The 55021-nt window shown below is 68.4% G+C and carries 55 protein-coding genes and 1 tRNA gene (2 of these 56 running past the window's edge); 18 read left to right on the plus strand and 38 right to left on the minus strand.

Annotated elements, in window-relative coordinates:
• The 3 genes from BLQ77_RS19030 to BLQ77_RS19040 form a co-directional block, all read right to left on the minus strand.
• A protein-coding gene (locus tag BLQ77_RS19030; protein WP_089962076.1) for an MFS transporter crosses the window boundary here: on the minus strand, positions 1 to 214 show its 5' portion. Its footprint begins 1103 nt before the window's first position; only the first 214 of its 1317 coding nucleotides appear in the window; the start codon lies at positions 212 to 214; the stop codon falls past the left edge of the window.
• Between the two features lie 16 nt (positions 215 to 230).
• Positions 231 to 488: a metal-sensing transcriptional repressor gene (locus BLQ77_RS19035; RefSeq protein WP_008884270.1), complete on the minus strand. Its 258-nt coding sequence runs from the start codon at positions 486 to 488 to the stop codon at positions 231 to 233.
• 114 nt (positions 489 to 602) lie between these two features.
• The gene (locus BLQ77_RS19040) at positions 603 to 2111 is read right to left on the minus strand and encodes a DUF2125 domain-containing protein (protein ID WP_008885794.1); all 1509 of its coding nucleotides are present in this window, start codon (positions 2109 to 2111) and stop codon (positions 603 to 605) included.
• Between the two features lie 129 nt (positions 2112 to 2240).
• Here BLQ77_RS19040 and BLQ77_RS19045 point away from each other — a divergent pair, with 129 nt between their 5' ends.
• From BLQ77_RS19045 to BLQ77_RS19055, 3 genes are read left to right on the plus strand one after another with little or no spacing between them, the layout of a single operon-like run.
• Positions 2241 to 2990, plus strand: coding sequence for an SDR family oxidoreductase (locus BLQ77_RS19045; protein WP_040383799.1), 750 nt, complete (start codon positions 2241 to 2243; stop codon positions 2988 to 2990).
• On the plus strand, positions 2987 to 3595 hold the full coding sequence (locus BLQ77_RS19050) for an enoyl-CoA hydratase/isomerase family protein (protein WP_089962078.1): 609 nt from the start codon (positions 2987 to 2989) through the stop codon (positions 3593 to 3595). The genes BLQ77_RS19045 and BLQ77_RS19050 overlap by 4 nt, the downstream gene beginning before the upstream one ends.
• Before the next feature lie 10 nt (positions 3596 to 3605).
• A complete protein-coding gene (locus tag BLQ77_RS19055) occupies positions 3606 to 4274 on the plus strand; it encodes an SOS response-associated peptidase (protein ID WP_089962080.1) in 669 nt (222 codons plus the stop codon).
• 14 nt (positions 4275 to 4288) lie between these two features.
• On the opposite strand, the gene BLQ77_RS19060 is transcribed toward BLQ77_RS19055, so the two are convergent.
• Both BLQ77_RS19060 and BLQ77_RS19065 read right to left on the minus strand, forming a co-directional pair.
• Positions 4289 to 4681, minus strand: coding sequence for a cupredoxin domain-containing protein (locus BLQ77_RS19060; RefSeq protein WP_089962082.1), 393 nt, complete (start codon positions 4679 to 4681; stop codon positions 4289 to 4291).
• Between the two features lie 111 nt (positions 4682 to 4792).
• Entirely contained in the window at positions 4793 to 5869 is a 1077-nt protein-coding gene (locus BLQ77_RS19065; RefSeq protein WP_089962084.1) for a methylglyoxal synthase, read from the minus strand.
• Between the two features lie 212 nt (positions 5870 to 6081).
• Between BLQ77_RS19065 and ggt the strand changes: the two genes are divergently transcribed.
• Positions 6082 to 7875 carry a gamma-glutamyltransferase gene (gene ggt / locus BLQ77_RS19070; RefSeq protein WP_207545859.1) on the plus strand — a complete coding sequence of 598 codons (1794 nt, stop codon included), beginning with the start codon at positions 6082 to 6084 and terminating at the stop codon, positions 7873 to 7875.
• A 3-nt stretch (positions 7876 to 7878) separates the two neighbouring features.
• Here the strand turns inward: ggt and BLQ77_RS19075 are convergent, their stop codons facing one another.
• A complete protein-coding gene (locus tag BLQ77_RS19075; protein ID WP_089962087.1) occupies positions 7879 to 8361 on the minus strand; it encodes a flavodoxin family protein in 483 nt (160 codons plus the stop codon).
• 92 nt (positions 8362 to 8453) lie between these two features.
• Here BLQ77_RS19075 and BLQ77_RS19080 point away from each other — a divergent pair.
• Positions 8454 to 8527: transfer RNA gene (locus BLQ77_RS19080), tRNA-Gly, on the plus strand.
• 135 nt (positions 8528 to 8662) lie between these two features.
• A complete protein-coding gene (locus BLQ77_RS19085; RefSeq protein ID WP_089962089.1) occupies positions 8663 to 10462 on the plus strand; it encodes an ABC transporter transmembrane domain-containing protein in 1800 nt (599 codons plus the stop codon).
• Positions 10463 to 10532: 70 nt separating this feature from the next.
• Here BLQ77_RS19085 and hemE read toward each other — a convergent pair whose 3' ends face one another.
• Positions 10533 to 11576 carry a uroporphyrinogen decarboxylase gene (gene hemE / locus BLQ77_RS19090; protein ID WP_089962091.1) on the minus strand — a complete coding sequence of 348 codons (1044 nt, stop codon included), beginning with the start codon at positions 11574 to 11576 and terminating at the stop codon, positions 10533 to 10535.
• Between the two features lie 91 nt (positions 11577 to 11667).
• Here hemE and hemC point away from each other — a divergent pair, with 91 nt between their 5' ends.
• Positions 11668 to 12627 (plus strand): hydroxymethylbilane synthase, encoded by a 960-nt coding sequence (hemC, locus tag BLQ77_RS19095; protein WP_089962093.1) that lies wholly within the window; start codon positions 11668 to 11670, stop codon positions 12625 to 12627.
• A gap of 168 nt (positions 12628 to 12795) precedes the next feature.
• Here hemC and BLQ77_RS19100 read toward each other — a convergent pair whose 3' ends face one another.
• The 3 genes from BLQ77_RS19100 to BLQ77_RS19110 all read right to left on the minus strand — a co-directional run bounded on the left by BLQ77_RS19100 (position 12796) and on the right by BLQ77_RS19110 (position 16533).
• Positions 12796 to 14220 (minus strand): UdgX family uracil-DNA binding protein, encoded by a 1425-nt coding sequence (locus BLQ77_RS19100; protein WP_089962096.1) that lies wholly within the window; start codon positions 14218 to 14220, stop codon positions 12796 to 12798.
• Complete coding sequence (locus BLQ77_RS19105; protein ID WP_089962098.1) at positions 14220 to 15455, minus strand: putative DNA modification/repair radical SAM protein; 1236 nt, start codon at positions 15453 to 15455, stop codon at positions 14220 to 14222. The genes BLQ77_RS19100 and BLQ77_RS19105 overlap by 1 nt, the downstream gene beginning before the upstream one ends.
• A gap of 91 nt (positions 15456 to 15546) precedes the next feature.
• Positions 15547 to 16533: a quinone oxidoreductase family protein gene (locus BLQ77_RS19110; RefSeq protein ID WP_008885581.1), complete on the minus strand. Its 987-nt coding sequence runs from the start codon at positions 16531 to 16533 to the stop codon at positions 15547 to 15549.
• A gap of 245 nt (positions 16534 to 16778) precedes the next feature.
• Between BLQ77_RS19110 and BLQ77_RS19115 the strand changes: the two genes are divergently transcribed.
• On the plus strand, positions 16779 to 17633 hold the full coding sequence (locus BLQ77_RS19115; protein WP_089962101.1) for a DUF2189 domain-containing protein: 855 nt from the start codon (positions 16779 to 16781) through the stop codon (positions 17631 to 17633).
• A gap of 127 nt (positions 17634 to 17760) precedes the next feature.
• Here the strand turns inward: BLQ77_RS19115 and BLQ77_RS19120 are convergent, their stop codons facing one another.
• Entirely contained in the window at positions 17761 to 18744 is a 984-nt protein-coding gene (locus BLQ77_RS19120; RefSeq protein WP_089962105.1) for an NAD(P)H-quinone oxidoreductase, read from the minus strand.
• Between the two features lie 9 nt (positions 18745 to 18753).
• Positions 18754 to 19440 carry a COQ9 family protein gene (locus BLQ77_RS19125; protein WP_008885370.1) on the minus strand — a complete coding sequence of 229 codons (687 nt, stop codon included), beginning with the start codon at positions 19438 to 19440 and terminating at the stop codon, positions 18754 to 18756.
• A 115-nt stretch (positions 19441 to 19555) separates the two neighbouring features.
• Between BLQ77_RS19125 and rpsU the strand changes: the two genes are divergently transcribed.
• On the plus strand, positions 19556 to 19762 hold the full coding sequence (gene rpsU, locus BLQ77_RS19130) for a 30S ribosomal protein S21 (protein WP_008885097.1): 207 nt from the start codon (positions 19556 to 19558) through the stop codon (positions 19760 to 19762).
• A gap of 211 nt (positions 19763 to 19973) precedes the next feature.
• On the plus strand, positions 19974 to 21302 hold the full coding sequence (locus tag BLQ77_RS19135; protein WP_089962109.1) for an alpha/beta hydrolase: 1329 nt from the start codon (positions 19974 to 19976) through the stop codon (positions 21300 to 21302).
• Positions 21303 to 21463: 161 nt separating this feature from the next.
• Here the strand turns inward: BLQ77_RS19135 and BLQ77_RS19140 are convergent, their stop codons facing one another.
• The gene (locus BLQ77_RS19140; protein ID WP_089962113.1) at positions 21464 to 22960 is read right to left on the minus strand and encodes a D-alanyl-D-alanine carboxypeptidase family protein; all 1497 of its coding nucleotides are present in this window, start codon (positions 22958 to 22960) and stop codon (positions 21464 to 21466) included.
• A gap of 284 nt (positions 22961 to 23244) precedes the next feature.
• Complete coding sequence (locus BLQ77_RS19145) at positions 23245 to 23943, minus strand: HAD family hydrolase (RefSeq protein ID WP_089962117.1); 699 nt, start codon at positions 23941 to 23943, stop codon at positions 23245 to 23247.
• A gap of 96 nt (positions 23944 to 24039) precedes the next feature.
• Here BLQ77_RS19145 and clpS point away from each other — a divergent pair, with 96 nt between their 5' ends.
• Genes clpS through hemF form a run of 4 tightly spaced genes read left to right on the plus strand, consistent with a single transcriptional unit; the run spans position 24040 to position 27196 of the window.
• On the plus strand, positions 24040 to 24402 hold the full coding sequence (clpS, locus tag BLQ77_RS19150; protein ID WP_008884698.1) for an ATP-dependent Clp protease adapter ClpS: 363 nt from the start codon (positions 24040 to 24042) through the stop codon (positions 24400 to 24402).
• Positions 24403 to 24426: 24 nt separating this feature from the next.
• Positions 24427 to 25404, plus strand: a complete 978-nt coding sequence (locus BLQ77_RS19155) for a class I SAM-dependent methyltransferase (protein WP_089962120.1) — start codon at positions 24427 to 24429, stop codon at positions 25402 to 25404.
• Between the two features lie 46 nt (positions 25405 to 25450).
• Positions 25451 to 26251 (plus strand): SDR family NAD(P)-dependent oxidoreductase, encoded by an 801-nt coding sequence (locus BLQ77_RS19160; protein WP_008884102.1) that lies wholly within the window; start codon positions 25451 to 25453, stop codon positions 26249 to 26251.
• A 48-nt stretch (positions 26252 to 26299) separates the two neighbouring features.
• Positions 26300 to 27196, plus strand: a complete 897-nt coding sequence (gene hemF / locus BLQ77_RS19165; RefSeq protein ID WP_089962122.1) for an oxygen-dependent coproporphyrinogen oxidase — start codon at positions 26300 to 26302, stop codon at positions 27194 to 27196.
• A gap of 65 nt (positions 27197 to 27261) precedes the next feature.
• On the opposite strand, the gene BLQ77_RS19170 is transcribed toward hemF, so the two are convergent.
• The gene (locus BLQ77_RS19170; RefSeq protein ID WP_165617157.1) at positions 27262 to 27876 is read right to left on the minus strand and encodes a LuxR C-terminal-related transcriptional regulator; all 615 of its coding nucleotides are present in this window, start codon (positions 27874 to 27876) and stop codon (positions 27262 to 27264) included.
• 302 nt (positions 27877 to 28178) lie between these two features.
• Here BLQ77_RS19170 and BLQ77_RS19175 point away from each other — a divergent pair, with 302 nt between their 5' ends.
• Both BLQ77_RS19175 and BLQ77_RS19180 read left to right on the plus strand, forming a co-directional pair.
• Positions 28179 to 28682 (plus strand): putative pterin-binding protein, encoded by a 504-nt coding sequence (locus BLQ77_RS19175; RefSeq protein WP_089962128.1) that lies wholly within the window; start codon positions 28179 to 28181, stop codon positions 28680 to 28682.
• A gap of 3 nt (positions 28683 to 28685) precedes the next feature.
• Positions 28686 to 31262 (plus strand): hybrid sensor histidine kinase/response regulator, encoded by a 2577-nt coding sequence (locus tag BLQ77_RS19180; RefSeq protein WP_089962131.1) that lies wholly within the window; start codon positions 28686 to 28688, stop codon positions 31260 to 31262.
• Between the two features lie 404 nt (positions 31263 to 31666).
• On the opposite strand, the gene BLQ77_RS19185 is transcribed toward BLQ77_RS19180, so the two are convergent.
• Positions 31667 to 33778, minus strand: a complete 2112-nt coding sequence (locus BLQ77_RS19185; protein ID WP_089962136.1) for a methyl-accepting chemotaxis protein — start codon at positions 33776 to 33778, stop codon at positions 31667 to 31669.
• Between the two features lie 186 nt (positions 33779 to 33964).
• Here BLQ77_RS19185 and ade point away from each other — a divergent pair, with 186 nt between their 5' ends.
• Positions 33965 to 35662 carry an adenine deaminase gene (gene ade, locus BLQ77_RS19190; protein ID WP_089962139.1) on the plus strand — a complete coding sequence of 566 codons (1698 nt, stop codon included), beginning with the start codon at positions 33965 to 33967 and terminating at the stop codon, positions 35660 to 35662.
• On the opposite strand, the gene BLQ77_RS19195 is transcribed toward ade, so the two are convergent.
• From BLQ77_RS19195 to BLQ77_RS19205, 3 genes are read right to left on the minus strand one after another with little or no spacing between them, the layout of a single operon-like run.
• Complete coding sequence (locus BLQ77_RS19195) at positions 35649 to 36179, minus strand: cupin domain-containing protein (protein WP_089962142.1); 531 nt, start codon at positions 36177 to 36179, stop codon at positions 35649 to 35651. The two genes, ade and BLQ77_RS19195, sit on opposite strands and share 14 nt — an antisense overlap.
• Positions 36180 to 36196: 17 nt before the next feature.
• Positions 36197 to 36607, minus strand: a complete 411-nt coding sequence (locus tag BLQ77_RS19200; protein ID WP_242661780.1) for a hypothetical protein — start codon at positions 36605 to 36607, stop codon at positions 36197 to 36199.
• Between the two features lie 39 nt (positions 36608 to 36646).
• Positions 36647 to 37822, minus strand: coding sequence for a lytic murein transglycosylase (locus tag BLQ77_RS19205; protein WP_089962146.1), 1176 nt, complete (start codon positions 37820 to 37822; stop codon positions 36647 to 36649).
• 184 nt (positions 37823 to 38006) lie between these two features.
• On the opposite strand from BLQ77_RS19205, the gene BLQ77_RS19210 reads away from it, so the two are divergent.
• On the plus strand, positions 38007 to 38375 hold the full coding sequence (locus BLQ77_RS19210) for a response regulator transcription factor (RefSeq protein WP_008884459.1): 369 nt from the start codon (positions 38007 to 38009) through the stop codon (positions 38373 to 38375).
• An 8-nt stretch (positions 38376 to 38383) separates the two neighbouring features.
• On the opposite strand, the gene BLQ77_RS19215 is transcribed toward BLQ77_RS19210, so the two are convergent.
• The 19 genes from BLQ77_RS19215 to BLQ77_RS19295 all read right to left on the minus strand — a co-directional run.
• On the minus strand, positions 38384 to 39370 hold the full coding sequence (locus BLQ77_RS19215; RefSeq protein WP_089962147.1) for a glutathione S-transferase family protein: 987 nt from the start codon (positions 39368 to 39370) through the stop codon (positions 38384 to 38386).
• A gap of 131 nt (positions 39371 to 39501) precedes the next feature.
• Entirely contained in the window at positions 39502 to 39738 is a 237-nt protein-coding gene (locus BLQ77_RS19220) for a GlsB/YeaQ/YmgE family stress response membrane protein (protein ID WP_008883843.1), read from the minus strand.
• Between the two features lie 47 nt (positions 39739 to 39785).
• Complete coding sequence (gene fmt, locus BLQ77_RS19225; RefSeq protein ID WP_089962150.1) at positions 39786 to 40712, minus strand: methionyl-tRNA formyltransferase; 927 nt, start codon at positions 40710 to 40712, stop codon at positions 39786 to 39788.
• Positions 40713 to 40770: 58 nt separating this feature from the next.
• Positions 40771 to 41736 carry an ABC transporter permease gene (locus BLQ77_RS19230; RefSeq protein ID WP_008886037.1) on the minus strand — a complete coding sequence of 322 codons (966 nt, stop codon included), beginning with the start codon at positions 41734 to 41736 and terminating at the stop codon, positions 40771 to 40773.
• Positions 41736 to 42830 (minus strand): ABC transporter permease, encoded by a 1095-nt coding sequence (locus BLQ77_RS19235; protein ID WP_008883805.1) that lies wholly within the window; start codon positions 42828 to 42830, stop codon positions 41736 to 41738. The genes BLQ77_RS19230 and BLQ77_RS19235 overlap by 1 nt, the downstream gene beginning before the upstream one ends.
• Before the next feature lie 110 nt (positions 42831 to 42940).
• Positions 42941 to 44548, minus strand: a complete 1608-nt coding sequence (locus tag BLQ77_RS19240) for an ABC transporter ATP-binding protein (RefSeq protein WP_089962152.1) — start codon at positions 44546 to 44548, stop codon at positions 42941 to 42943.
• Positions 44549 to 44651: 103 nt separating this feature from the next.
• A complete protein-coding gene (locus BLQ77_RS19245) occupies positions 44652 to 45656 on the minus strand; it encodes a BMP family lipoprotein (protein ID WP_008886313.1) in 1005 nt (334 codons plus the stop codon).
• A gap of 152 nt (positions 45657 to 45808) precedes the next feature.
• The gene (locus BLQ77_RS19250) at positions 45809 to 46222 is read right to left on the minus strand and encodes a GNAT family N-acetyltransferase (protein ID WP_089962155.1); all 414 of its coding nucleotides are present in this window, start codon (positions 46220 to 46222) and stop codon (positions 45809 to 45811) included.
• Positions 46219 to 46842, minus strand: coding sequence for a tRNA (adenosine(37)-N6)-threonylcarbamoyltransferase complex dimerization subunit type 1 TsaB (gene tsaB, locus BLQ77_RS19255; protein WP_089962157.1), 624 nt, complete (start codon positions 46840 to 46842; stop codon positions 46219 to 46221). The genes BLQ77_RS19250 and tsaB overlap by 4 nt, the downstream gene beginning before the upstream one ends.
• Positions 46843 to 46905: 63 nt before the next feature.
• Entirely contained in the window at positions 46906 to 47463 is a 558-nt protein-coding gene (locus BLQ77_RS19260; protein ID WP_089962314.1) for a NifU family protein, read from the minus strand.
• 112 nt (positions 47464 to 47575) lie between these two features.
• On the minus strand, positions 47576 to 48031 hold the full coding sequence (locus BLQ77_RS19265) for a universal stress protein (protein WP_008884915.1): 456 nt from the start codon (positions 48029 to 48031) through the stop codon (positions 47576 to 47578).
• Positions 48032 to 48133: 102 nt separating this feature from the next.
• Positions 48134 to 48997: a branched-chain amino acid aminotransferase gene (locus tag BLQ77_RS19270; RefSeq protein ID WP_008884222.1), complete on the minus strand. Its 864-nt coding sequence runs from the start codon at positions 48995 to 48997 to the stop codon at positions 48134 to 48136.
• Between the two features lie 298 nt (positions 48998 to 49295).
• Entirely contained in the window at positions 49296 to 51173 is a 1878-nt protein-coding gene (uvrC, locus tag BLQ77_RS19275) for an excinuclease ABC subunit UvrC (protein ID WP_089962160.1), read from the minus strand.
• Positions 51174 to 51195: 22 nt separating this feature from the next.
• Positions 51196 to 51408: a hypothetical protein gene (locus tag BLQ77_RS28470; RefSeq protein WP_008884982.1), complete on the minus strand. Its 213-nt coding sequence runs from the start codon at positions 51406 to 51408 to the stop codon at positions 51196 to 51198.
• A 77-nt stretch (positions 51409 to 51485) separates the two neighbouring features.
• Positions 51486 to 52277 carry an SDR family oxidoreductase gene (locus BLQ77_RS19280; RefSeq protein ID WP_089962162.1) on the minus strand — a complete coding sequence of 264 codons (792 nt, stop codon included), beginning with the start codon at positions 52275 to 52277 and terminating at the stop codon, positions 51486 to 51488.
• Between the two features lie 13 nt (positions 52278 to 52290).
• Entirely contained in the window at positions 52291 to 53247 is a 957-nt protein-coding gene (locus BLQ77_RS19285; RefSeq protein ID WP_089962316.1) for a calcium/sodium antiporter, read from the minus strand.
• Between the two features lie 8 nt (positions 53248 to 53255).
• Positions 53256 to 53417 carry a hypothetical protein gene (locus BLQ77_RS28860; protein ID WP_008886239.1) on the minus strand — a complete coding sequence of 54 codons (162 nt, stop codon included), beginning with the start codon at positions 53415 to 53417 and terminating at the stop codon, positions 53256 to 53258.
• 1 nt (position 53418) lies between these two features.
• Positions 53419 to 54216: a S49 family peptidase gene (locus BLQ77_RS19290; RefSeq protein ID WP_040383796.1), complete on the minus strand. Its 798-nt coding sequence runs from the start codon at positions 54214 to 54216 to the stop codon at positions 53419 to 53421.
• Between the two features lie 299 nt (positions 54217 to 54515).
• On the minus strand, positions 54516 to 55021 hold the 3' portion of the coding sequence (locus tag BLQ77_RS19295) for a primosomal protein N' (RefSeq protein ID WP_089962164.1). 1684 nt of this gene lie beyond the right edge of the window; only the last 506 of its 2190 coding nucleotides appear in the window; the start codon falls outside the window, past its right edge; its stop codon occupies positions 54516 to 54518.

Consider the following 55021-nt stretch of genomic DNA (forward strand, 5'->3'; position numbering starts at 1 on the left):
CCCGGTCGGCGAAGGCCCCGGCCACCGGTGCGATGCCCACGTAGGCCACCATCTTTATGGCGAAGACCGTGCCCAGAACCATCGCGGCGCCGTCGCCCGCGAGGTCGTAGGCCAGCAGCCCCAGCGCCACGGTGGCAAGCCCGGTGCCGAGCAGCGCCACCACCTGCGCCAGAAAGAGGTGACGGTAGGTGCGGTCTGCAAGGATGTCGAACATGGGGCCTCGGAAAAGGTCAGAGATAGCGCGATATCGCCTTCAGCTCCGCCCGGTCGTGGTCCGTCTCGGCGTCGAGGCAATGGTCCATGTGATCGTGGATCAGGGCCTGCTTGGCGTTGCGGATCGCGCTTTCCACGGCCTGCAGCTGCTGCGCCACCTCGAGACAGGGGCGCCCCTCCTCGATCATGGCGGAAACCGAGCGCAGGTGCCCCTCGGCCCGCTTCAGGCGCGAGACGATCCTGGGGTGGCTGGCGTGGCGGTGCGGATGGGTCATGGCTTCTAGATTATCCTCCCCCGGGGGATACGGCAAGGGCAGTGAAAAGCCTTCCGCCGGACCATGGGGCCCGGCGGAAGCGTTTGATCGAATGGCAGGCGACCGGGCGGCGCGCTAGCGGATGCGCTGCCCGTTGGCCAGCACCTGGCCCTTGTCGTTGACCTCGAGCGTCGAGGTCAGCGAGTCGGGCTCGTCGCCCGGCACCGCGAACATGCCCAGCATCATGCGCGCGCCCATGGCCTCGCGCTCCTCGATGGCGCCCAGCTCGATGAGCCGGTCCATCAGCGCGTTGGCACCGGTCAGCGACAGGTCGAGCTGGCCCTCGGGCCGCGGCACGCCGTCGAAGGTCGTCTTGTCGCTGTTGTCGAAGGTGAACGCCCCCTCCCCCGTCAGCCTTGCGCCAACGGCCTCGACCGTCAGGTTGCGCAGGGTAAGCGCGTTCAGCTCGGCGGGCTCCTTGCCCAGCATCTCGAACCCGGCCATCGCCTCGGGGTTGGTGAAATCGACCAGCGGCGTGACCTTGGCGGTGAGATCGAGCATCACAGTCGCGGGATCGCGCGGCATCACGCCCTTGGGGTCGAAGATGCTCCAGACCCCGTCCGACAGAGTCAGCCCGCCAAGGGTCACGCCCAGCGCGGCGTCCTCCGGCGTCTCCGAGACGGCGGTCGGCATGGCAAGGTTGAAGCGCATTTCGTCCATCGAAGCGCTGACCGGGAACGGCAGGTCGCCGCTGGTCATTGCCCAATTCACCCCGTCGGCCGCCACGTCATAGGCGAGGTCGTCGCCCGAGAGCTTCACGGCAATGCGCCCCCCCTCGCTCGAGGTCTCGCCAGTGGCGGTCTTGCCGTCCTCGGAGAACGAGAAGCGCGACGAGCCGGCGCCGAACTCGCTGGTGCTCGACAGCCGCAGGGCGGCGTCGCCGGTGGCGGGGGCATCGGGTACATTGGCCTCGGTGGCGCTGTGCAGCCCGGTGAGCGTGCCGCTCAGGGTGCCGGCCGAACGGCTTTCGGGGTCGTCGAACATCAGGTCGTAGGTCAGGTCGCCCAGCGACACCGTCTGGGTGATGTCCCGGCCACCGTCGCGGTGCACGACGCGGGCGTCGCCGTCGACCGGCCCGGTGCTGGCGTCGAACCGCGCGCCCTCGGGCGGGATCGTCTCGCCATCGACGATGAGCCGCACCAGCTCGATTCCCAGCGAAGTCGCGGCGAAATCATAGGTCAGGTCGCCCGGGTCGCCCGAGACCGTCAGCGCAAAGTCCCGCGCGTGGTAGTCGAGCGCCATGTCGATGCTCTCCTCGTCCTTGGGATCCACCTTCACCATGATCGGCATGGTTTCGGGCAGGCGCACCGAGACGCTGCCGTCGCCGGTCGGCGCAAGGATCATCTCGCCGATCTCGAACACGCCCGAGCCGTTGTCCTCGGGCATCGGCATGGCGATCGAGAGCGGCGTCACCACCAGCCGGTCGCCATCCGTCGTCTCGCGCGCGGTGACCTCGTAGCCGAAGCTCTCGAGGTAGCCCTGCAGCTCGTCCCAGACCTGCTGCGGCGTCACGTCCGCAAGGGCGGGCGTGCCCGCGACAAGGGCCGTGACCGCCGCCGCGACGGTGAGTCTCGAAACGCACATGATGAATCCTCTCTCAGGGCAAAAGGCACTTTGCTGAAACTTCGGATCCCTGTCCCGCAGGGTCAAGAGGCTGGACCGGGGGTATTCCAGCCTTTACCAAGGTTGTGAATCGAGAAAACGAGGCATCTCATGGATCTGACAGGGAAAACCGTGATGATCACCGGAGCGAGCCGGGGCATCGGTGCCGCCGCCGCCCGGGTCTTCGCAGAGGCCGGTGCAAAAGTCGCGCTGGTGGCCCGCAGCGGCGACGCCATCGCCGAGCTCGCAGGCGAGATCGGCCCCGCGGCCGTTGCCATCCCCTGCGAAATCTCGCGCTACTGGGAGGTCGAGCAGGCGGTGCAGAACTGCCTCAAGGCCTTCGGCTCGCTCGACATCCTGGTGAACAACGCCGGGGTGATCGAGCCCATCGCGCCGCTGGCCGCGGCCGATCCGGCCGAGTGGGGCGCGGTGATCGACATCAACACCAAGGGCGTCTACCACGGCATGCGCGCGGCGCTGCCGGTGATGCTGGAGGCGGGTGGCGGCAGCATCCTGACCATCGGTTCGGGTGCGGCGCATGATGCGCTCGAGGGCTGGTCGGCCTACTGCACCTCAAAGGCGGGCGCGCTGATGCTGACCCGCTCCGCCGACACGGAATACCGCGACAAGGGGATACGGGCGATCTCGCTGTCGCCGGGCACCGTCGCCACGCAGATGCAGAAGACCATCAAGGCCAGCGGCGTGAACCCGGTGAGCGAGCTCGAGTGGACCGACCACATCCCGCCGGAATGGGTGGCGAAGGCCCTGCTCTGGATGTGCAGCGCCGAGGCCGACGTGCATCTCGGTGGCGAGATCAGGCTTCGCGACGAGGCGATCCGCCGCCAGGTCGGAGTGATATGATCTCGCTCGAGAAGGACGGCGGCTACTGGCTCGCCGTCATCGACCGGCCCGACAAGGCGAACTCGCTGACGCCCGAAATGCTCGAGCGGCTCTGCGAGATCGCCGAGGCCGCCCGTGACGCGCAGGTGCTGGTGTTGACCGGCGTCGGCAAGGTGTTCTCGGCCGGGGCGGATCTGGACGCCGCCCGGGCCGGGCTTGCCACCTCGCCGCTGTGGGAGCGCCTCTCGGGCGCCATCGCGCAACTGCCGGGGCTGACGGTCTGCGCGCTCAACGGCACCATTGCCGGCGGCGCCATGGGCATGGCGCTGGCCTGCGACCTGCGGGTCGCGGTGCCCGGTGCCAAGCTCTTCTATCCGGTGATGAAGCTGGGCTTCCTGCCACAGCCCTCGGACCCGGTGCGGCTGGCGGCGCTGGTCGGACCGGCGCGCGCCAAGATGATCCTGATGGCGGGCCAGAAGATCCCCGTGGAAGAGGCGCAGACCTGGGGCCTGATCGACCGCATCGTCGAGCCCGACGCTCTGGTGACCGAGGTACGCGCGCTGGCCGCCGACACCCTCGCGGCGGATCCGGCGCATGCCCGCGCCATCAAGGCGATGATCCGCTAGGGGCCGGGGCATGTGCGGACGTTACGCCATAACGCTCGCCAAGGAGGCCATGGCCCAGCTCTTCGAGGCGGTGCCCGCCAACGACCTGCCCGACATCCCCAACTTCAACGTCTGCCCCACCGTGCAGGTGCACACCGTGCGCAGTGCCGAGGGGGTCCGGAGCCTCGCGCCGATGCGCTGGGGCTTCCTGCCGCACTGGTACAAGACACCCACCGACGGCCCGCTGCTGATCAACGCCCGTGCCGAGACCATCGCCGAGAAGCCCGCCTTCCGCGCCGCCTGCCGCGAGCGCCGCTGCCTGATCCCCGCCAGCGGCTTCTACGAATGGACCAAGGACGAGGACGGCAAGCGCCTGCCCTGGTACATCCACCCGGCCGATGCCGACACGCTGGTCTTCGCCGGGATCTGGCAGGACTGGGAACGGGACGGCGAGCAGTTTCGCACCTGCGCCATCGTCACCACAGGGGCCGAGGGCGAGATGAAGACAATCCACCACCGCATGCCGGTGATCCTCGCGCCGCAGGACTGGCCGCTCTGGCTTGGCGAAAGCGGCCACGGCGCGGCGACGCTGATGCGTGCCGCGCCCGAAGGCTCGCTGCGCTTTCACCGCGTCGATCCGGCGGTCAACTCCAACCGCGCCAGCGGGCCGGAGCTGATCGAGCCGATCGACCCGACCTGACGGCGCGGGCCGGCTCAGTTCTCGTGGTTGCGCTCGAGGTTCCGCTCAAGATCCAGCGGCGGCTCGACGGTGTAGTCCACCACCCCCGCCACGGTGCTGCCCTCGGTCAGCAGGTCGCCGTAGCTCTGCTGCATCCCCGCCACCACGTCGATGATCGACTGCTCGCCCGGCTGCAGGAGCCCGGTGCTCCAGCTGTCGTCAGTCGCCACGGCGGACATCGCAAGGTCGGAGTTGTTCACGAAGCGGATGGTGTCCCCCACGGTCGGGTAGACGTAGTCGGGGAAGTAGCCGATGCCCATCATCAGAACGTAGTGTTCTTCGGCATGGACCGCCGCAGAGAGAAGCGCCACCGACAGCGGGATGGAAAGGGTCAGGGCAAGGGCCCGGCAACCTGTCTTGCGCAGCATGGTTCGCTCCTTCGAAAGGCACAACACGGCCCCCACCGCTTTGCCGGTGGCAAGGATTAAGAGACGATTAGGGCGAGAGTTTGACCGCTTCCCGCAAGCACCGCGGCGGGGTCAGAGGCTGTCAGACCCCAACAGCGCGGTGGCGATCATGTCCGCCGCCGACGGGCCCAGCGCCAGCGGCGTGTCGTGCAGCACCGAAAGCCGGGTCAGCGCCTGCAGGTCAGCCTCGCCGCCATGCGGGACCGTCGGGTCGGCGAAGAAGATCACCGCGTCGAGCTCGCCCGTCGCGATCAGCGCGCCGAGCTGCTGGTCGCCCCCGCGCGAGCCGCGCTGCAGGCGGTGCACGCTGAGCTGAGGCGCGGCCTCCGAGATCACGTGGCCGGTGCCCCCGGTGCAGATCAGCCGGTGCCCCTCGAGTGCGGCGGCGTGGCGCGTGACCCAGGCCCGCAGATGCGCCTTGCGGGTGTCGTGGGCGGCCAGCGCGATGCGCCGTGGCGCGGTCGAACGTGCACGCGCCCGTGCTGTCAGGCCGAGGATGGCGCGGACCTGCGCGGCGAAACCGGGCCCCTCGGCGGGAAAGGCCCCGGCGAGCGCCGCGGTGCCCACGGTGAAGCCCCCTGCCCCGGCCTCGGCAGCGGCGTTGATGCGGGCCTCGCCGTCGATGCTGCCCGCCATGATCACCGGTTTGCCGACGGCGCTGCACACCGCGCGCATCAGCGCCGGCACGTCACCCGCGAATCGATAGGCCAGCAGGTCGAGCCCGTGCACATGTTCCAGATCCGCGAGCTTTCGGGCCGAGTCGACGATGGCCTCGGCCGGCCCCTCGAGCACGCTCGGGTGGCCCGAGATCCGGCCCGCGAAGGGATAGTAGCGCAGCGGGTGGCTCCGGGTGACCTGGGTCACCGCCTGCGGTCGGGTGCCGCCCAGCAGGCAGTCGACATCGAGGTCCACCGCGGCGCGGGCCGAGGCGAGCTCGCTCTCCTCGTCGAGGCTCACCACCTCGAGATAGGTCCGCCCGCCCGAGCTGCGAATCGCATCGGCAAGCCCCTTCAGCTCGGAGAACGGCAGGCCCACGTCCTTGAACCCGATGTGCCGGACCCCGCCCTCGAGCGCCTCGTCGATTCGGGCACGGGCGTCGGGGATGGTGCGGTCGTTCTCGGTGAGCATGAGGATGAAGTCGAAAGCCATGGGATCCTTCCTGTGCTTCGCGGGGCCTCTGCTCTGCCGGGCTTCTGCCGTGCCGGGGCCGTGCTGCAACCCTAGCGCCATTGCCGGTGCGGTCAAAGGTGCTCACGCCCCCCGGGCGGGGTTCTGCGGGTTTTCGCGGCGCGAGTGCATGGGGGCTGCACGACCGGCCATCGCTTGCTAGGCTGGCAGGCAAAGCGAACAGGGAGATCGCCATGAACAGACTGCTTCTTTCCCTTGGCCTTGCGATGCTTGCCGCCGCGCCGGCGCTGGCGCAGGACGCCGCGGACAGCGTCGCCCCCGAGGCCGCCACCGAAGATGCCGAGGCCTTTGCCTCGATCTCCGAGCCCGCGCGCAAGGCGCTGGAGGCCCGGCAGTCGGGCGTGCCCACGGAGGCGCAGGACTGGATGGTCGCCGCGGCGAATCCGCTGGCGGTCGAGGCCGGCGCACGGGTGCTGCGCGAGGGCGGCACCGCGGCGGATGCCATGGTCGCCGTGCAGGCGGTGCTGGGGCTGGTCGAGCCGCAATCCTCGGGCCTCGGCGGCGGTGCCTTCCTTGTCTGGTACGACGCCGAAAGCGGCGAGATCACCACGCTCGACGGGCGCGAGACGGCGCCGCTCGACGCCAACCCGCGGCTGTTTCAGGACGAGGCGGGCGAGCCGCTCAAATTCTTCGACGCGGTGGTGGGCGGGCTCTCCGTCGGCACCCCCGGCACGCCGCGCCTGATGGAGGCCGCCCACGAGCGCTGGGGCAGCGCCGACTGGTCCGGGCTCTTCGACGAGGCCATCGCGCTGGCCGAGGACGGCTTCACCGTCTCGCCGCGGCTGGCCGGGCTGGTCGCCGAAGAGGGCGAGCGGCTGCAGACCTTCCCCGCGACCGCCGCCTATTTCTTCCCCGACGGCGCCGCCATCGAGGCGGGCAGCCGCCTGACCAACCCCGACTACGCCGCGACCCTGCGGAGCATCGCCAGCGAAGGCGCAGATGCCTTCTATACCGGCGAGATCGCCCTGGACATCGTCGCCGCCGTCCAGGGCGCCGAGGGCAACCCCGGCAAGCTCTCGACGCTCGACCTGATGCGCTACCGGGTGGTCGAGCGCCCGGCGGTCTGCGCGGCGTTCCGCGCCCACGAGGTCTGCGGCATGGGCCCGCCCTCGTCGGGAGCGCTGACCGTGGGGCAGATCCTCGGGATGCTCGACAGCTACGACCTCGCGGCGCTTGGCCCGGAGAGCCCCGAGGCATGGCGGCTGATCGGCGACGCCTCGCGCCTCGCCTTCGCCGACCGTGACCGCTACATGGCCGACAGCGACTTCGTACCGATGCCGGTGAAGGGCCTCGTGGCGCCCGACTACCTCGCCTCGAGGGCCGAGCTTCTGGCCGGCGACGACGCCCTGCCCGAGGTCGCCGCGGGCAACCCGGCATGGGACCACGCCATGCTGCTGGCCGATGACGAGAGCATCGAGCTGCCCTCGACCTCGCACATCTCCATCGTCGACGCGCAGGGCAACGCGCTGTCGATGACCACCACCATCGAGAACGGCTTCGGCTCGCGGGTCATGGCGCGGGGCTTCCTGCTCAACAACGAGCTCACCGATTTCTCCTTCCGCAGCCAAAGCGACGGCGTGCCCATCGCCAACCGCGTCGAGCCCGGCAAGCGTCCGCGCTCGTCGATGTCCCCCACCATCGTGACCCGGGACGGCGCCCCGGTGCTGGTGATCGGCAGCCCCGGCGGCAGCCGCATCATCGGCTACGTGGCGCAGGCCATCGTCGCGCATATCGACTGGGGCATGGACGTTCAGCAGGCGGTGGCGATGCCGCATTTCGTCAACCGCTTCGGCACCTACGACCTCGAGGAAGGCACCCCTGCCGCCGATCTCGAGACGCCGCTCACCGAGCTCGGCTACGAGGTAAGCGTGCGCGAGCTGAACTCGGGGCTGCACGCCATCGCCGTGGGCGACGGGCTGAAGGGCGGTGCCGATCCGCGCCGCGAGGGCATCGCACTCGGCGAGTGAGGCTCAGAACACCCCGAGGCTGAGCCCCGCCGCCATCGCCGCGCCCAGCTCGCGGCAGCGGTCGAGCTCGGTCTCGGGGATCGTCTTCTGCGCCAGGATCGCCTCGGGCGTCTGGGCGTGGGTGCAGACGATAAGCGGCGGCTGCACCTCGCGCAGGCGCCAGCCGGTGGCGATGCGGGCGGTCTGGCGGGCCGCACCCTCGCCATCCGAGCCGGCGCAGATCATCTGCGCATAGGGCCGCCCCTCGATCCGGCCCAGTACCGGGTAATAGCAGCGGTCGAAGAATTCCTTCATCAATCCTGACAGCGCCGCGAGGTTCTCGGGCGCGCAGAAGAGGTAGCCGTCGGCCCGCAGCAGATCCTCGGGTCCCGCGTCGGCGGCGGTCTTCAGCACCGTCGGCGCCTCGGCGCGCGCCGCCTCCGCCGCAGCCCCGGCCATGGCGCGGCTGCCGCCGGTGCGCGAGTGATAGACGATCAGCAATTCCATCCGCCAAGCCTAGCCGCGGCGGCCCCGACGGCAAGTCCCGCATCGCCGGTCTTGACGCCCCAGACCCCATGAAATATGCAAGCCGTCAATGCGCGGGCGTTGTGTAATGGTAAGACCTCAGCCTTCCAAGCTGATGATACGGGTTCGATTCCCGTCGCCCGCTCCAGATCCTTCCCCATGAGCCCCCGACACGCACGCTGCTCCCGCGCCGTGCCCGGACCATCGTCGCCCTTGCGGCATGCTGCGCCTTGATTCCTGCGCGAACCGTGGCAAAAGACCTTCGCGCAGGACAGGAGACGGCATGGCACACGGAAACCCCGCATCGGCAATCGCGGAAGAGCGCGGCAAGTCCCGCAGGCTTGGCTCGCTCCGGGCACTGCTGCCCTTCATGCTGCCCTACAAGGGGCTGATGTTCGCCGCCACGCTGGCGCTGATCGCCACCGCGACGGTGTCGCTGACCCTGCCCATGGCGGTGCGCCGGGTGGTCGACAACTTCAACGCCGAGGACGGCGCGCTGCTCGACTACTACTTCACCGCGGCGCTCGGCATTGCGGCGCTGCTGGCGATCGGCACCGCCGCCCGCTATGCGCTGGTCACCCGGCTGGGCGAACGCGTGGTGGCCGACATCCGCAAGGCGGTTTTCGACCGGGTCATCGGCCTTTCGCCGGTGTTCTACGAGAAGATCATGACCGGCGAGGTACTGAGCCGGATCACCACCGACACCACGCTGATCCAGTCGGTCATCGGCTCCTCGGTCTCCATCGCGCTGCGCAACGTGCTGATGATGGCGGGCGGGCTGGTGCTGATGCTGCTGACCTCGGCCAAGCTTACCGGGCTGGTGCTGCTGCTGGTGCCCGTGGTGATCGTGCCGATCCTCACGCTGGGCCGCCGCCTGCGCAAGCTCAGCCGCGAGAACCAGGACTGGATCGCGGTCTCCTCGGGCAACGCCGCCGAGGCGCTGGCCGCGGTGCAGACCGTTCAGGCCTTCACCCACGAGACGATCTCGCGCGGGACCTTCGGCGAGGTCACCGAAAAGAGCTTCGACGCGGCGCGGCGCCGGATCTGGGTCCGGGCGCTGATGACCGCCATCGTCATCTTCCTCGTCTTCACCGGCATCGTCGGCGTGCTCTGGATGGGCGCCTGGGACGTGCGCGCGGGCGACATGAGCGCCGGTGCGCTGGTGCAGTTCGTGATCTACTCGGTCATGGTCGCGGGCGCCGTCGCGGCGCTGTCCGAGATCTTCGGCGAGCTGCAGCGCGCCGCCGGCGCCACCGAGCGGCTGGTCGAACTGCTCGAGACAGAGGACGCGGTGCAGGACCCCGCCGCCCCGCAGCGCCTGCCCGCCCCGGTGCGCGGCGAGATCGGCTTCGAGCACGTGCAGTTCTCGTACCCGTCGCGGCCCGGCGTCTCGGCGCTGGCGGATCTCGACATCACCATCCGTCCCGGCGAGACCGTGGCGCTGGTTGGCCCCTCGGGCGCCGGCAAGACCACCATTGTGCAGCTGATCCAGCGCTTCTACGACCCCGATGCGGGCCGGGTGACGCTCGATGGCGTGGCGCTGGATGCGCTCGCCCGCGACGACTTCCGTCAGCACATCGCGCTGGTGCCGCAGGATCCGGTGATCTTCGCCGCCTCCGCACGCGACAACATCCGCTTCGGCCGCCCCGACGCCACCGACGCCGAGATCGAGGAGGCCGCGAAGGCCGCCGCCGCGGACGGCTTCATCTCGGCCCTGCCCGAAGGCTACGACACCTATCTGGGCGAGCGCGGCGTGATGCTCTCGGGCGGCCAGAAGCAGCGCATCGCCATCGCCCGCGCAATCCTGCGCGACGCGCCGGTGCTGCTGCTTGACGAGGCGACCTCGGCGCTCGACGCCGAGAGCGAACGCGCGGTGCAGGCGGCGGTGGACCGGCTCGCCGAGGGCCGCACCACGATCATCGTGGCGCACCGGCTGGCGACGGTGAAGAAGGCCGACCGCATCGTGGTCATGGATCAGGGGCGCATCGTGGCACAGGGCTCGCATGACGCGCTGGTGGCCGAGGGCGGGCTCTACGCCCGGCTCGCGCGGCTGCAGTTCACCGACGGCATCGCGGCGGAGTAACCCGCCCCCTCAAACGCAAAAGCGCCGCCCCAACCGGGCGGCGCTTTCGTTTTCGGCGGTATCGAGGCCCTCAGGCGTCCTGCGTCGCACCTTCGCGCACGGTGTCGATCATCAGCTGCACGTTCTCGGGGTCCGCGTCCGGCGTGATGCCATGGCCGAGGTTGAAGATGTGCGGCCCCTTCGAGAAGGCCCTCACCACGCGCCGCGTCTCGGCCACGAGCGCGTCGCCCCCGGTCACCATGTGCGACGAGGCGAGGTTGCCCTGCACGCAGCCCGAGACCTGCACGTGTTCGGCCGCCCACTCGGGCGTCACGCTGTCATCGACCGCCACGCAATCGGCGCCGGTGGCCTCGTGGAACCCGACATAGCCCTCGCCCGCCTGCCGCGGGAAGACGATGACGGGAAGGCCCGGATGCCGCGCCTTGAGCTCCCATGTGATGATCCGCGCGGGCTCGAGCGCGTAGCGTTGGAAATCCTCGCCGTCGAGCGACCCGGCCCAGCTGTCGAAGAGCTTGACCACCTCGGCCCCGGCCTCGACCTGCGCCGAGAGGTAGTCGATCGTCGACTCGGTCAGCCGCTCGATGATCTTCTCGAAGAGCGCCCGGTTCTCGGCCTTGAGCGCATGCGCCGGCCCCTGGTCCGGGGTGCCGCGCCCGGCAATCATGTAGGTCGCCACGGTCCAGGGCGCCCCGGCGAAGCCGATCAGCGTGGTCTCGGAAGGCAGCTCGCGGCGCAGGATCTTCACCGTCTCGTAGATCGGGTTCAGCGTGTCGTGGATCATCTCGCCGCGGCCAAGCTTGTCGAAACCGGCCTCGGTGGTGATCGTCGACAGCCGCGGCCCCTCTCCGGTGACGAACCACAGGTCCGCGCCCAGCGCCTGCGGCAGCAGCAGGATGTCGGCGAACAGGATCGCCGCGTCGAAGCCGTAGCGGCGGATCGGCTGCAGGGTGACCTCGGCTGCCAGTTCGGGGTTGTAGCACAGCGACAGGAAGTCGCCTGCCTGCGCCCGGGTGGCCTTGTATTCCGGCAGGTAGCGCCCGGCCTGCCGCATCATCCAGATCGGCGGTGTGGGCAGCGTTTCCCCGGCCAGTGCCCGAAGGATGGTCTTTGTCATATCGCGGCCTCCCAAGTTCGGTGTCGCAGGCGGCAATATGTCAATTCACGCCCCATTGCCACACGCAATCCCGCGACATAAAGCTCTGGCCATGACACGCGCGCTTCCTTCCCCCGACCAGCCGCTCCGGATCGGCACCCGCGGCTCGCCGCTGGCGCTGGCCCAGGCCCACGAGACCCGCGACCGCCTCTGCGACACCTTCGCGCTGTCGCCAGAGGCCTTCGAGATCGTCGTCATCCGGACCACCGGCGACGACCGCTCGATGATCGCCGCCGACCGTCCGCTGAAGGAGATCGGCAACAAGGGGCTCTTCACCAAGGAGATCGAAGAGCAGCTTATGGCGGGCGGCATCGACATCGCGGTGCACTCGATGAAGGACATGCCGACGCTGCAGCCCGAGGGGCTGATGCTCGACTGCTACCTGCCGCGCGAGGACGTGCGCGACGCCTTCATCTCGCCCGGCCACGGCGGCCTTGCCGACCTGCCCGCGGGCACCGTGGTCGGCACCTCGTCGCTGCGCCGCCGGGCGCAGTTGCTGAACCGGCGCCCGGACCTCAGGGTGGTGGAGTTCCGCGGCAACCTGCAGACCCGGCTGAAGAAGCTCGAGGACGGTGTGGCCGCGGCGACCTTCCTGGCGATGGCAGGCCTGAACCGGATGGGCATGACCGACGTACCGATGACCGCCATGTCGCCGAACGAGATGCTGCCCGCGGTGGCGCAGGGCGCCATCGGCATCGAGCGCCGCAGCGACGACAGCCGCGCCGCCGAGATGCTGGCCGCGATCCACGACCACGACACCGCGCTCCGTCTTGGCGCCGAACGCGCCTTCCTCGCCGAACTCGACGGTTCCTGCGAGACACCGATCGCCGGGCTCGCTGAACTCGACGGCACCGCGCTACGCCTGCGCGGCGAGCTGCTCGCGCCGGACGGCAGCGCCTCGCACGCGGGCGAGATCGCCGGCCCCGCCGACAACGGCCCCGAGCTCGGGCGCCTGCTCGCGCAGCAGCTTCTGGCAAGGGCCGGCGCAGACTTCTTCGCCTGGCGCGGCTGACGACTCACGCCCTGCCCCCGGCGCCGTTCCGGCGGCACCGGACGGCCTGCCTCCGGCGGGAGTTTATCCGGCAAGATGAAAGACGGGGTCCCGCGAAATGCCCCATCTTCATCTTGCAAGGTAAACTCCGGGGGTGAGGCGCGGCACGCGCCGAGGGGGCAGAGCCCCCTATTTCCCCAGAATCTCGGCCGCACGACGCAGGTCGGCCTCGAAGGCCGCTTCCGCGGCCGCGCGCTCGATCGCGGGCAGCCGCAGCAGGTAGGACGGGTGCACGGTGACCAGCACAGGCGTGCCCTCCGCCGTCTGCTCGACGCCGCCGCGCCGGGTCAGCAGGCCGCGGCGGTCGCCGGTCAGGCTGTCCAGAGCGGTGGCCCCCATGGCGAGGATCAGCCGCGGCTTCACCTGCGCGCGCTCCAGGTCCAGCCACCAGCGGCAATGCTGGATTTCTCCCTGTGTCGGCGACTGGTGAATGCGGCGCTTGCCGCGGGCGGCGAACTTGAAGTGCTTCACCGCGTTGGTGACGTAGGCGCGCGCCCGGTCGAGCCCGGCCCGCGCCGCGACCTCATCGAAGAGCTGGCCCGCCGGGCCCACGAAGGGCCGGCCCTCGAGATCCTCGAGATCGCCCGGCTGCTCGCCCACGATCATCAGCGGCGCATTCAGAGGCCCCTCCCCCGGCACCGGCTGGGTGGCGTTTTCCCAGAGCGGGCAGCGGCGGCAAGCGGCGAGCCCCGCGGCGAGATCGTCGCCCGGCTCGGGCACCCGGGCGGCGCGCAGCCGTTCGCCGATGCGCTCGGCGCGCAGGGGCGCCACCATGGGCGCGGCGGCGGCCATCTCGCGGGCCCGTGCCTGAGCCGAGGCGACCATCTCGGGGATGAGCGCGGTCTCGGGCATGTTGCGCCAGTATTTCTTCGGCATCTCCGCCTGCATCGCCTTCAGCTTCACCCGCGCGGGATTGAAGATGTTGCGAAAATAGGTGCGCCAGAGATCCTCGGCCGCGTCCTCGGGCAGGTCGGGTCGCGCCGCCGCGGCGCCGAAGCGCAGCGTGCCCGCCTCGAAATGCGCCGAGAGGTCGGGGGTGAGGATCGACCAGTCCATGTCGCCGAAGCGCCGCACGAAGAAGGGCGCGGTCAGCTCGAGGATGTGGTGCGACGGCTCGAACCACGCGGCGAAGCGCCGGCGCCCGGCCTCCGCATCGCCCAGCTCGCGGAAGCGCACGAAGGCGGTCATCTTGTGGCGGTCGCGGCGCACCTCCTTGGCCATGCGCTCCAGCCGGTCGACCAGCGGGTCGGCGCGATCCTCGAGCAAGCGCCGGTCGCGGCCCAGCGCCCAGAGCAGCGCGTAGAGCCGTGCGAAGCGCTCGGGGTCGGCGTGGCAGACCGCCAGCCGGGCGAGATCCACGAAACCGCGGGGCACCGTCACCGCGCCGCCTCCGGGCGTGGGCGCCGCCGCGGGGGCGCCCGCGAAGAGGTCGGCCTCGCCCGCCCCGCGCTGCCAGAGCACCTCTTCGGGTGGTACACCCTCGGCCAGCAGCGCCCGCGCCTCGTCGCGCCAGCCCTCGAAGGTGCCGATCTCGGGAAGCACCACGCAGCGCATCAGATCAGCTGCAGCTGCTCGGGCGGCGGCGCGAAGCGGGCGCGCAGGTCTGCGGCGTCGCCCAGCGCCCGCGGGCGCCAGTCGAGCAGGGTGATGAAGGTCTTGGCCTGCTTGAGGTTCGCCCCCATCCGCCGCAGGTCCTCGTAGCGCAGGGTGCGGTGACCCCGCGTGGCGAGGATCCGGCCCACGGTCTTGGTCCCCAGGCCCGGAACCCGCAAGAGCGTCTCGCGCTCGGCGCGGTTCACGTCAACCGGGAACAGGTGCCGGTTGGCCAGCGCCCAGGCGAGCTTCGGGTCAACCTCAAGATCCAGCAGCCCGCCGGCAGTGGAGGCGGCGATCTCCTCGACCCCGAAACCGTAGAAGCGCAGCAGCCAGTCCGCCTGATAGAGCCTGTGCTCGCGCATCAGCGGCGGCTTGATCAGCGGCAGCGCGGCAGAGCTGTCGGGGATCGGCGAGAAGGCCGAATAATAGACCCGCTTCAGCCGATAGCTCGAATAGAGTCGGGTCGAGGTCCGCAGGATCGTCGCGTCATCGGCACCGTCGGCCCCGACGATCATCTGCGTCGACTGGCCCGCGGGGGCAAAGCGCGCCGGCCGCTTGCCGGTGAAGCTGCGCTCCTTCCGGGCCTCGCGCTTCAGGCGGACGTCGGCCATGGCGCGGCGGATCTGGTCCGGGCTCTTCTCGGGGGCATAGGATTGCACGGCGCGGTCGGTGGGCAGCTCGACGTTTACCGAGAGGCGGTCGGCGTAAAGCCCCGCCTGCTCGATCAGCTCGGGCGTGGCGTCGGGGATGGTCTTGAGGTGGATGTAGCCGCGGAAGCGGTGCTCGGTCCGCAGCATCCGGGCGATGCGGACCATGTCGCCCATGGTCTCGTCCGGCGAGCGGATGATCCCCGAGGACAGGAACAGCCCCTCGATGTAGTTGCGCCGGTAGAACTCCAGCGTCAGCGTCACGACTTCCTCCGGCGAGAACCGCGCCCGCTCGACGTTCGAGCTCACCCGGTTCACGCAATAGGCGCAGTCGTAGATGCAGAAGTTGGTCATCAGGATCTTGAGCAGGCTGATGCAGCGCCCATCCGGCGCGTAGGCGTGGCAGATGCCCGAGCCGGTGGTCGAGCCGAGCCCTTTGCCATCGCGCGAGTCGCGCCGCTGCCCCCCGCTCGAGGCGCAGGAGGCGTCGTATTTTGCCGCGTCCGAGAGGATCGCAAGTTTCTGATCGAGAGTGAGTCTTGCCATGTGTTCATGATATGTTCACATGGCTCGCCGGATCAACGGCAGAGCTGCGGCGGGGCGATCACCTTTGCATCATCGCCCCGCCGCGCCGCGCTCAGCCGAGCGTCAGGATGGTCTGGCCGGTGGTGCGCCGCGCCTCGAGCGTGCGGTGCGCCTCGGCGACGTCCTCGAGCGGAAAGCGCTGGTCGATGCGGATCTTCACGTCGCCCGCGACCACCTTGCCGAACAGCATCCCGGCCATCTCCTGGCAGGCGGAATGGTCGGCGATATGGGTGAAAAGCGTCGGCCGCGTCAGCTTGAGCGAGCCCTTCTGGCCGAGGATCCCGAGGTTGAAGTTGTCGACCGGCCCCGAGGCATTGCCGAACGAGATCATCATGCCGAGCGGCTTCAGGCTGTCGAGCGAGCCCATGAAGGTGTCCTTGCCCACCGAGTCCATCACCACGTCGACGCCCTTGCCGTCGGTCAGCTCACGCACCTTCGCGGCCCAGTCCTCGGTCGCGTAGTTGATGCAGGCGTCGGCGCCGTGCTCGAGCGCCAGCGCGCATTTCGCGTCGGAGCCGGCGGTGCCGATCAGCCGGATGCCCTCTGACTTGGCCCATTGGCAGGCGATCAGCCCGACGCCCCCGGCGGCAGCGTGGAACAGCACCGTGTCCCCTGCCTTGAGCGGCGTGGTGCGGTGGAAGAGGTACTGCACCGTGAGCCCCTTGAGCATCATCGCGGCGCCTTCCTCGAAGGAAATCGCGTCAGGCAGCTTGCAGACCTGCGCGGCGGGCATCACCCGCGCCTCGCAATAGGCGCCCGGAGGCGCCGAGGAATAGGCCGCACGGTCGCCGGGCGCGAGGTGGACGACGCCCTCGCCCACCGCCTCGATGGTGCCCGCGGCCTCCATGCCGAGCGCGTGCGGCAGCGTCATCGGGTAGAGCCCCGAGCGCTGGTAGCAGTCGATGAAGTTCAGCCCGCAGGCAGCGTGGCGGATGCGGACCTCGCCCGGCCCCGGTTCGCCGACCTCGCGCTCGACCAGCTTGAGGGTCTCGGGCCCGCCGTGTTCCTCGATGATCACCGTCTTCGCCATGTCGCTCATGCTGCGCTCCTCTCCTGTTCGTAAGATGCGGTTTCGGGGCGAACCCTGCGCTGTCACCCCCGCCGGCACAAGGGCCAAGGTTGCGCGGCCGGGACCGGACCGAAACATACAACGGGACGTGAATGCGTTTTCGAAAGATCCGTGCTAGACTGCGCTAATGCGGCGCCGGTCGGTCTGGCCATCGGCGCATTGGGCCGGACCCGACTTGGCGCGTCACGCCACGCCACGCCAAAGGGAGGAGACCCATGGCCCAGACCATCGGAAATCCGCTGTCTTGGACAGCGCAGCAACTGGGCGGGGCGGGCAGCCACCTCGCCGCCGCCTCGCGCGAGATCGGCAGTCACGACCTCACGCCCCCCCGGGTCCGCTACATGGACATGTCCGACATCGGCGACTCCCTGCGCGCCGGCTGGGCGGATTTCCAGGCCTGCCGCACCGACGTCATGGCCATCGTGCTGGTCTACCCGGTGATGGGGCTTCTGCTCATGGGGCTGGGCCTGCAACTGTCTCTGGTGCCCCTGCTCTTCCCGCTGATCTCGGGCTTCGCGATCCTCGGCCCCGTCGCCGCGGTCGGGCTCTACGAGATGAGCCGGCAGCGAGAGATGGGCGAGGCGCCCCGCTGGGGGCAGGCCTTCGCGGTGATGCGCTCGCCCGGATTCGGGGCGGTGCTGGTCATGGGGCTTTATCTCGCGGCCCTGTTCATGGCCTGGATGCTGGTCGCGGCCGGGATCCACGCCCTGACCATGGGCGCCGACACGACCACGGGCCTCATGGCCTTCCTGTCGCAGGTGTTCGGCACGCCGGGCGGCTGGACGATGATCGTGCTGGGCTGCGGCGTGGGCTTCCTGTTCGCGCTGGGGGCGCTGGCCACTTCGGTCGTGTCCTTCCCGCTGGTGCTCGACCGCCATGTCGGCGCACCGGTGGCGGTGGCGACCTCGATTCAGGTGCTGAAGAAGAACCCGGTCGTGACGCTGGCATGGGGGGCCACGGTGGCCGCGCTGCTGGTGCTGGCGGCGATCCCGCTGATGCTGGGCTTCATCGTAGTGCTGCCGGTGCTTGGCCACGCGACGTGGCACTTCTACCGCCGCGCGGTCTACTGACGGCCTGCAGAGGCTTTACGAGGGCGGCTGTAGCCGCCCCCGACGCCTCGGGCGAGGTTTTCCGGCCCACGTCTTCCGGCCCAAGTCTTCAGACCCAAGCCTCAGATCAGGGTCTCAGACCACCGCCTCAGGCGACCTTGAGGACGATCTTGCCGATGTGGCCCGAGCGCTCCATGTGGGCATGCGCCTTCGAGGCCTCGTCGAGCGCGTAGACCGAATCCATCACCGGCGCGACGCGTCCGGACTCGAGCAGCGGCCAGACCGTCTTGCGCAGGGCCTCGGCGATGCGCGCCTTGGCCAGGTCGCTCTGCGGCCGCAGGGTCGAGCCGGTGATGGTCAGGCGCCGCGTCATCACCTGCGCGAAGTTCAGCTCGACCTTGGGCCCCTGCAGGAAGGCGATCTGCACCAGCCGGCCCTCGTCCGCCAGCGCCTTGACGTTGCGCGGCAGGTAGTCTCCGCCCACCATGTCGAGGATCAGGTTCGCCCCGCCCTCTTCCCGCAAGACCGAGACGAAATCCTCGTCGCGGTAGTTGATCGCCCGCTCGGCGCCGAGCGCGAGGCAGGCATTACACTTCTCGGGCGAGCCCGCCGCGGCGAAGACCCGGGCGCCGAAGGCCGAGGCAAGCTGGATCGCCGTCGTGCCGATGCCGGACGAGCCGCCGTGCACGAGGAATCGCTCGCCCGCCTGCAGGCCCCCGCGCTCGAAGACGTTGGTCCAGACGGTATAGAAGGTCTCGGGCAGGCAGGCCGCCTCGCGCAGGTCCATGCCGGCGGGCACCGGCAGGCAATGGGCGGCGGGCGTCGCCACGTATTCCGCGTAGCCGCCGCCGGGCAGCAACGCGCAGACCGCGTCGCCGACGGCGGGCCAGCGCACGCCGGGTCCCACGGCCACGACCTCGCCCGAGGCTTCGAGCCCCGGCAGGTCGCTCGCGCCCTTGGGCGGCGCATAGCTTCCGGCCCGCTGCAGCGCGTCGGGGCGGTTCACCCCCGCCCAGGCCACGCGGATCACCACTTCGCCGTGCCTCGCCACCGGCACGGGCCGGGTCGTCGCGCGCAGCATTTCGGGGCCGCCGGGTTCGGAAATCTCGACGGCGCGCATGGTGTCAGTCATGGGGTGTCCTTATCTGGGAGCGGTCCAGCCGCCCGGCAAATCGCTCTCGCGCGCGGATCGTGGCGCGCGAATATTGCTTAACACCCGCTCCGGCCCGGCGAAAACCCGTTTCAGCAGGGGATTCTCGCGCACCTTCGCCTTGGTCTTCTCGATCCGCATCACGTCCTCGATGCGGCGGTCGAGGAAGTCCCACGTCGCCTGATGGTCGATCGAATCGTCGCCGAGCCAGAACAGCACGGTCGAGGAATAGACGCCGCTCAGGGTGGCGCGCTTGGTGTACCAGTTGAAGTCGCGCGCGGTGTCGCCGAGCGCGCCCCAGATGCGGTCCGCGGTGCCCCAGATCAGCTTGGCACCGTCGGGCGCATAGAGCGGCAGGGCAAAGAGCGTGGTGCCGCGGCGCACCGCCTCGCGGTCGTCCACGACCTCGATCCGGGTGCGGATGGCGCGCGCGACCTTGTCGCGGTAGCGCAGTCCTTCGTCGTCCGCCTGCGCCAGCCTCGCGGCCATCGCGTCGTCTCCGCGCCGGTGGAAAGCGATCGCCATATCGACGGCTCCGCGGGGGAAGAGCCCGCGCGCCACGACCGGATCGACGCCGGCGTCGGTCACTGCGGCCCTGAAGGTCGTCTCCGACCAGCCGTCGAAGGCGACATGGTTCAACGCCGCATCCAGCAGGCGGGTGGCTGTATCATCTGTCATGTGGCCTCTCCTTCGACTCTATAACTAGAAGCCTAGACAATTTCGCCAAGCCTTGCTATGAGGCGGCTTCCTGCAATTCCTTGCAACTCAAACTTAGAAAGGTGGTGAAAACCACATGCAGGTTAGTGTTCGCGACAACAACGTCGATCAGGCGCTCCGCGCTCTGAAGAAGAAGCTGCAGCGTGAAGGCGTGTTCCGTGAAATGAAGCTTCGGCAACATTTCGAGAAGCCGTCCGAAAAGAAAGCGCGCGAAAAGGCAGAGGCAGTTCGCCGTGCCCGCAAGCTGGCGCGCAAGAAGGCCCAGCGCGAAGGTCTCCTCTGAGATCAGCGCAAAGGTCAGGCAGCTGACCTTCCGACACGATGAGAAGACGACCCCCGGGGCCTGGCCTTTCGGGGGTTTGTCATTTTGTGAACCCGGGCATATAGCGCTTCGGGAACTTCCCCTCTAGGTTGCACATTGTTAAAGGTAGGCTCCGCGCGTCTGGCGGGCCGGCCACCGCAATGCGGCAAGACATCCTCCGAATGGGGTTCCCGTGACCGAGAGCGATTTCATCTGGATCCTGATCCTCGTGCTGACGGCTGCAGCACTGACGCTGTACCTGCGCTCGGGTCACCGCACGCCGGCGCGGCGTGGCGGCGACGGGCGCACCCACGAGGCGCCCGAGGATGCCCGGCCGAGCGGCCCGCCCGAGGTCTGGGTCGCGGATCTGCAGAGCAGCCTGCCGCCGATGCCGCGGATCACCTCCCGGCGCGGCTCCCGGGCTGCCGAGGCCGAGCTCGACGGGGATGACGAGGGTGACGCCCCCGCCCCCGCCAAGGACGTTCGCACGACCCGCTACTGGGTGCAGCGGGTGTTCTTCGGCACCGACCGTGCCGTCGAGGCCATGGACGAGCACGGTGCCGACTTCGGCAACCGTCGCGCCGGGCGCCTGACACTGGGCCACACCGACATCACCATCCCGCGCGAGGCCCACCGCGAGGGCCGCATCGAGCGCCCCACGGAGTACGGCTTCTTCAGCGTCACGCTGCGCCGCAAGGCCTGCGACCCCGAGCACCATTTCACCGTGCTCAAGACCGAGATCCTGTCCGAACCCGCTTTCATGGCCATGGCCTCGCACGTGGCCGAGGGAGCCGAGCGCTTCGCCCACACCGCCTTCGTCTTCATTCACGGCTTCAACACCACCTTCGCCGACGCCACCTTCCGCGCCGCGCAGCTGGCCCATGACCTCGGTTTCGACGGGCCCGCCTTTGCCTACAGCTGGCCCTCGGACGGCGAGACCCAGGACTACGCCTCCGATCTCGAGAGCGCCCGCAATGCCGGCGGCTTCATGGACCGCTTCCTCGAGCTGGTGTTCGAGACCCCGGGCGTCGAGAAGGTGCACGTCATCGCGCATTCCATGGGGAACGCGGCGCTCGAGGCGCTGCTGACCCGCGCGGGCACCCGGCTCGGGCAGCGCGGGCAGGCCATCGGGCAGCTCGTGCTTGCAGCACCCGACCTCGACGCGGGCAGCTTCGAGACCATGGCCGGCCATTTCACCGCCGCCGCCAAGGGGATCACTCTCTACGCCTGCGCCTCGGACCGGGCGCTGCTGGCCTCGCAGCAGGGGCGCGACACCTACCGGAGGCTCGGCGACGTCGGCCCCGACGGGCCGGTGGTGGTGCAGGGCATCGACTCGATCGACGTGACGCCGGTGGGCTCGGACCTGTTCTCGCTGAACCGCAACGCCTATGCGCAGGACCGCGGGCTGCTCGACGATCTGGGCGCGCTGTTCTCGACCGGCCAGCGCCCGCCCGGCCGCCGCCTCAGCAAGCTGACCGAGGTCGCGGGGCCGCGCGGCATCTACTGGCGGATGGCGCGCTGAGCCCCTCCCTTCCGGGCCCCGGCCAAAATTCGGCACAAGGCTGAATCCCGGCGAGCAAATCCCTGCGAACAAGAAAAGGCCCCCGGTCCGAAGGCCGGGGGCAGCAGTTCTGTCTTCGTAGTCTCGTGCGGCGCGTTCGCCGTCACGTCGTGGGTATCGGATCAGCTCGGGCCGATCATGAAACAGGTGACCTGTCGGGCCTGAAGGCGGCGGCAGGCAAGGTCTGCGGTCTCGCGCGAGAGGCCCATGAAGTTGGCGTCGAAGCCGCTGGAACGGTTGACCACTTTGCGCAGCGAGCCGTCCAGCGTGGCGGTCTCCATCAGCGCGGTCTTAAGCAGCACCTTCTCGGCGGCGTAGCGGCTCGGGTAGCGGCCGACGTTGATGCCCCAGTGACGCCCGCCCGAGGTCGAGACGCGGGTCACGACTTCCTGCTCCTCAACCGGAGCGACGGCGGCAACGGTCTCGACGGTGGCCGCGACGGCGGCACCCGGCGCCGCTGCGGGCGTGGAGGCGGCGAAGGCCACGATGCCCTGCGGGCGCCGCACTGGCTTGATCGAGGAATCCGGTGCGACCTGAGAGGCATCCGCCAGCGTCACGGGCGCGGCGGCGACCGGCGAGGCGGCCTGCTGCTCGGCGGTCTGCACCGCGGCCAGCACAGTCTCGATGTCCCCCTCGACGCTTGCCACCAGCGGCGCGACATCGCTGCCGCTCGGACCGGTGGGGCCGGGCCGGGCCTGCGGACGCAGGCTGCGGTTCACGGCTGCGGCGACGACGCGAATCGTCTTGCCACGGGCGCCGTCCGGGCTCGGGTCGGCGGTCTGCGCGACGATGACCTCGCCCAGCCCGCGGTTACCGAGGTAGGGCGGCAGGCCCGGCTTGCGCAGCGCCACCCGCGTCTTGGCGCGCTTGAACCCGAGGTCCATGAGCTGCGCCACCTTGGCGTTGCGCGCCGCGGTGGAGGCGCCCCCGAAGACGGTGGTGATCACGCGTTCCTGCCCGCGCTCGGCGGAGGCCACAAGGTTGAAGCCCGCGGCCCGGGTGTAGCCGGTCTTGATGCCGTCGGCACCCTTGTAGGAGCCGAGGAAGCGGCGGTTGGTGTTGGCCACCTCGCGCACGCCGGCGCTCGTCGAGATCCGCGAGAACAGGTTGTAGTACTGCGGGTAGTCGTAGACCATGTGGCGCCCGAGGATGCTCATGTCACGCGCGGTGGACATGTGCCCCGACTCGGTCAGGCCGTTGGCGTTCTTGAAGGTCGAGCGGGTCATCCCGAGCGCCTTCGCCGTGCGGTTCATCCGCCGCGCAAAGGCCGCTTCCGAGCCCGCGATGGCCTCGCCGATGGCGGTCGCCGCGTCGTTCGCCGACTTCACCGCCGCCGCCCGCACGAGGTAGCGCAGCTTGATCTTCTGACCTTCGCGCAGCCCCAGCTTGGAGGGCGGCTCGGAGGCCGCGTTGCGCGACACGGTCACCACGGAGTCCATGGTGATTTCGCCATGCTCCACCGCCTCGAAAGCGATGTAGAGCGTCATCATCTTGGTGAGCGATGCGGGGTGAAGCGGAGTATCCGCATTCTCCGAATGGAGCACCTCGCCAGACCTGGCATCCATCACCATCGCCGCAAAGGGCGCGGCCATGGCACTTAGCGGCATTGCCGCAAGCATCACGATTGCCAGAATAAATTGCAGGCCTGCTCGGCCCGGCCACTGCCTACGCCGTCCCGTCACGGTATCCGCCTTCTACTGCCTCGTGTCCCCGGCTGTTTTTTATCCGGTGGACTTGTTCTGCTTCGGAGAAGCGTAGCACGGGATCTGCTTCAAAGAAACCCGGCAATTCCTTGATATTTTGCCCGAATTTGCCGCAGGAAAACCAACATATAGGGCGTGGGCGGCGACCGCCCCCTAGACGTGCCACCCGCACTGTTGGCGTGCTATTGATTCGTTTTTAATCAACCTATACGAGAAACAAGGGCGCACAGGCCCCCGAGATCCGGCAATTCCGCAAAGCGCGGATGGTCGGGCTTGTCATCCATCTCGAGCCCCCAGACGAGGTCATGCGGCACGTAGACGCCCCAGCCCCCGGCCGCGATGGCCGGGTTCACGTCGGACTTGAGCGAATTGCCCACCATCATCGACGCCTCGGCCCCTCCGGGAGACCGCCCGAAGATCCGGCCATAGGTCTCGCTTCGCTTGTCCGAGACGATCTCGACCGCATCGAAGCAGTCCCCCAGCCCCGACTGCGCCAGCTTGCGTTCCTGGTGGAGCAGGTCGCCCTTGGTGATCAGCACGAGGTAATGATCCTCGGCCAGCGCCTCGACGGCCTCGCGGGCATGGGGCAGCAGCTCGATCGGGTGGTTCAGCATGTCCTGCCCGGCCGCCAGCAGCTCCGAGATCACCGAGCCCGGCACCTTGCCCTCGGTCACCTCGATGGCGGTCTCGATCATCGACAGCACGAAGCCCTTCACGCCGAAACCGTAGTGGCCGATGTTGCGCTTCTCGGCCTCCAGAAGGCGCGAGCCCAAATGTTCGGCGTCTGCATGATCCGCGAGCAGCTCCGCGAATCGTTGCTGGGTCAGGTGGAAGAAACGCTCGTTGTGCCAGAGCGTGTCATCCGCATCGAAAGCTATTGTTTGCAATTTCCGGTTCATATGGGAGAGACTCCTTCCAGCGACCCTTCCCTCGCGCGCCGCTCCGAATTATATAGACGCTTCGAACCCTGAACCGCAAAGCGCCTTGAAGCCGAGATGACCATCACCATCACGGAAATGCCGATCCGCCTCGCCAACACGCCGTCCTTCGACGACGGGGATGGCAGCGACGCGGACGTGGTCGTCCAGACCAAGCCGAAAACCAAGCGCCCGCCGCTCTACAAGGTGCTCCTGCTGAACGACGATTACACTCCGATGGAGTTCGTCGTGCACGTGCTGGAGCGTTTCTTTGGCATGAGCCACGCGCAGGCGTTCGAAATCATGCTCACGGTGCACAAGAAGGGCGTCGCCGTCGTCGGCGTCTTCAGCCACGAGATTGCAGAGACCAAGGTTGGCCAGGTGATGGACTTCGCCCGCCGCCACCAGCACCCGCTGCAGTGCACCATGGAAAAGGAGTAGGCCGCCCTCGCCGCGGCCCCACCCATGACAACGGACAGACTGAGTTTCGCAACCGAGGCAGGCCTGAGCCTGCCCTCCGATGGTCGCATCCTGCTGCTCGGTGCGCCGGGCGATCTGGTGACCGAGGCGCTGCCGCTCGAGCGCTGCGCCGTGGTGCAACGTTTCCGCCCCGACTTCGACCTCTGGCAGCGACGCGGCGTCGATGTCTCGCTGGTGCCCGAGGGCAGTGTCACCGCCGCAGTGGTCTTCCTGCCCCGCGCCCGCGAACTTGCCGAGGCCCGCATCGCCGAGGCCTGCGCCGCCGTGCCCGATGGCCTCATCGTCGTGGATGGTCTGAAGACCGACGGCATCGAGGCGCTGGTCAAGGCGCTGAAGTCCCGCACCGAGCTCCAGGGGCAGGTCTCCAAGGCCCATGGCAAGACCGTCTGGTTCACCGCCACCGACGTCTTCGCCGACTGGGCCCGCGCGCCGGACCTCAACGCCCATGGCGACTGGACCGCGCCCGGCGTGTTCTCGGCCGACGGCCCCGACCCTGCCTCGCAGGCGCTGCTGGCCGCACTTCCCGCGAAGCTTGGCGCGCAGGTGGCCGATCTGGGCGCCGGCTGGGGAGGGCTCTCCACCGGGCTGCTGAGCCGCGATTCGCTCGCCGCGCTCCACCTCGTCGAGGCCGACCGCACCGCGCTCGACTGCGCGGAACGCAACGTCACGGACCCGCGCGCCAGCTTTCACTGGGCCGACGCCACGAGCTGGGAGCCGCCCGCGCTGCTCGACACCGTGGTGATGAATCCGCCTTTCCATACTGGGCGCAAGGCAGATCCGGCGCTGGGTCAGGCCTTCATCGCAGCCGCCCGCCGCATGCTGAAACCGGCCGGGCAGCTATGGCTTGTCGCCAACCGTCACCTGCCCTACGAGACCGCCCTCGCGACGCATTTCCGGGCGAGCGAGGAGATCGCCGGCGACAGCCGCTTCAAGATTCTCCATGCCTCTCGCCCGAAACGCTGATCTTCGCTAACGTCCTCGCCAGGGGACACATCGCAGGGAACGCTGCATGAGCTATTCGATCGAAGGCAAGACCGCCATCGTCACGGGCGCCGCGAACGGCGTCGGTCTTTCCATCGCCCGCCACTTCGCCAACAAGGGCGCGAACGTGATGTTCGCCGACATGGACGAAAACCGCCTCGCCAAGGAATGCGGCGCCAACGAGGACGGCGACAACATGCGCTACTTCGCCGGCGATCTCCGCGAGCGGCTGACGCTCGCCAACCTGCTCTCGGCCACGCTCGACGCCTTCGACCGGGTCGACATTCTCGTCAACGGTGCGCGCCAGATGCTGCCCAGCGACCCGCTCGACATCGAGGACACCTCGACCGAGACGCTTCTCGGGCAGAACCTGATGACCGCGCTGCGCCTGAGCCAGATCGTCGCCAAGCGCATGATCAAGCAGACCAACGGCGACAGCGAGCGGCCCGCGGGCTCGATCATCAACCTTTCGTCCATCGCATCGCGCTGCACCCAGCCGCAGCTGATGGCCTATTCGATTTCCTGCGCCGCGCTCGACCAGATGACCCGCTCTATGGCGGTCGAGATGGCGCCGTATCGGGTGCGCGTGAACGGCGTGGGCTTCGGCTCGGTGATGTCGGCCTTCCTCAAGGACATGCTCAAGGCCCAGCCCGACTACCGCAAGGAGATCGAGGCCCACACCCCGCTCGGCCGCATCGCGGGGCCGGACGCGCTCACCGAGACGGTGCAGTTCCTCGCTTCCGACGCCTCTGGCTTCATGACCGGGCAGGTGCTGACCGTGGACGGCGGCCGCACCCTGCTTGACCCGGTGGCCGCGCCGGCGCACTGACGCAGGGCCATTTCCCAGGCAAGCACCGCGCGACCTCAGGAGACTGCAATGACCGACACCGACGCCTTCGCCGAGCGCAAATCCCGCGCATCGGCCTGGTTCCGCAGCCTGCGCGACGAGATCGTCGCCGTCTTCGAGGGGCTCGAAGCGAGCCATGCAGAGGGCCCGTTCTCGGACATGGCGCCGGGCAGTTTCGAGGTCACGCCGACGACCCGCACCGCCGATGACGGCTCTGACGCGGGCGGCGGGCTGATGAGCGTTATGCGCGGCGGGCGGGTCTTCGAGAAGGTCGGCGTCAACGTCTCGACCGTCTACGGCACGCTCGGCGAGGCGGCGCAGAAGTCGATGGCGGCGCGCGGCGTGCCCGGCATCGAGGCCGACCCGCGGTTCTGGGCCAGTGGCATCAGCCTCGTCGCACACATGCAAAACCCGCATGTGCCGGCGGTCCACATGAACACCCGCATGTTCTGGACGCCGAACGCCTGGTGGTTCGGGGGCGGGTCCGACCTGAACCCCTGCCTCGAATACGACGAGGACACCGCGCATTTCCACGCCATGCAGCAGGCACATCTCGACCCGCACGACCCGGCGCTCTACCCCGCGCTCAAGGCTTGGGCGGACGAGTATTTCTACATCCCACACCGCGCGCGCGCGCGCGGTGTGGGCGGCATCTTCATGGACGACCGCAACACCGGCGACTGGGAGGCGGATTTCGCGCTGACCCAGGACATCGGGCGCGCCTTCCTTCCCGCTTGGGTTCCTCTGGTCGAATCGCGACGCACCCTGCGCTTCGGCACCGCCGAGAAGGACGCTCAGCTCGTCCATCGCGGGCTCTACGCCGAGTACAACCTCGTCTACGACCGCGGCACCAAGTTCGGCCTCGCCACCGGCCACGACGCCAACGCGGTGCTGATGAGTCTCCCACCCCTCGCGAAGTGGGTCTGAGCAGCCTGTCACACTGCTGACCTCCCGAACCGCGATGGTTTCGCCGCGTATCCCGTAGGCGCAGGTCAAAACAGCCCCGCCTCCTTGGCAAAGATCGCCGCCTGCGTCCGGTTGGCCGCGCCGATCTTGCGATAGAGCGTCTTGACGTGCAGCTTCACCGTGGGTTCGCGGATATCGAGATCGCGCGCGATCTCCTTGTTGGACTTGCCCTGCGTCAGCCGTTCCAGCACCTCCATCTCGCGCCGCGACAAGCGATCCGCCAACGGGTTGCGCCCTTTCTCCTCGGCCGTGCGGAGGAACTCGAGCGGCGCGTATTGTTCGCCCATCGACATGAAGCGCACCGCGTTCACCAATGACTTCGCCGACAGCGTCTTGGGCACGAACCCCGCGGCCCCCGCGGCAAGCACCTTTTCGGCGACCTCGGGACTGGCCGTGCCCGAGATGACCGCGACCCGCCGGGCGCCGTTCAGACGGCTCATCCGGGCGAACCCCTCAAGCTCGTTCATTCCTGGCATCGAATAGTCGAGCAGCACGAGGTCGAAAACTTCGCCCCCCTGCACAAGAGCCTCGGCCTCGGAATAGCTGGCGACGGTGACGGTCTCGAACTCCCCCTCGCCCTCGAGGAAGAGCTTCAGCGTGTCGCGCAGCAGGTCGTGATCGTCGGCGATCAGAACGCGCAGCGCAGGCAGGCGGCTGCTCGCCGCGCGCGGGTTCGGATTGGCCGTCAAGATGTCGTCCCCTTGGTGTTGTCCGGCGAATCGCCTGCGGTCGGTCTGGCAGGCAGCACGCGAAGGCCGTTGAAATCATGGACAGGCGCGGCCCCCGTCCGGTTTGCGGGCGCACCCCGATCGGATGGGGCGCTCCTGAAAGATAGCTGCCACGTCTCTCCGATTTGTTAACGGTCATCCGGTATTCCGAGAGTCACCTCACACCGGCGTTCTACCCGAGGCACGATTCGACCAGGAAAGGAGTGGCCCGCCCGATGCACCGTCTCGCCCGAGTTCTTCACGCGATTCTCCTGCTTGCCGGACCCCTTGCCGCCGAAAGCCTGCCGGCCGCTCTCGCTGCGCCACTGTTGACCGTCACCGGGCAGATTGCGGACCGCAATGCGGGCGACGCCGTCGTCTTCGACCTCGCCATGCTCGAGGCCATGCCGGCGCAGAGCTTCACCACCCGGACGGCCTGGACCGACCGCGCCCAGCACTTCACCGGCGTAGCGCTACGCGATCTGATGACGGCAGTCGGGGCCTCGGGTTCTCGGCTCCGTGCGACAGCGATCAACGGATACAGCGTCGAAATCCCGGCCGCCGGATGGCGCGAACCCGTGCCCATTATCGCCTACCGGCGCAATGGGGTGGTGATGTCATTGCGCGAGCGCGGGCCTCTCTGGATCGTCTATCCCTATGATGACGCCACCGAATACCGCAGCGCTCGGGCCTATTCGCACAGCATCCGGCAACTCGACCGCATCGCCGTGCTCGACTGATCCATGCAGCCTCTGGCACCTCCCGAATCGCGCGATACCGGGACCGCGCTGCTGCAGTCGGCGATTGCCAGCGTGTCTCTGCTGCTCTGCGGCGGGCTGGTTGTCTGGCTCGGCTGGATGGTCCTGCGCGAGATTGACGCCTTTTCGACCGCCAATTCGGACAACCTGCAATGGAACCTGTCGCAGGCGGACGTGGAGGTCCTGCAGTTCCGTCTCGCGGTTGCTGAAGCGCGCGAGCGGCCCGATGCACTGCCTGAGGTCCGGCTGCGCTTCGACATTCTCTACAGCCGCATGACCACGCTGCAAAACGGGCGGCTGTTCCGGCTGCTCCAGACCGTACCCGACTTCGCCGCGCCGCAAGAGCGGGCAAGCGCATTCCTTGACCAGAGCATCCCGCTGATCGACGGGCCGGATGATGCGCTGTACGCCAAGCTGCCCGAGCTTGCCGAAGGCGCTGCCATGGCGGGCGCGGACGTGCGCGCGCTGTCGCTGGCGGGACTCTCGACTTTTGCCGAGCTGTCGGATTCCCGGCGCGAGCGCGTGTCCGGCCTGCTGGGATACATGGCCGGCGCGCTGGTCACCCTGTTTCTCGGGCTGAGCCTTCTGGCGCTCACGATGTTCCGGCTTTTCCGCGTCGCGCGCCGACGCGCGGACGCAATCGAGATCGCCGGCGCAAGGCTGCGGACAATTGTCGAGACATCGCCAGACGCCATCGTCGTGACGGATGAGGACGGCCTTGTCCGCGGCTTCAACACCGCCGCAGAGCATATGCTGGGCTATGGTCGAGACAATGTCTTCGGAAAGCCCGCGCGTCAGCTCTTCGCTCCGCCCGAATTGCCGAACGAACGCACCGCCACGCTTTTCGCATTTGCCGATGAGCGCCGCCGTCCGACCCCCGAGGAGCGAAGATTCGAAATATCGCTGCGCGACCGTGACGGGAGGTTGTTCCCTGCGGAGTTCTCGATCGACCGCGCCGGCACCGACGATCCGCTCTATGTCGCCTACATTCGCGACATCTCGCGGTGGAAGGAGGTCGAGGAACAACTGACCGAGGCGCGTGACCGCGCGCTCGCGGGCGAACGCTCGAAATCCGAGTTCCTCGCCGTCATGAGCCACGAGATGCGCACGCCACTCAACGGTCTCCTCGGGACCCTTCAACTCCTGCGCGATGAGGAGCTGACGGAGCGACAGTGCGCCATGATCGACCGGATGGAAGCGTCGGGCAGGTTACTGCTTGAGCTCGTCAATGACGTGCTTGATCTCACCAAGTTTGAGGCTGGCAAGATGACCGCCGAGCACGCACCGTTTTCGCTGACTGCGCTTGTTGGCGGTGTCGTCGAGACCGTGCGCCCCATCGCGGACCGCTATCGTAATGCGCTGAGCTGGCGCTGGGTCGGCCCCGAGGGCGATTGGGTGGACGGCGACGCGCGACGGCTCCGGCAAGTCCTGCTGAACCTGGTCGGCAATGCGCTCAAGTTCACCCGCGACGGCACCGTGGAGATCGAGGCCGAATATCTCGACGACGTAGGCAACGCGCTGGAACTGCGCGTGATCGACAGCGGAATCGGGATTCGCGAGGAAGATCTCGCGCGGATCTTCCGGGACTTCGAAACACTCGATTCCTCCTACGCGCGCGAGGCCGGAGGCACCGGGCTCGGGCTGGGGATCGCACAGCGGTTTGCCCGACTGATGGGCGGCAGCATTGGCGCCGAGAGCGAGCCGGGTGAGGGAAGCCTGTTCTGGGTACGGCTTCCTCTGCCTCAAACTGCACGTGGCGCAACCGAGGATGCGCCTGTTCCGGAGAGCGCGGAACTGCCCCAGCGACCTCTCGACCTGCTGATCGTCGAGGACAACGAGATCAACCGGTTCATCCTTTTCCGGTTTCTGGAGAAAGATGGTCACAGGGTGGAGCTGGCGCTGGATGGGCAGGCGGGTGTCGATGCTGCTATGCGCCGGCGCTTCGACGCGATCTTCATGGACATATCGATGCCCGTCATGGACGGCACCACCGCTGCCCGCCAGATCCGCGCGGGTGGCGGTGCGTCGGCGAAAACACCGATCATCGCGCTCACGGCTCATGCTTTCGCCGAGGAACGGAAGAGTTTCGAAGCGGCAGGCATGAATGCCTTTCTGACGAAGCCAGTGGACCGCAGGCAGATCCGTGAGACGCTCTCGGGACTGTTCGCGGGTGAGTTTCCCTGCGCCCCGCACGACCAAAGTAACGAAGAAGAGGCAGGCCGCAATGTCGCGTTGGTCGACCTCGAGCGACCTCGCGAACTGATCGACGCGCTTCCGGAAGAAGCGGCTCGGGCCCTTCTGGAGCGATTTCTCGATGAGACCGAGCGTGATCTCGAGTGGCTCGCTCAGGCCGACGTTCGTGATCAGGAGATCGCCGCGGTGGCGCATCGCTGCGCAGGTTCTTGCGGAACCTTCGGTGCCGAGGCGCTCCGCCATGCGCTGCTCCAGATCGAGGCGGTCATCAAGGCTGGAGACCTGGCTGACTCGAAAGCCCTTCAGGCGCTCGGTGGATTGTGGCAGCGGACACGCTTTGTCCTGGAGGGGCTGGTTGATCAGTCATGATCGCTGCCATGAGGCTTCTTCAGAGCAGGACGTCAGAAAAGCCGGGACGAATATCGAGCTCTGCGAAACTCTGCAGGATCAAAGTCCGCGTCTCCACCGCACGCCTGCGAACAGGTTGTGGCTATTCGCAATATCCCGGGCAGCCTGATCCCTCCGGCATCGTAAAACGCCCGAACGCGCGCCCGGCATCCCAGTTGCTGGATTTCGACACGCCCTCGGCCTGGGCCTCAAGCGTAGGCGGCAGCACCTGTTGGCGGTCTTCGCTCATCGCGCAGATGGCGCCCACTCGCGCCGCCTCTGGTGCCGAAATGGCGCAGCCCCGGCCATAACGTTCGGCTCAGCAAAAACAGTCTCCGAGACGCCGAGAGATGCCAGCTGTGCATGATCAGCCGCAGCAATGCAGCTCAGGCGGCGCGGCTGGCCTCGGGGGTGGAGTGGCGCGTGGCCGGCTTGCCGAGATCGAACTCACCGACCAGCCGCGCGAGGTGCTGGGCGCGTTCGGCGAGTTCGGTCGAGCTCACGCGGCTGGCATCGGCCACCTCGGTGTTCTGGGTGGTGAGGTCGCTCAGGCGGCGCATGGCACCGTTGATTTCCTGCAACTCACGGCTCTGGCCCTCGGCGGCGTCGCTGACGCCCGAGAGCACCTCGTCGACGCGGCGGATCTGGTCCAGGATCGCCTCGAGCGCATCGCCGGTCTCCCCCACAAGATCCACGCCGCCCTTCACCTCGCGCGCGCTCTCGTCAATCAGCTTCTTGATCTCGAGCGCCGCGTCGGCCGAGCGGCTGGCGAGCCCCTGCACCTCCATCGCGACGACTGCGAAGCCCTTGCCCGACTCGCCGGCGCGCGCGGCCTCGACCCCGGCGTTGAGCGCCAGCAGGTTGGTCTGGAAGGAGATGTCCTCGATCACCGTGGTGATCTGGGCGATCCGCCCCGAGGATTCGGCGATGCGGTCCATGGCGGCGACCGCGTTGCTCACCACGTCGCCGGAGCGGTCGGCGCGGCCCTTGGCCTCGTCCGCGAGGCCCTTGGCGTCCTTGAGCGAGCTGCTCGTCTCCTTCAAAGTTTCGGTCAGGCCCGCCACCGTCTCGGCAGTGCGGGCGATCATCTCGACCTGGGTGTTGGTCCGATCAGCGAGATCCGATGCCGAGGCGCGCATGTCGCCGGAGCGCTCCTGCAGCTCGGCCACCGTCTTGGCCAGCGTGAGCATCACGTCGCGCAGACGCGCGGTCGCGGTGTTGAAGTCGCTGCGAATTGAATCGTATTCTTCGGCAAGCGGGTCCTCGAAGCACAGCGTCAGGTCGGCGCTGGCCAGCGCCTTGAGCCCCTCGGTCATCAGGTCGACCACCTGCTGGTGCCGGGCGTTGAGCCGCGCTTCGTCGCGTTCGCGCTTTTCGATGGCGGCGCGGGTCAGCTGCTTGAAGCGGTAGATCGAGTGGGCCATGCCGCCGATCTCGCCCCGGCTCTTGATGTAGGGCACCCAGGCCTCGAACCGGCCCTCGATGAACTCGTTCATCACCGCGGTCAGGTTGCGTAACCGCCGGGTGAGCACCTCGGCCTGCAGGACGGCGACGCCTGCAAACGTCAGCGCGACCGCCCCGGCGATCAACGCCTCGACCCAGAGGTTGCGCCGGGCGCTGGCGGCATCGGCGGCAGTCTGAGCCTCGAGCTCGGCCATCAGGCCGGCCTCGGCCTCACGCAGGTCGTCGATCCAGGCGGTGGAGGCGGCGAACCATTGCGGCGCGGTCAGATCGCCGACCTCGCTGCCGTAGGACAGCGCGGCGATGGCGTCGCGCATCGGCTCGACCGCCTGCGCCGCCGGGCGGGCGCGCAGCGCCGTGACGAACTCCGGGTCGCCCAGCACCCCGCCGACGCGGGCGAGGAAGGCGCGCTGGCGGGCGCCGAGCTCGGTGAATCGCCGGTGCACCGCCTCGGGAAACTCGGGCGCGCCGAGGCCGGTGGCACCCATCGCCCGCTCGAGACCGGCGCTTTCCTTGGCCAGCGACAGGAGCTCTGCCGCCTCCATGAGCTGCGCCGTCCGGTCGACACCGGCGCCAAGACGGATCCGGCTCGCCGCCGCGAGCAGGTGGTCGATAATGCCGGTGTAATATCCCGCAAGCTCGGGCACTGTCAGCGCGAAGGCGTCGATGTCTCCGCGCTGCCCGGCAAGGCTGACAAGCCCGTCCTTGGCGGCGCCAATCTCGTCCGGGGCGATGTCGCGGATATCGGGCGTATTGGCGGCGAAGCTTTCGAGCACGCGGTCGGTGTCGCCGCGCTGCGTCGCCAGCGCATCGGCGAAATTGCCGCCCCGGGAGGCGGTGAAGCCTGCGGAGTAGCCGCGTTCCTTCTGCAGTTCATGGACGAGATCCGAGACCTGCTGCGACTGGGCCGCGACGCTCGACACAAGGGTTGCATGGCGCGAGTGCTGGGAGAGCACGTGCACCTCTCGTCCCGCGAAGAAAAGCACCAGCGCCAGCAGCGGGGCAATTGCGCAGAGCATCATCAGACGCAAACTCATCTCAGCCTGTCCCTTACAAGATCTCGCCTTTCGGCGCTTTTCGCCAAATCGGATGAACAGGTTCTGAATGGTAAAAATGTAAACAATCGAATGCGCCCCGGCTCGACCGGGTCCCGTCCCCTCGGGTGTGGTGCTCGGCCCTGTGGCGTGCAACTCTGGCTGCAACAATGACGGAGGCACGGGACGATGGCAGAGCTCGAGACGCGGATCGCGCAGGGGCGTGGCGACGAGGTGGCGGACCTCGTGCTGAGGGGCGGCAAGCTGTTCGATCTGATGACCGGAGAGCTGCTGGACGGCGACGTGGCGATCTGCGGCGACACCATCGTCGGCATCCTCGACGACTACGAGGCGCGCGAGATCATCGACGTCAGCGGGCTGATCCTCGTCCCCGGCTTCATCGACACCCACCTGCACATCGAGAGCTCGCTGGTCACGCCCTTCGAGTTCGACCGCTGCGTGACCCCGCGCGGCGTCACCACGGCCATCTGCGACCCGCACGAGATCGCCAACGTCATCGGCGCCGAAGGCATCCGCTACTTTCAGGAGGCCAGCCGACTCACGCTGATGGACATCCGCGTGCAGCTCAGCTCCTGCGTGCCCTCGACCCACATGGAGACCGCCGGCGCCGAGCTGCTGGCCGAGGATCTGGCGGAGCTAATGGGGCATCCGTCGGGCATCGGGCTGGCGGAGTTCATGAACTATCCCGGCGTGATCTTCCGCGATCCCGAAGCGATGAAGAAGCTGCTGCTTTTCGACGGCGGCCATGTCGACGGCCACTGCCCGCTGCTCTCGGGCAAGGACCTGAATGCCTACGTGGCCGCCGGCATCCGCACCGAGCACGAGGCGACCAGTGCCGAGGAGGCGCTGGAGAAGCTTCGCAAGGGCATGCGGGTACTGATCCGCGAGGGCTCGGTCTCCAAGGACATGCTGGCGCTGCGGTCGCTGCTGACCGAGCGCACGGCGCCCTACATGTGCCTCTGTACCGACGACCGGAACCCGCTCGACATCGCCGAGCACGGCCACCTCGACTACATGATCCGCACCATGATCGCGCTCGGAACCCCGCCGCTGGCCGCCTACCGCGCCGCGTCGCTCTCGGCCGCCGAAGCCTTCGGGCTCAGGGACCGGGGCATGATCGCGCCGGGCAAGCGCGCCGACATCGTGGCAGTGGACTCACTCGAGGGCTGCCATGCGCAGCTGGTGCTGGCGGGCGGCGCAAAGGCCGGGGACGCGGCCTTTGCCGCACGCGGCACGGTGGCGCCGGTTGGCCGCGCGTCGGTGAAGGCGCCCAGGCTCGCACCGCAGCAGTTCCGCGCCACCGGCAACCGCGAGGAGACCGACGTGATCGGCATCCGCGAGGGCCAGATCCTCACCGATCACCTGCGCGAGACCATCGCCATCGAAGACGGCGACAAGCGGCCCGACACCGCGCGCGACCTCGTGCGCATCGCCGTGGCCGAGCGCCACGGCAAGAACGGAAACGTCGCCACCGGCTTCGTGAAGGGGTTCGGGCTGCAGGCCGGGGCCATCGCCTCGACCGTCTGCCACGACCACCACAACATCGCCTGCGTGGGCGTCGATTACGACGACATGGCGCTGGCAGCGAACCGGCTCTCCGAGATCGAGGGCGGCTTCGTCGTGGCGAAGGGGGGCGAGATTCTCGCCGAGCTGGCACTGCCGGTGGCGGGGCTCATGAGCCTCGCGCCCTTCGAGGAGGTACGCGACCGCCTGGTCGAGCTGCGCGCCGCGGCGCGGTCGCTGGGGGTGACGCTGGAAGAGCCGTTCCTGCAGCTCGCCTTCCTCGCCCTGCCGGTGATCCCTTCGCTCAAGATCACCGACCGCGGCATGGTCGACGTGCTGAAGTTCGAGATCATCCCGGGCTGAGTGCCCTGCCCCAGATCCGCACCAGCGGGCCGTCGGCACCGTGGATCGGGTCGGTCTGCGGCAGCGGCACCTGTGCGATCACCGGCGCGTCGGCGCTGGCCTGCGCGTTGGCCTGCCGGGTGATGAAAAGCTCCTGCCCCGGGGGATAGGCCCCGCAGATCCGGAAATCGCGGCTCTGAGACAGGCGGCAATGCCCGGTGCCCGCAGGCAGCACGAGGTAGTCGCCCGCCGTCACCGCAAGCTCCGCGCCCTCGGGCCCGCCGAGTTGCAGCCGCGCCTCGCCCGCGGCCACCGCCAGCGCCTCGTGCGCGTCGGGGTGGTAGTGGTGATAGTCGAAGACGGTCCACGCCCACGCGCCGCCCCAGCCATTGGCGGCCATCCGCGCGATGATCTCGTCCGAGGGCGCGGGCGCGAACGCGCCGCGCAGGATCACCACCGGCAAAAGCGGGTTGTTCGGCACCGTCGCCGAGGCCGCAAAATAGCGCGTCCCCACGCGACGCTCGGTCACCTCGGTCATGGTCGCGCGTCCTTCGATCATTCGCATCGGGAATAGACCAGTTCGAGCGGTCCCGCGTCCGGATCGGTCTCTCTGCGGGTGAGCGTGCCCTTGTCCTCGTCGAGCTCGAGCACAATGTGGCGCTCCCACGTCACGCCCTCTCCGCTGAAGGCGAAACTGGCGTCGAGCCGGGTCGGGCTCGCCTCCTCTATCTCCTCGAGAAGACCGCGGGATTCATAGAAGGTAAGCGCCGCGACCGAGACCTTCATGAGGCCCTTGGCATCGTCGCGCGTTGGGTCGCAATCGTTCGGCACGAGCCCCCAGCGCCCGTACATCGCGACGGGAATCGCGGTGACGACGGGGTCCTTGGCGCCTGTGTCCTCGGGCTGGCAGAACGTTACCTGAGCCACCGCGAGCAGCGCGGCAGGAAGCACGATATCTCTGATCATGCCGGAACAACCGGCAAACGCCCCGCGGGTTCCCTGCGCTCAGAGCCGGTTCAGGAGATCCTGCGTTGGCCAGCCGTCCGCCGGCAACCCGAGCTGCGCCTGCATGTCGCGCACCGCGGCGCGGGTTCCGGCGCCGAGGATTCCGTCGATGGCACCGACGTCGTAACCGCGCCCGGCCAGCGCCGTCTGCAGCCGCTTCATCTGGTCGCCCGAGAGCCCAGGATTCGGGTTTCCCGCGTCGTAGACCGGCGCACCTTCGAGCCGGGTGGCGAAATAGGCCGCCGTGGTCACGTAGACGAAGCTCTGGTTCCACTCGAAATAGACCCGGAAGTTCGGGTAGGCCATGAAGGCCGGCCCGCCGCGCCCCTGCGGCAGCAGGATCGAGGCCTCGAGCCGCCCGTCGTCCAGCGCGCCCTCGCGGGCGGCGACGCCGAGGCGCTCCCACTCAGCCACGGTCATGGTGGTCTCGAGCCCGGTGAGCGACCAGTCGAGATTCGCGGGCAGCACCACCTCCTGCAGCCACGGCTCGCCGTAGCGCCAGCCGAGCGAGGCCAGCATCTTGGCGCCCGAAACCAGCGCGTCGGGGGCCGACGTCTTGAGCAGCACGTGCCCGTCGCCGTCGCCGTCCATGCCGTTCTCGAGGATGTCCTTGGGCAGCATCTGAACCTGGCCGATCTCGCCCGCCCAGGCGCCGGTGGTCCTGGACGGATCGAAATCGCCGCGCTCGTAGAGCTCGAGCGCCGCGAAGATCTGCGGGCGGAAGATCTCGGGGCGGCGGCAGTCATGGGCCAGCGTCACCAGCGCGTTCAGCGTGTTGAAATCGCCCTGGAAGGTGCCGTAGTCGGTCTCGAAGGCCCAGAACGCCAGCAGCACACCGCGCGCGATGCCATAGTCGCTTTCGATGCGAGTGAAGACCTCGTCCCAGCGCTCGGCCAGCCCGCGGCCCCGGTCGAGACGGTCCTGGCTGATCAGCTTGCGCGAGAAGTCGATGAACGGGGTCTGGAAGATCCCCTGCCCACGGTCACGCTCCATCACGCGCTGGTCCAGCCGCACCCCGGAGAGGAAGGCATCGACCGTCGCCGCGTCGTGGCCCATCGCCACGGCCTCGTCCTTCAGCCCCGAGACGAAGGCCGAAAAATTGCCCCCGCAGGTCGCCTCCTGCGCGGCGGCGACACCGGGGAGAAGGAGAGCTATGATGAGGGGAAGGCTGCGCATCGGGACCTCGTCGCCAGTTTTGCGGCACAGTACCAGCCCGTTTCAACAGCGCAAGAAGCGGGATCCCGCCTGTGTTTGCTTTTTGTTCACTTTATTTACGAGTTCGTTAAACATTTGTTTAGAAGTCGAACGGAAAACGGTAGCAGTATCCACGGGCATTTTCGCGGCCTCATTGGAGGCAATCATGAACGTCTTGATCGTCGAAAGCAGCAAGGATTTGGCCGCTGTCTGGCGCCGGCACCTCGAGCGGATGGGTGCCGTCGTCTACACCGCAGATACGCAGGATACCGCCACCGACCTGCTGCACGAGATCCCGTTCAGCGTCATCGTGCTCGACCTCGTGCTTGAAGAGGGCAGCGCGCTCGCGGTCGCGGATTTCGCCAGCTACCGTCAGCCCGAGACGCAGGTGATCTTCGTCACCAACACCTCGTTCTTCTCGGACGGGTCGATCTTCCAGCACTGCGCCAACGCCTGCGCCTACCTGCCGAGTGCCACCTCGCCCTCGGATCTCGCCACCATGGTCGAGCACTACGCGCAGGCGGCCGAGGGCTGAGGCGCCGCTCAGGCGGCGGCCAGCCGGTCGCGCCCGTGCGTCGCCCGGAGGTCCAGATCGGGGCCTATGGGCACGATCCGGTTCGGGTTGATCATGTCGTGGCTGTAGTAATAGTGGCGCCGGATGTGATCAAAGTTCACGGTCTCGGCGACCCCCGGCCATTGGTAGAGCTCGCGGGTGTATTCCCAGATGTTGGTGTAGTCGACGATGCGCCGCTTGTTGCACTTGAAGTGGCATTCGTAGACGTGGTCGAAGCGGATCAGCGTGGTGAAGAGCCGCCAGTCGGCCTCGGTGATGCGCTCGCCCATCAGGTAGCGGCGGCGCGAGAGGCGCTCCTCGATCCAGTCCAGCGTGTCGAAGAGCGGCCCGACGGCGGCGTCATAGGCCTCTTGCGAGGTCGCGAAGCCGGCCTTGTAGACGCCGTTGTTCACGGTGTCGTAGATCCACTCGTTGATCGGCTCGATGGCCTCGCGCAGCGACTCCGGCCAGTAGTCGTCGGTGTTGCCGATGATGCCGTCGAAGGCCGAGTTGAACATGCGGATGATCTCGGCGCTCTCGTTCGAGACGATGGTCTCGCGCTTTTTGTCCCAGAGGACCGGCACGGTGACCCGGCCGGACATCTTCGGATCGACCTGTAGGTAGACGTCGCGCAGGAAGGGCAGGCCCATGAGCGTGTCGCCGGTGGCGCCCTCGAAGTCGTCCTTGAAGGACCAGCCGTCGGACAGCATCTCGGGGTGTACCACGCTGACGCTGATGACCTTCTCGAGCTGCTTCAGCTTGCGGAAGATCAGCGTCCGGTGGGCCCAGGGACAGGCAAGGCTGACATAGAGGTGGTAGCGGCCGGACTCGGCCTCGAAACCGCCCTCGCCGCTCGGCCCGGCGCTTCCGTCCGGCGTGATCCAGTTGCGGAACTCGGTGTTCCAGCGCTCGAAGGAGCCGTCACCCTTGTTGTAGTCCCAGCGATCTTTCCATTCGCCGTCCTTGAGGAAACCCATCGTTCTCTCCTGTGCTTTGCAGGAGAAAATAGGTGTGGAGGCGCATCGGGCAATTCCGCCCCCATGCGCAGGGTCTTCGCGGAGACGCACAGCCCCCCTGCGCCGCGCACGGGGGTTGAGCGCGAGGCGCCTCAGCGGCGCATGTAGATCTGCCAGAGCCAGATCAGCAGGATCGCCCCCAGCACCGCGCCCACGAGCCCCGCCAGTGCGCCGGTCACCGCGATGAGGAAGCGCAGCACCAGCCCGCCGATGACGGCACCCGCGATGCCAAGTCCCACGGTCTCGACCACGCCGAGGTTCACCCGCATGACGCGGGTCGCGAGGAAGCCGGCGGCGGCTCCGACGATGATCAGCCAGACGACGGGCATGGTCTATCTCCTCTGCCGCTGGGTCGGCACGCCGGGGCCCGGGCGCATCAGTCCGCGCCCGGAATCGCGCCCAGCACCGTGCCGCGCGGAATGGCCATGCCGCGCAGGAAGGTCTCGGCCTCCTGCGCGCCCTTGCCCGCGCGCTGCGCCCGGGTCACCTGCACCGCGCCCTCGCCGCAGGCGATGGTGAAGCCGTCGTCGAGCGCCGTCCCCGGCGCCCCCTGCCCCGCCACGACCCGCGCGCCAAGAAGCTTGATGCGCTCGCCTCCCAGCGTGGTCCAGGCGCCGGGGAACGGCGCCAGCCCGCGGATCTGCCGCGAGATCTCGGTGGCCGGACGCGACCAGTCCACCGCGGCCTCGGCCTTGTCGATCTTCTGGGCGTAGGTGACGCCGTCTTCGGGCTGCACCTCCGGCGCGAGCCCGTCGAGCCGGTCGAGCGCCTCGGTGATCAGCCGCGCGCCCATGGCGCTGAGCCGGTCGTGCAGCTCGCCCGTGGTTTCTTCGGCGCCGATCTTGGTCGCCTCACGCAGCAGCACCGGGCCGGTGTCGAGCCCCGCCTCCATCTGCATGATGCAGACGCCGGTCTCGGCATCGCCCGACAGGATCGCCCGGTGGATCGGCGCGGCCCCGCGCCAGCGCGGCAGCAGCGAGGCGTGGATGTTGAGGCAGCCGTGCTTCGGCGCATCCAGCACTGGCTGCGGCAGGATCAGCCCGTAGGCCACGACCACCGCCACGTCGGCACCGAGCGCGGCAAAGCGCTCCTGCTCCTCGGCCGAGCGCAGCCGTTCCGGGTGGCGCACCTCGAGCCCCAGCGCCTCGGCGCGGGCGTGCACCGGCGTCGGGCGGTCCTTCTTGCCACGTCCCGCGGGGCGCGGCGGCTGGCAGTAGACCGCGGCGATCTCGTGCCCGGCCGCGACCAGGGCCTCGAGCACCGGCACCGAGAAATCCGGCGTTCCCATGAAGATCACGCGCATGGCCTGCTCCTTTCGCTGTCCGCCCCCGGGATAGTGCCTCGGGGACGGATAGGGAAGCTCAGCGTTCCTTCTGGTAGGGCTCGCCGCTGGCGCGCGGCGGGATGGCCTTGCCGACGAAGCCCGCGAGGATGATCACCGTGAGGATGTAGGGCAGCGCGTCCATGACCTGCACCGGAATGGTGATGCCGCCAAGGTCGATGTTCTGGAAGCGCAGCGCCACCGCCTGCAGCAGGCCGAAGAGCAGGCAGGCGAAGAGCGCGTACCATGGCCGCCACTTGGCGAAGATCAGCGCCGCGAGCGCGATGTAGCCCCGGCCCGCTGTCATTTCGCGCACGAAGCCCGCCTGCAGGCCGGTGGCGAGATAGGCGCCCGCAAGGCCGCAGAGCACGCCGCAGATGACGATGGCCGCGTAGCGCAGCCCGACCACCGAGACGCCGGCGGTGTCGACCGCCTCGGGCGCCTCGCCCACCGCGCGCAGGCGCAGGCCGAAGCGGGTGCGATAGAGCACGAACCAGCTCAGCGGCACCATCAGGAAGGCCACGTAGACGAGGATCGAGTGCCCCGAGATCAGCTCGGCGTAGATCGGCCCGATCACCGGCACGCCGGAGAGCGCCTGCGCGAACGGCAGGGTGATCGGCTCGAAACGGCCACTGCCCATCAGCGAGGGCGTTCGCCCGCCCTGCCCGAACCAGTCCTGCGCGATCAGCACCGTGAGCCCCGAGGCGAGGAAGTTGATCGCGACGCCCGAGATCAACTGGTTGCCGCGGAAGGTGATCGAGGCAAGCCCGTGGATGCCGCTCATCAGCGTCGACGCCACGACCCCCGCGAGCAGGCCAAGCCAGACCGAGCCGGTGACCGCGGCGATGGCGGCCGAGGCGAAGGCGGCGGCCAGCATCTTGCCCTCGAGCCCGATGTCGACGATGCCCGAGCGTTCCGAGAACAGGCCCGCGAGGCAGGCCAGCAGCAGCGGCGTGGCGAGGCGCACGGTGGAATCGAGCACCTGCAGGAGGGTTGCGAAATCCATCAGCCGTTCCTCCGCCGGGTCGCCAGGAAGATGCGTTCGAGCGGCATCCGCACCATGTTGTCGAGCGCCCCGGTGAAGAGGATCACCAGCGCCTGGATCACGGTGATGAGCTCGCGGGGGATGTTGGTCCAGAGCGCAAGCTCCGCGCCGCCTTGGTAGAGGAAGCCGAAGAGCAGCGCCGCAAGGAAGATGCCCACCGGGTGCGACCGGCCCATCAGCGCCACGGCGATGCCGATGAAGCCCGCGCCCTCGGTGGCGTTCATCACCAGCCGCTCGGCCTCGCCCATGGTGGTGTTGAGCGCCATCATCCCGGCAAGCCCGCCCGAGATCAGCATGGCGACGATGGTGATGCGCACCGGCGAGATGCCGGCGTATTTCGCGGCGCTCTCGGAATGGCCGAAGGCGCGGATCTCGTAGCCGAGCTTGGTGCGCCAGATCAGGTACCAGAAGCCGACGCAGGCCAGCACCGCGAGGAAGAAGGTGACGTTGGCCGGCGAGCCGCGGAACAGCGGGTTGTCGGCGGTGGCGAACATCTCCTGGAATGTCGGCAGGTGGGTCGCGGCGGGGAACGTGGCGGTGGCCGGGTCCATCGCCCCCTGCGGCCGCAGCACGTTCACCAGCACGTAGTTCAGCACCGCGGCGGCGATGAAGTTGAACATGATCGTGGTGATCACGATGTGGCTGCCGCGCTTCGCCTGCAGATAGGCCGGGATCAGCGCCCAGAGCGCCCCGAAGACCGCTGCAGCGGCGGTGGCCACGAGCAGCGCGATGCTCCAGTGCGGGAACGGGATGAAGAGGCAGACCAGCGCCACGCCGAGGCCGCCGATCATCGCCTGCCCCTCGCCGCCGATGTTGAACATCTTGGCGTGGAAGGCCACGGCGACGCAGAGCCCGGTGAAGATGAAGTTGGTGGTGTAGTAGAGCGTGTAGCCCCAGCCGGAGGAGCGCATGAGCGCGCCTTCGACCATCAGGTTCAGTGCATCCAGCGGGCTTTCCCCGATGGCGAGGATCACCAGCGCCGAGAGGATCGCGGCCAGCAGGATCGAGATCAGGGGCACGAGCACCGCGTCGGCCCATGCGGGCATCTTATCCATGGGGGAAGCCTTCTTGCTGGGGCGCGCCCTGCGGGCGCGGATGCCTCCGGCGGGAGTTTGTCCGGCAAGATGAAGCAGGGACGCCGCGACGGGGCGGACGGGGCACGCGGTCAGTCATGGCTGGCGGCCTCGCGTGCGGCCTTGTCCTCGAGCGAGGCCTCCACCGCCTTGATCGGGTCGCCCGAGGGATCGCCGGTGACGCCCGCCATGAGCAGGCCGAGCTCGGTCTGGTCGGTCTCGTCCGGCAGGCGTTCGCCCATGATCCGGCCGTCGAACATCACCGCGATGCGGTCCGAGAGCGAGAAGATCTCGTCGAGTTCGACCGAGACCAGCAGGATCGCCTTGCCCTTGTCGCGCAGGCGCACGATCTCCTGGTGGATGAACTCGATGGCGCCGATGTCGACGCCGCGGGTGGGCTGGCCGATGAGCAGGATGTCTGGGTCGCGCTCGATCTCGCGGGCCAGCACGATCTTCTGCTGGTTGCCGCCCGAGAAGTTCCTGGCGGCGAGCTGCGGGTTCGGCGGACGCACGTCGTAGCGGGTCATCTTGTCCTGCGCCTCTTCCCGGATCAGCGCGTTGTTCATCAGGACGCCGGACTGGTAGCGCGGGTCGCGGTGGTAGCCGAAGACGGTGTTCTCCCACGCGGTGTAGGCCATGATGAGCCCCTCGGTCTGCCGGTCCTCGGGCACGTGGGCAATGCCGCAGGCGCGGCGCGCGCCGCCGTCCGAGCCGGGGCCGGAGAGCGCGATCTCCTTGCCGTTGACCCGCACCGTGCCGGTGGCATCGGCATAGCCGCCCAGCACCTCGAGCAGCTCCGACTGGCCGTTGCCCGCCACCCCGGCGATGCCGAGGATCTCGCCGGCGCGGACCTCGAGCGAGATGCCCTTGAGCCGCTCGACGCCGTGGCTGTCCACGTGGCGCAGGTTCTCGACCCGCAGCACCGCGTCGCCGGGCCGGGCCGGCACCTTGTCGACGCGCAGCAGCACCTTGCGGCCCACCATCAGCTCGGCCAGCTGTTCGGGAGAGGTCTCGGCGGTCTTGACCGTGGCGGTCATCTCGCCGCGGCGCATCACCGAGACGGTGTCGGTGATCTCCATGATCTCGCGCAGCTTGTGGGTGATAAGGACAATGGTCTTGCCCTCGGCCCGCAGGTTGTCGAGGATCCGGAACAGGTGGTCGGCCTCGGCCGGGGTCAGCACCCCGGTGGGCTCGTCGAGGATCAGGATGTCGGCCTTGCGGTAGAGCGCCTTGAGGATCTCGACGCGCTGCTGGTGGCCCACGGAAAGGTTCTCGATCAGCTGGTCGGGATCGACGCTGAGCTCGTATTCCTCAGCCAGCGCCCGGAGCTCGCCGCGGGCCCGCGCCAGCGAGGTGCCAAGCATCGGCCCGTCCTCGGCGCCGAGGATGACGTTCTCGAGCACGGTGAAGTTCTGCACCAGCTTGAAGTGCTGGAAGACCATGCCGATGCCGGCGGCGATGGCGGCCTGGCTGTCGGGAATCTCGGTCTTGCGGCCGTTGATCCAGACCTCGCCGGCGTCAGCCTTGTAGAAGCCGTAGAGGATCGACATCAGCGTCGATTTCCCGGCGCCGTTCTCGCCGATGATGCCGTGGATCGTGCCCGGCATGACGCGGATGGAGATGTCCTTGTTGGCCTGCACGGGGCCGAAGGCCTTGGAGATGCCTTTCAGCTCGATGGCCGGGGCGATGGGGTCGGTCATGGCGTGACAGTCTCCTGCGAGACAGGGCAGAGGCCGCGCGCCACGCGGCCTCTCGTGTTGCGAGGCGCGCGCGCAGAGTGGCGCCGCCCCGTCCTTCAGTGGCTCAGAAGCTCAGCGCCGGGCAGCTGTCGTCCGAGGAATAGTCGTGCACCTCGATCTCGCCCGCCACGATCTTCTCGCGCGCGTCATCCACGGCGGCCTTCATCTCGGGGGTCACCAGCGCCTCGTTGTTCTCGTCGAGCGCGTAGCCGACGCCGTTCTCGGCGAGGCCCAGCACCATGACCCCGGTCTCGAGGTCGGCGCCCTGGGCCATGGTCTCGGCCACGGCCACGTCGACGCGCTTGAGCATCGAGGTCAGCACCTTGCCCGGGTAGAGGTGGTTCTGGTTGCTGTCCACGCCGATCGAGAGGATGTCCTCGTCCGCGGCGGTCTGCAGCACACCGAGACCGGTGCCGCCGGCGGCGGCGTAGATCACGTCGGCGCCCTGGGCGATCTGGGCCTTGGCCAGCTCCGAGCCCTTTACCGGGTCGTTCCACGCGGCCGGGGTGGTGCCGGTCATGTTCGAGATCACCTTGAGATCGGGGTTCACGGCCAGCGCGCCCTGCGCGTAGCCGCAGGCGAACTTGCGGATCAGCGGCACGTCCATGCCGCCGACGAAGCCGACGGTGCCGGTCTTGGAGGCCATGGCGGCCATCATGCCGACGAGATACGAACCCTCGTGCTCGGCGAAGAGGATCGAGAGCACGTTCGGGTGCTCGTCGGGGCTCACGAAGCCGTCGATGGTAACGAACTTGGTGTCCGGGTAGTCGGCCGCGACCGAGGCGATGGGCGTGGACATGGAGAAGCCGGTCGAGACGACGGGGTTGAATCCGGCCTCGGCGAAGCGGCGGAGCGCCTGCTCACGCTGGGCTTCGGACTGCAGTTCGATGTCCCGGTAGGAGCCGCCGGTTTCCTTTGCATAGGCTTCGGCGCCGGTGTAGGCCGCCTCGTTGAACGACTTGTCGAACTTGCCGCCGAGATCGTAGATCAGCGCAGGATCGGCCAGCGCGGCGCCTGCGGTCAGCGCCAGCGCGGCGCTCGCGCCGAGGAATTTCGTCATCAGGGTCATCGCTTGCTCCCAAGTGGTGGCAGCGCAATTGCGCGCGCCGCTCATTTTGTCCGATCCATCCAGATCATGCCTGATTAAGGCGTTGGGAACGCAGTGGGTCAACCGGTTTTTGTTTCGCGCGACGAACGGTTTCGGCCGGTCCGGACCTGACCTCAGGTCAGCGCCTTCGACATGAGCAGCGCATCGTCTCGCCTGCCGTCGGGGCGCTTGTAGTAGCCCTTGCGGAGACCCGTCATGCGGTATCCGCAGGCGGTGTAAAAGCCTGTGGCGGGTGTGTTTTCCGCCGCCACCTCGAGGAAGACCGAGACCGCGCCACGGGCCCGCGCCTGCGTTTCGAAGCGTGCCAGGACGGCGCGCCCGGCGCCCGAGCGCTGGCGGCCGGGATCGGTGGCCAGCGCGAGGATCTCGGCCTCGTCCACCACCACGCGGCCCAGCACGAAGGCGCCTTCGGCGGCACAGAGCAACGTCGCGGGCTGGTCCAGAGTCGACGCAAAATCCGCCTCGGACCACGGGGACATGTGGCGGTAGGCGCGGGCCGCGATTGCCGCGAGTTCGGCAGCGGTCACGACAGGATCGCCGGCGGCGCCTCGCGCGATGGGGCGGCATCGGCGGGCCGCACGTAGAGCGGCGTCGGCCGGGCGAGATCCGGGTCGCGGAAGTGCGTCGCGGCGATCCGGGCCACCGCCTCGACCAGCGGGCAGGACGGGGCGCCGAAGGGCAGCGTGTAGCTCAGCACCGGCACGCCCGCGGCAAGATCGGAGATCTCCTGCCCCTCGGGGACCGGCTGCACCGGCGCGGCGCCCTGATCGGTGAACTGCTGGAGGTAGGACATCCGCCGCGTGCCGAAGATCGCCGCCGCGACGGGGCGCGGGGCATCCAGCACGGTCGCCTCGGTGGCGCTGACCCCCACGGCAGGGATGCCCAGCGCCAGCGCCAGCCCGCGGGCGGCGGCGACCGAGATGCGGATGCCGGTGAAGTTGCCGGGGCCGGTGCAGACCCCGAGCGCGTCGAGATCGCCCCAGCCGAGACCGGCGGCCCGCAGCATTTCCTCGAGCATCGGCATCAGGCGCTCGGCCTGGCCACGCGCCATCTCCTCGTGGCGCAGGTCAAGGACCCGGCCCTCTCGCAGCAGGCAGGCGGAAACGCTGGAGAACGCAGTGTCGAACGCGAGAACGGTGTCGGTCATGCCATCAGGGCGCAGGCGCGCAGCGGGGGCCGCGCGCCGCCGGTCGGAACCAAGGCGCCGCCGTCAGGCGACGGGACGCACTTCGGTGACTTCGGGGATATAGTGGCGGAGCAGGTTCTCGATGCCCATCTTCAGCGTCAGGGTCGACGACGGGCAACCGGCGCAGGCGCCCTGCATGTGAAGATAGACGACGCCGCGCTCGAAGCCGTGGAAGGTGATGTCGCCACCGTCCTGGGCCACGGCGGGACGCACGCGGCTGTCGAGCAGCTCCTTGATCTGGCCGACGATTTCCTTGTCCTCACCGTCGAAGGCAGCGTGGCCGGAGGATCCGCCCTCGCCTGCCATCACCGGGTCGCCGGACTGGAAATGCTCCATGATCGCGCCCAGCACGGCGGGCTTCACGTGATCCCAGTCGGCGCCGTCATCCTTGGTCACGGTGACGAAATCGCTGCCGAGGAACACGCCGGTGACGCCGGTCACCGAGAACAGGCGCCTGGCCAGCGGCGAGGCATCGGCGTCGTCGGCGTTCGGAAAATCTGCGGTCCCGGCACCGAGCACCGCCTGACCGGGCAGAAACTTCAGCGTCGCGGGATTGGGGGTGGATTCGGTCTGAATGAACATCTGCGAGGTACCTTTCTGCGGGCTGACCATATATGCGCCCCCGTTCGGCGAGCGTCAAGATTTGGAACCGTTCTAAAAACGGACACGACGCGAAAACCGCGCCCGCCCCGGCTCAGGTGATCTCTTCGAGCCGTTCCTTCGAGAGGTCTCCCGGCACGATGGTGACCGGGATCGGCAGGCTGCCCGAGCCGCGGCTGAGCTGGCTCACCAGCGGGCCCGGCCCCTTCTTGCCCGAGGCTGCGCCCAGCACGAGCACCCCGATGTCCTCGTCGGCCTTCACCTGGCCGAGGATCTCGTTCACCACGTCGCCCTCGCGGATGACCAGCTCGGGATCGACGTCGTGACGGTCCCGCATCCACTTGGCGAAGACCTCGTAATGGGCGTGGATGCGCTCGCGTGCTTCCTCGCGCATGATGTCGCCGACACCGATCCAGTGGTTGAACTCATCGGGGGGGATCACCGAGAGGATGGTGACGCCGCCCTTGGTCTTGGCAGCGCGCATCGCGGCAAAGCGCATGGCATTCAGGCACTCGCGGCTGTCGTCGAGGACGACGAGGAACTTGCGCATCGGGGATCTCCTTCCGGCGCGATCATGTCGCAGCGCACCGGTAGTGGCAACAGCGGACATTCCGCCGCAGGTTGAAGCGCTATCCCCCGTCGCGCGCGGGCCTCAGCCCTCGCTGACGGCCCAGTCCCAGTAGAGCTCGCGCGCCCGGCGGGTGAGCGGGCCGATCTGGTAGGATGTGTCCTCGAAACCGGACACGGGCGTGACCTTGTTGAGGTTGCCCGACAGGAACACCTCGTCGGCGGCCTCGAAATCGGCGTAGGTCAGCACCGCCTCGTGCACCTTCACGCCGTCGGCGCGGAAGTTCGCGATGTGCCGGGCGCGGGTGATGCCCGACAGGAAGGTGCCGTTGGCGATCGGCGTGAAGAGCTCGCCGTCCCGGGCCATGAAGATGTTGGCGGTTGCGCTTTCGGCGACGTTGCCCATGGCATCGGTCACCAGCGCGTTGGAGAAGCCGCGGGCACGGGCCTCGACCAGCATCCGGCCGTTGTTGGGGTAGAGGCAGCCGGCCTTGGCATTGCACACCGCATCCGCCAGCACCGGGCGGCGGAAGCTGGTCTTGCCCAGCGTCTGCGCCGCCTCAGGCGCGGCCATGGGGATCTCCTCAAGCGAGATGGCAAAGCCCGTGGCTTCCTTCGAGGGCACCAGCACCGTCTCATCGCCGTGGATCGCCCAGTACATCGGACGGATGTAGACCGCCGCGTCCTTCGGGAAGCCCGACAGCCCCTCCCAGACGATCTGCACCATGTCCTCGGGCGAGATGGTGGGCCGCAGCATCAGCGCCTCGGCCGATCGGTTCACACGCGCGCAATGAAGGTAAAGATCCGGCGTCAGGCCATCGACGAAGCGCGCGCCGTCGAAGACGCTGCTGCCCTGCCACATGCCGTGATCCGCCGCCTTCATCACGGCGAGGTCCCCCTCGTGCCAGCATCCTTCGAAATAGGTGCGGATTCTCGAGCCTGCGGCCATGTGCGTCACTCCGGTATTTGCGCGCGCAAACTAGGCCCATGGCGGGGGAAGGTCCATCCCCGCCGAGGCGGCACCCGGTCGCAATGTCGCGATAAACGGAGCTGCAGGAGACACCCAAACCGCTGAGCGCGGCGCTCCCCCCTTCATCTTGCCGGATAAACTCCGGGGGTGAGGCCGACAGGCCGAGGGGGCAGCGCCCCCCCCTTCTCCCCACCGCTCGCACGGCAGTCGCACCCGGCGCGCACGCAACCACGCGGCAGGCACCCAAGATCGCCGGACCGCCTCGACAGAGCGGCCCCTACCCCTGCTCGTGGAAGAAGGCGTAGATCCGCTCCGCCAGCGCCGCGCTGACCCCGTCCACCGCCCGGAGATCGGCGAGGTTAGCGCGGCTCACCGCCTTGGCGGAGCCGAAATGCGCCAGCAGCGCGCGCTTGCGGGACGCGCCGACGCCCGGCACCTCGTCGAGAGGGTTGGCCATCTGGCTCTTGGCGCGTTTGGCCCGGTGGGTACCGATGGCAAAGCGGTGCGCCTCGTCGCGCAGGCGCTGGATGAAGTAGAGCACCGGGTCGTTGTGGCGCAGTGCAAAGGGGCGCTGGCCGACGCGGTGGAACTCTTCCTTGCCGGCGTCGCGGTCGATGCCCTTGGCGACACCCACCATCGGCACGTCCTCGACCCCGTGCTCGCGCATGATCTCGGCCACAGCCGAGACCTGCCCCGCACCACCGTCGATCAGCAGCAGGTCCGGCCACAGCCCCTTGTCGCGCTCGGGATCCTCCTTCAGCAGGCGGGTGAAGCGGCGCGACAGCACCTCCTTCATCATGCCGAAGTCGTCACCCGGGACCAGGTCCTCGCCGCGGATGTTGTACTTGCGGTACTGGTTCTTCATGAACCCGTCCGGCCCGGCGACGATCATCGCGCCCACGGCGTTGGTGCCCATGATGTGCGAGTTGTCGTAGACCTCGATGCGCTGCGGCGGGCCGTCGAGCCCGAAGGCCTCGGCCACCCCGCGCAGGAGCTTGGCCTGCGTCGCGGTCTCGGACATGCGCCGTGCGAGGCTCTCGCGGGCGTTGCGGGCGGCCCCCTCGATCAGCTCCGCCTTCTCGCCCCGCAGCGGCACCGCGATCTCGACCTTGCGGCCGAGCTTGCCGGTCAGCGCCTCGCACATCAGGTCCGGGTTCTCGATCTCGTGGCTCAGCAGCAGCAGGCGCGGCGGTTCCTTGGTGTCGTAGAACTGGCCGACGAAGGCCTCGAGCACCTCGGCCGCGTCCACGTCCTCGCCCACCCGGGGGTAGTAGTCCTTGTTGCCCCAGTTCTGGTTGGCGCGGATGAAGAACACCTGCACGCAGGCCTGCCCGTTCTCCATGTGCAGCGCGATCACGTCCGCCTCGGCGACGCTGCGGGGGTTGATGCCCTGCACCGTCTGCACCTGCGTCAGCGCCCGGATCCGGTCGCGCAGCGCCGCTGCCCGCTCGAACTCCATCGCCTCGGAGGCCTCCATCATCTGCGCCGCAAGCGTCTCCTGCACGGCGGTCGACTTGCCCGACAGGAAGCGTTGCGCATCCCGCACAGAGGCCACGTAATCCTCGGGCGAGACATAGCCCACGCAGGGCGCAGAGCAGCGCTTGATCTGGTAGAGCAGGCAAGGCCGCGTGCGCCCCTCGAACATCGAATCCGAGCAGTTGCGCAGCAGGAACACCTTCTGCAGCTGGTTCAGCGTGCGGTTCACCGCGCCGGCGCTGGCGAAGGGGCCGTAGTAGGCGCCCTTCTCGGTCTTGGCGCCGCGGTGCTTGCGGATCTGCGGGAAGGCGTGATCCGTCACCATGATGTTGGGGAAGCTCTTGTCGTCGCGCAGCAGCACGTTGAACTTGGGCTTGAGCTGCTTGATCAGGTTCTGCTCGAGCAGCAGCGCCTCGGTCTCGGTGCGCGTCGTGAGGAACATCATCGACGCGGTTTCCGAAATCATCCGCGCGATCCGGCGCGAATGCTGCGCCGAGGGGCGCGAGTAGCTCGACACCCGCGCCTTCAGGTTCCGCGCCTTGCCGACATAGAGCACGCGGCTCTGGTCATCCAGCATCCGGTAGACGCCGGGACTGGAGTCCAGCGTCTTCAGATAGCCGTGGATCACCTCGTATCCGCGCTGCGGCGCGGCATCCGCGCTGTCGCCTGCTTCGGTCATTCTTTCGTTTGCGCCCTAACGGTCACGCTTCGTTGATTCTACCTGCCGGGCTGCAATGCCGATCAGGGGAGTTCAAGGTTTTTTCCATCCACCACTTCTGTGGATAAACCTGCGGGCAAATTCCGGGCAACCCGGTTTTTCCCTTGTATTCGGCCCATTTCGTCAGGTTGCGCATTTTTTGAGCAAAAACGTAAGGTGCTGAATTTGCTTTGAATTTTTCGAATATTTCGCGCAACCCCTTGACCTCACGACGTATTTGTAACGGCCAGTTAACAGTTCCAGGACCAGTGCAAAACTTGACCTAGGGATACCTTATTCCACGCCGAGCACGTCCGGCGTCTGCCACGCAAGGTGCTGGCCGCCATCCATGCACAGCAGCTGACCGGTGAACCCCGGCGAGTCGAGCATGAGCCCCAGCGCCGCCGTGATGTCCGCCGGATCCGAGCCTCTTCCCAGCACCGTCGCGGCGCGCTGCTTCGCGAAATGCTCCTCGCTCTGGCGGGCGCCCCGAAGCGTCGGTCCGGGCCCGATGGCGTTCACCCGCACCCGCGGCGCCAGCGCCATCGCGGCGGTCTGCGTGAGCGTCCAGAGAGCCGCCTTGGCGAGCGTGTAGGTCATGAACTCGGGCGTGAGCTTGCGGACACGCTGGTCGATCATGTTGACCACCAGCCCCTGCGCCACCGGCTCGCCCATGGCGTCGGTCCGCGGCTCGGGCACCTGCGCCGCCAGCGCCTGGGTCAGCAGGAAGGGCGCCCGCAGGTTCGATTCGAAATGCCGGTCCCAGCTGTCGCGGGAGGCGGTCCCGATGTTGTCGTACTCGAAGATCGAGGCGTTGTTCACCAGCACCGTCAGCGGCCCGCCGAGCGCCCCGGCGGCCTTCGGCAGCAGCGCCTGCGTGGCGCGCTCGTCGAGCAGGTCGGCCTGCACCGCGGCGGCCTTGCGCCCCATGTCGCGGATCTGCGTCACGACCTCGCCCGCGGCCTCCTCGGAGCCCGCGTAATGCACAGCCACGTCGAAGCCGCGCCCCGCGAGGTAGAGCGCCATCTCGCGCCCCAGCCGCTTGCCCGCGCCGGTCACCAGCGCCCGTCTGGTCTCGATCACCATGGCTTCCGTCTCCTCAGATCAGCACGAGGGCAATGTAGCCCACGTAGAGCGCCGACAGGAAGGCACCCCAGCCCCGCCCGAGGTCGCGCTTGAGGAACACGAAGGGGATCAGCAGCAGCGAGGCCGCCAGCATCACGGCGAAGTCGAAGTAGAGCTCCTCGAGATCCACCGACAGCGGCCGGATGATCCCGGCGATGCCGATGATGGCGAGAAGGTTGAACATGTTCGAGCCGATGACGTTGCCCAGCGCCACGTCCGCCTGCTTGCGGATCGCCGCCATGACGGTGGTGGCAAGCTCTGGCAGCGAGGTGCCGAGCGCCACCAGCGTGAGGCCGATCACCGTGTCGGGCACGCCGAACATCTTCGCGATCTCGGTCGAGCTGTCGACCAGCAGGTCGGCGCCCAGCGGAAGCCCCACGAGGCCGAGCACGAGGAAGAGCGCGATTTTCCACCACGGCATGTCCGGGTCCGCGCCCTCGGGCTCCTCGAGCTCCTCCAGCTCGGCGTCGGCCTTGCCGTTGCGCCGGTGCCGCAGCGCGTCACGGATGGAATCGCAGAGCACCAGCGCCAGCGCGCCCAGCAGCACGATCCCCGAGATCCAGTCGAAGGTGCCGCGCAAGGCCAGCGCAATGAAGAGCAGCGTCGAGCCCAGCATGATGAGGTAGCTCTTGCGGGTGTCATGCCCGGCGCAGTGCATCACCGTGATCAGACCGGGGATGCCGAGGACCAGCAGCACGTTGGCGGTGTTCGATCCCACCACGTTGCCGAGCGCGATGCCCGAGGCCCCCATCATCCCCGCCTGGATCGAGATCAGCAGCTCGGGCGCCGAGGTGCCGAAGGCCACGATGGTCAGGCTCACGATCAGCGCCGGGATCCCCATCCTCAGCGACAGGTTCACAGCCCCCTTCACGAGCGCGTCCCCGGCGAGCAGGAGGATCACCAGCCCGAGGGCCGCGTAGACAAAGACCATGGTCAAACCTATCCCTTGCCACAGCGGCACGGGCCCTTACCGATCCGGTAACGGCCGCAGCGCGGGCATTTCTTCTGTGCGAGTTGCCGGGCGCCCGGCACGCGGAGCTTGCCGAAGATGCCGAGCACGGCGATCACCACCAGGAATATCGCGACGATCTTGAAGAGCACGTCAGAGACCGAACCTCGCGAAGGCGGCGCGTTCCTCGACCGCACCGAGGGCGTCCTGCGCCAGCGTGGCGCCGAGGCGCGGGAAGAGCCGGCGCTTCTGCTCGTAGCGGCGGAAGCGGACCTTGTCGCCGAAGCGCTGCTTCATCACCGGCACGAGGTGCCCGACTCCGTCGGCCAGCCCGACATCGCAGGCGGCCTTGCCGATCCAGACCTCGCCGGTGAAAAGATCCGGGTCGTCGGCAAGCTTGTCGCCGCGGCGGCTGCGGATCTGCTGGATGAAGGTCTCGTGCAACTGCCCGAGCAGCCGGTCGAGACGCGCCACGTCCTCTTCGCTTTCGGGGCGGAACGGGTCGAGCATCGACTTGGACTTGCCGGCGGTGTGCACGCGGCGCTCGATGCCCTGCCGCTGCAGGAAGACATGCGCGCCGAAGCCCGCCGAGATCACCCCGATGGAGCCGAGGATGGAACTGGGATCGGCCCAGATCTCGTCGGCGGCGGAGGCGATCCAGTATCCGCCCGAGGCCGCCACGTCCTCGGTGAAGGCGAAGACCGGCACCTTGGTCTCTTCCGAGAGCCGCCGGATGCGCGCGCCGATCAGCGAGCTCTGGACGGGCGATCCGCCCGGCGAATTGATCTCGAGCGCGACGGCGGCGGGCTTGCCCTTGCGAAAGGCCTTTTCCAGCAGCGGTCGCAGGCTCTGGTCAGACAATGCCATGCGCCCGCCGGTTCCGATGGCGCCTTGCATGCGGACGACAGCCACGGTGGGCTTCGTTTTCAGGAACGGGATCCATCTCGTCATGCGCTGTGATGTAGAGGCCGTGTCCGGGACAAACAAGGCGACGGCAAAAAGAACCCGCGCGCTGCGTCCTTCGTGTCGGAACGTCACCGCGAAAGCCGCGCCCGCGCCTTCATCTTGCCGAATAAACTCCGGGGGAGTCCGCGCCAGCGGACGGGGGCAGAGCCCCCTCCCCGCCGGCCATCAGCGCCCCGACCACGGTCGGCGGGGACCTCTTCAAACCCGCCAGCCACGCTCCGCCTTGCACCTGCCGCAACAGGTTCCCCCTTCGGCCCGCCCGAAACACACCCGCCGCTCTCCCCTCAGAAGAAGCTCTGCGGGTCGATGTCGATGGCCATGCGCAGCTCGCCCCGAAGCCGGAACTGCGCCGCCCATTCCGCCAGCGCCGGCTGCAGCGCCACGCCCTTCGGCGCCTTCACCAGAAGCCGCACGCGGTGGCGGCCGCGCACCCGCGCAACGGGCGCTGGGGCTGGTCCGTAGACCTGCGCACCGATCCGGCGCAGCGGCGCGTCCTGCCGCGCCATGGCGTTGCCGAGGTCGAACACTTCCTGCACCTCGGTCGAGGACAGGATCACCCCCGCGAGGCGTCCGTAGGGCGGCATTCCCGCCGCGCGGCGCTCGTCCGCCTCGGCCTGCCAGAAGCCCTCCTCGTCGCCCGAGAGGATTGCGCGGATCACCGGGTGCTCGGGCTGGTAGGTCTGCAGCAGCGCGACGCCGGGCTTCTCGGCCCGCCCGGCCCGGCCCGCCACCTGCCGCATCAGCTGGAAGGTCCGCTCGGCGGCGCGCAGGTCCGAGCCCTGCAGCCCGA

It is taken from the genome of Salipiger thiooxidans (assembly GCF_900102075.1).
GTDB classification, from domain to species: domain Bacteria; phylum Pseudomonadota; class Alphaproteobacteria; order Rhodobacterales; family Rhodobacteraceae; genus Salipiger; species Salipiger thiooxidans.

Excerpts from the sequence above, each read along its gene's own strand:
- BLQ77_RS19230 (WP_008886037.1), bottom strand. The coding sequence starts at position 41,736 with ATGGATTTCGCAACCCTCCTGCAGGTGCTCGATTCCACCGTGCGCCTC.
- clpS (WP_008884698.1), top strand. The coding sequence starts at position 24,040 with ATGACCATCACCATCACGGAAATGCCGATCCGCCTCGCCAACACGCCG.
- BLQ77_RS19125 (WP_008885370.1), bottom strand. The coding sequence starts at position 19,440 with ATGACAGATGATACAGCCACCCGCCTGCTGGATGCGGCGTTGAACCAT.
- uvrC (WP_089962160.1), bottom strand. The coding sequence starts at position 51,173 with ATGACCGAAGCAGGCGACAGCGCGGATGCCGCGCCGCAGCGCGGATAC.
- hemE (WP_089962091.1), bottom strand. The coding sequence starts at position 11,576 with ATGACAAAGACCATCCTTCGGGCACTGGCCGGGGAAACGCTGCCCACA.
- BLQ77_RS19290 (WP_040383796.1), bottom strand. The coding sequence starts at position 54,216 with ATGACGAGATGGATCCCGTTCCTGAAAACGAAGCCCACCGTGGCTGTC.
- BLQ77_RS19140 (WP_089962113.1), bottom strand. The coding sequence starts at position 22,960 with ATGCTTGCGGCAATGCCGCTAAGTGCCATGGCCGCGCCCTTTGCGGCG.
- BLQ77_RS19175 (WP_089962128.1), top strand. The coding sequence starts at position 28,179 with ATGCACCGTCTCGCCCGAGTTCTTCACGCGATTCTCCTGCTTGCCGGA.
- BLQ77_RS19065 (WP_089962084.1), bottom strand. The coding sequence starts at position 5,869 with ATGGCTTTCGACTTCATCCTCATGCTCACCGAGAACGACCGCACCATC.
- hemC (WP_089962093.1), top strand. The coding sequence starts at position 11,668 with ATGACACGCGCGCTTCCTTCCCCCGACCAGCCGCTCCGGATCGGCACC.
- BLQ77_RS19215 (WP_089962147.1), bottom strand. The coding sequence starts at position 39,370 with ATGGGTTTCCTCAAGGACGGCGAATGGAAAGATCGCTGGGACTACAAC.
- BLQ77_RS19185 (WP_089962136.1), bottom strand. The coding sequence starts at position 33,778 with ATGAGTTTGCGTCTGATGATGCTCTGCGCAATTGCCCCGCTGCTGGCG.
- BLQ77_RS19110 (WP_008885581.1), bottom strand. The coding sequence starts at position 16,533 with ATGAGCGACATGGCGAAGACGGTGATCATCGAGGAACACGGCGGGCCC.
- BLQ77_RS19240 (WP_089962152.1), bottom strand. The coding sequence starts at position 44,548 with ATGACCGACCCCATCGCCCCGGCCATCGAGCTGAAAGGCATCTCCAAG.
- BLQ77_RS19180 (WP_089962131.1), top strand. The coding sequence starts at position 28,686 with ATGCAGCCTCTGGCACCTCCCGAATCGCGCGATACCGGGACCGCGCTG.
- BLQ77_RS19285 (WP_089962316.1), bottom strand. The coding sequence starts at position 53,247 with ATGGTCTTTGTCTACGCGGCCCTCGGGCTGGTGATCCTCCTGCTCGCC.
- BLQ77_RS19235 (WP_008883805.1), bottom strand. The coding sequence starts at position 42,830 with ATGGATAAGATGCCCGCATGGGCCGACGCGGTGCTCGTGCCCCTGATC.
- hemF (WP_089962122.1), top strand. The coding sequence starts at position 26,300 with ATGACCGACACCGACGCCTTCGCCGAGCGCAAATCCCGCGCATCGGCC.
- BLQ77_RS19050 (WP_089962078.1), top strand. The coding sequence starts at position 2,987 with ATGATCTCGCTCGAGAAGGACGGCGGCTACTGGCTCGCCGTCATCGAC.
- rpsU (WP_008885097.1), top strand. The coding sequence starts at position 19,556 with ATGCAGGTTAGTGTTCGCGACAACAACGTCGATCAGGCGCTCCGCGCT.
- BLQ77_RS19245 (WP_008886313.1), bottom strand. The coding sequence starts at position 45,656 with ATGACCCTGATGACGAAATTCCTCGGCGCGAGCGCCGCGCTGGCGCTG.
- BLQ77_RS19045 (WP_040383799.1), top strand. The coding sequence starts at position 2,241 with ATGGATCTGACAGGGAAAACCGTGATGATCACCGGAGCGAGCCGGGGC.
- BLQ77_RS19205 (WP_089962146.1), bottom strand. The coding sequence starts at position 37,822 with ATGCGCAGCCTTCCCCTCATCATAGCTCTCCTTCTCCCCGGTGTCGCC.
- BLQ77_RS19115 (WP_089962101.1), top strand. The coding sequence starts at position 16,779 with ATGGCCCAGACCATCGGAAATCCGCTGTCTTGGACAGCGCAGCAACTG.
- BLQ77_RS19075 (WP_089962087.1), bottom strand. The coding sequence starts at position 8,361 with ATGGAATTGCTGATCGTCTATCACTCGCGCACCGGCGGCAGCCGCGCC.
- BLQ77_RS19155 (WP_089962120.1), top strand. The coding sequence starts at position 24,427 with ATGACAACGGACAGACTGAGTTTCGCAACCGAGGCAGGCCTGAGCCTG.
- BLQ77_RS19035 (WP_008884270.1), bottom strand. The coding sequence starts at position 488 with ATGACCCATCCGCACCGCCACGCCAGCCACCCCAGGATCGTCTCGCGC.
- BLQ77_RS19060 (WP_089962082.1), bottom strand. The coding sequence starts at position 4,681 with ATGCTGCGCAAGACAGGTTGCCGGGCCCTTGCCCTGACCCTTTCCATC.
- BLQ77_RS19105 (WP_089962098.1), bottom strand. The coding sequence starts at position 15,455 with ATGGCAAGACTCACTCTCGATCAGAAACTTGCGATCCTCTCGGACGCG.
- BLQ77_RS19210 (WP_008884459.1), top strand. The coding sequence starts at position 38,007 with ATGAACGTCTTGATCGTCGAAAGCAGCAAGGATTTGGCCGCTGTCTGG.
- BLQ77_RS19220 (WP_008883843.1), bottom strand. The coding sequence starts at position 39,738 with ATGCCCGTCGTCTGGCTGATCATCGTCGGAGCCGCCGCCGGCTTCCTC.
- fmt (WP_089962150.1), bottom strand. The coding sequence starts at position 40,712 with ATGCGCGTGATCTTCATGGGAACGCCGGATTTCTCGGTGCCGGTGCTC.
- ade (WP_089962139.1), top strand. The coding sequence starts at position 33,965 with ATGGCAGAGCTCGAGACGCGGATCGCGCAGGGGCGTGGCGACGAGGTG.
- BLQ77_RS19260 (WP_089962314.1), bottom strand. The coding sequence starts at position 47,463 with ATGTTCATTCAGACCGAATCCACCCCCAATCCCGCGACGCTGAAGTTT.
- BLQ77_RS19100 (WP_089962096.1), bottom strand. The coding sequence starts at position 14,220 with ATGCGCTGCGTGGTGCTTCCCGAGATCGGCACCTTCGAGGGCTGGCGC.
- BLQ77_RS19145 (WP_089962117.1), bottom strand. The coding sequence starts at position 23,943 with ATGAACCGGAAATTGCAAACAATAGCTTTCGATGCGGATGACACGCTC.
- BLQ77_RS19280 (WP_089962162.1), bottom strand. The coding sequence starts at position 52,277 with ATGGTGATCGAGACCAGACGGGCGCTGGTGACCGGCGCGGGCAAGCGG.
- BLQ77_RS19200 (WP_242661780.1), bottom strand. The coding sequence starts at position 36,607 with ATGATCAGAGATATCGTGCTTCCTGCCGCGCTGCTCGCGGTGGCTCAG.
- BLQ77_RS19270 (WP_008884222.1), bottom strand. The coding sequence starts at position 48,997 with ATGGCCGCAGGCTCGAGAATCCGCACCTATTTCGAAGGATGCTGGCAC.
- BLQ77_RS19055 (WP_089962080.1), top strand. The coding sequence starts at position 3,606 with ATGTGCGGACGTTACGCCATAACGCTCGCCAAGGAGGCCATGGCCCAG.
- BLQ77_RS19085 (WP_089962089.1), top strand. The coding sequence starts at position 8,663 with ATGGCACACGGAAACCCCGCATCGGCAATCGCGGAAGAGCGCGGCAAG.
- tsaB (WP_089962157.1), bottom strand. The coding sequence starts at position 46,842 with ATGACCGACACCGTTCTCGCGTTCGACACTGCGTTCTCCAGCGTTTCC.
- BLQ77_RS19265 (WP_008884915.1), bottom strand. The coding sequence starts at position 48,031 with ATGCGCAAGTTCCTCGTCGTCCTCGACGACAGCCGCGAGTGCCTGAAT.
- BLQ77_RS19040 (WP_008885794.1), bottom strand. The coding sequence starts at position 2,111 with ATGTGCGTTTCGAGACTCACCGTCGCGGCGGCGGTCACGGCCCTTGTC.
- ggt (WP_207545859.1), top strand. The coding sequence starts at position 6,082 with ATGAACAGACTGCTTCTTTCCCTTGGCCTTGCGATGCTTGCCGCCGCG.
- BLQ77_RS19120 (WP_089962105.1), bottom strand. The coding sequence starts at position 18,744 with ATGACTGACACCATGCGCGCCGTCGAGATTTCCGAACCCGGCGGCCCC.
- BLQ77_RS19160 (WP_008884102.1), top strand. The coding sequence starts at position 25,451 with ATGAGCTATTCGATCGAAGGCAAGACCGCCATCGTCACGGGCGCCGCG.
- BLQ77_RS19195 (WP_089962142.1), bottom strand. The coding sequence starts at position 36,179 with ATGACCGAGGTGACCGAGCGTCGCGTGGGGACGCGCTATTTTGCGGCC.